The organism is Janthinobacterium sp. GW821-FHT03A03 (genome assembly GCF_059421435.1).
In genome coordinates, this window is record NZ_JBWKUZ010000012.1 from 1 (window position 1) to 56,255 (window position 56,255).

At 64.0% G+C, this 56,255-nt stretch carries 56 protein-coding genes (1 of these 56 running past the window's edge); 35 read left to right on the forward strand and 21 right to left on the reverse strand.

Features of this window, described 5'->3' with window-relative positions:
* Nucleotides 1-88: 88 nt before the first annotated feature.
* The 3 genes from AC07VI_RS19765 to AC07VI_RS19775 all read right to left on the reverse strand — a co-directional run bounded on the left by AC07VI_RS19765 (nt 89) and on the right by AC07VI_RS19775 (nt 2,367).
* Nucleotides 89-880 carry a BPSS1780 family membrane protein gene (locus AC07VI_RS19765; RefSeq protein ID WP_099419642.1) on the reverse strand — a complete coding sequence of 264 codons (792 nt, stop codon included), beginning with the start codon at nt 878-880 and terminating at the stop codon, nt 89-91.
* 2 nt (nt 881-882) lie between these two features.
* Nucleotides 883-1,839, reverse strand: coding sequence for a homoserine kinase (locus tag AC07VI_RS19770; protein WP_086144886.1), 957 nt, complete (start codon nt 1,837-1,839; stop codon nt 883-885).
* Nucleotides 1,840-1,923: 84 nt separating this feature from the next.
* Nucleotides 1,924-2,367 (reverse strand): hypothetical protein, encoded by a 444-nt coding sequence (locus AC07VI_RS19775; protein WP_226936254.1) that lies wholly within the window; start codon nt 2,365-2,367, stop codon nt 1,924-1,926.
* A gap of 256 nt (nt 2,368-2,623) precedes the next feature.
* Here AC07VI_RS19775 and polA point away from each other — a divergent pair, with 256 nt between their 5' ends.
* The 4 genes from polA to AC07VI_RS19795 all read left to right on the forward strand — a co-directional run bounded on the left by polA (nt 2,624) and on the right by AC07VI_RS19795 (nt 9,320).
* Nucleotides 2,624-5,386, forward strand: a complete 2,763-nt coding sequence (polA, locus tag AC07VI_RS19780; protein ID WP_099375334.1) for a DNA polymerase I — start codon at nt 2,624-2,626, stop codon at nt 5,384-5,386.
* A gap of 31 nt (nt 5,387-5,417) precedes the next feature.
* The gene (locus AC07VI_RS19785) at nt 5,418-6,302 is read left to right on the forward strand and encodes a dienelactone hydrolase family protein (protein ID WP_086144884.1); all 885 of its coding nucleotides are present in this window, start codon (nt 5,418-5,420) and stop codon (nt 6,300-6,302) included.
* A 240-nt stretch (nt 6,303-6,542) separates the two neighbouring features.
* Entirely contained in the window at nt 6,543-7,301 is a 759-nt protein-coding gene (locus tag AC07VI_RS19790; protein ID WP_076568336.1) for a ZIP family metal transporter, read from the forward strand.
* A gap of 276 nt (nt 7,302-7,577) precedes the next feature.
* Nucleotides 7,578-9,320, forward strand: a complete 1,743-nt coding sequence (locus AC07VI_RS19795) for an ABC-F family ATP-binding cassette domain-containing protein (RefSeq protein WP_086144883.1) — start codon at nt 7,578-7,580, stop codon at nt 9,318-9,320.
* A gap of 43 nt (nt 9,321-9,363) precedes the next feature.
* Here AC07VI_RS19795 and AC07VI_RS19800 read toward each other — a convergent pair whose 3' ends face one another.
* The 3 genes from AC07VI_RS19800 to AC07VI_RS19810 all read right to left on the reverse strand — a co-directional run bounded on the left by AC07VI_RS19800 (nt 9,364) and on the right by AC07VI_RS19810 (nt 12,436).
* Nucleotides 9,364-10,215, reverse strand: coding sequence for a sulfurtransferase (locus tag AC07VI_RS19800; protein WP_492992499.1), 852 nt, complete (start codon nt 10,213-10,215; stop codon nt 9,364-9,366).
* Nucleotides 10,216-10,228: 13 nt separating this feature from the next.
* Entirely contained in the window at nt 10,229-11,152 is a 924-nt protein-coding gene (locus AC07VI_RS19805; protein WP_086144881.1) for a DMT family transporter, read from the reverse strand.
* A 183-nt stretch (nt 11,153-11,335) separates the two neighbouring features.
* Nucleotides 11,336-12,436, reverse strand: coding sequence for an aromatic ring-hydroxylating oxygenase subunit alpha (locus AC07VI_RS19810; RefSeq protein ID WP_086144880.1), 1,101 nt, complete (start codon nt 12,434-12,436; stop codon nt 11,336-11,338).
* A 406-nt stretch (nt 12,437-12,842) separates the two neighbouring features.
* Between AC07VI_RS19810 and AC07VI_RS19815 the strand changes: the two genes are divergently transcribed.
* From AC07VI_RS19815 to AC07VI_RS19855, 9 genes are all read left to right on the forward strand, one after another.
* Nucleotides 12,843-13,094: an exodeoxyribonuclease VII small subunit gene (locus AC07VI_RS19815; RefSeq protein WP_046683420.1), complete on the forward strand. Its 252-nt coding sequence runs from the start codon at nt 12,843-12,845 to the stop codon at nt 13,092-13,094.
* Nucleotides 13,091-14,002, forward strand: a complete 912-nt coding sequence (locus AC07VI_RS19820; RefSeq protein WP_492992501.1) for a polyprenyl synthetase family protein — start codon at nt 13,091-13,093, stop codon at nt 14,000-14,002. Before AC07VI_RS19815 ends, AC07VI_RS19820 begins: the two co-directional genes overlap by 4 nt.
* On the forward strand, nt 14,003-15,871 hold the full coding sequence (dxs, locus tag AC07VI_RS19825) for a 1-deoxy-D-xylulose-5-phosphate synthase (RefSeq protein WP_099375332.1): 1,869 nt from the start codon (nt 14,003-14,005) through the stop codon (nt 15,869-15,871).
* A 191-nt stretch (nt 15,872-16,062) separates the two neighbouring features.
* Entirely contained in the window at nt 16,063-18,144 is a 2,082-nt protein-coding gene (locus tag AC07VI_RS19830; RefSeq protein WP_099375363.1) for an FUSC family protein, read from the forward strand.
* A 100-nt stretch (nt 18,145-18,244) separates the two neighbouring features.
* Complete coding sequence (locus AC07VI_RS19835) at nt 18,245-19,366, forward strand: cytochrome-c peroxidase (protein ID WP_492992504.1); 1,122 nt, start codon at nt 18,245-18,247, stop codon at nt 19,364-19,366.
* Between the two features lie 266 nt (nt 19,367-19,632).
* On the forward strand, nt 19,633-19,830 hold the full coding sequence (locus tag AC07VI_RS19840; RefSeq protein WP_139842630.1) for a hypothetical protein: 198 nt from the start codon (nt 19,633-19,635) through the stop codon (nt 19,828-19,830).
* A gap of 69 nt (nt 19,831-19,899) precedes the next feature.
* Nucleotides 19,900-20,277 (forward strand): glutaredoxin family protein, encoded by a 378-nt coding sequence (locus tag AC07VI_RS19845; RefSeq protein WP_226936250.1) that lies wholly within the window; start codon nt 19,900-19,902, stop codon nt 20,275-20,277.
* A gap of 30 nt (nt 20,278-20,307) precedes the next feature.
* Nucleotides 20,308-20,499, forward strand: a complete 192-nt coding sequence (locus AC07VI_RS19850) for a hypothetical protein (protein ID WP_086148014.1) — start codon at nt 20,308-20,310, stop codon at nt 20,497-20,499.
* A gap of 371 nt (nt 20,500-20,870) precedes the next feature.
* Nucleotides 20,871-21,059, forward strand: a complete 189-nt coding sequence (locus AC07VI_RS19855) for a hypothetical protein (RefSeq protein WP_086148012.1) — start codon at nt 20,871-20,873, stop codon at nt 21,057-21,059.
* 61 nt (nt 21,060-21,120) lie between these two features.
* Here AC07VI_RS19855 and AC07VI_RS19860 read toward each other — a convergent pair whose 3' ends face one another.
* On the reverse strand, nt 21,121-21,675 hold the full coding sequence (locus tag AC07VI_RS19860) for a cob(I)yrinic acid a,c-diamide adenosyltransferase (RefSeq protein ID WP_086148018.1): 555 nt from the start codon (nt 21,673-21,675) through the stop codon (nt 21,121-21,123).
* Between the two features lie 161 nt (nt 21,676-21,836).
* On the opposite strand from AC07VI_RS19860, the gene AC07VI_RS19865 reads away from it, so the two are divergent.
* From AC07VI_RS19865 to glcF, 3 genes are read left to right on the forward strand one after another with little or no spacing between them, the layout of a single operon-like run.
* On the forward strand, nt 21,837-23,327 hold the full coding sequence (locus AC07VI_RS19865; protein ID WP_099375330.1) for an FAD-linked oxidase C-terminal domain-containing protein: 1,491 nt from the start codon (nt 21,837-21,839) through the stop codon (nt 23,325-23,327).
* A 15-nt stretch (nt 23,328-23,342) separates the two neighbouring features.
* Complete coding sequence (gene glcE / locus AC07VI_RS19870; protein WP_492992508.1) at nt 23,343-24,413, forward strand: glycolate oxidase subunit GlcE; 1,071 nt, start codon at nt 23,343-23,345, stop codon at nt 24,411-24,413.
* A 4-nt stretch (nt 24,414-24,417) separates the two neighbouring features.
* Nucleotides 24,418-25,647: a glycolate oxidase subunit GlcF gene (gene glcF / locus AC07VI_RS19875; protein WP_492992510.1), complete on the forward strand. Its 1,230-nt coding sequence runs from the start codon at nt 24,418-24,420 to the stop codon at nt 25,645-25,647.
* On the opposite strand, the gene AC07VI_RS19880 is transcribed toward glcF, so the two are convergent.
* The 4 genes from AC07VI_RS19880 to AC07VI_RS19895 form a co-directional block, all read right to left on the reverse strand.
* Nucleotides 25,640-27,751: a putative bifunctional diguanylate cyclase/phosphodiesterase gene (locus AC07VI_RS19880; protein WP_492992512.1), complete on the reverse strand. Its 2,112-nt coding sequence runs from the start codon at nt 27,749-27,751 to the stop codon at nt 25,640-25,642. The genes glcF and AC07VI_RS19880 overlap by 8 nt on opposite strands.
* A 185-nt stretch (nt 27,752-27,936) precedes the next feature.
* Complete coding sequence (locus AC07VI_RS19885) at nt 27,937-28,422, reverse strand: glutathione peroxidase (RefSeq protein ID WP_086148007.1); 486 nt, start codon at nt 28,420-28,422, stop codon at nt 27,937-27,939.
* 1 nt (nt 28,423) lies between these two features.
* Nucleotides 28,424-29,563, reverse strand: coding sequence for a PilT/PilU family type 4a pilus ATPase (locus AC07VI_RS19890; protein ID WP_492992515.1), 1,140 nt, complete (start codon nt 29,561-29,563; stop codon nt 28,424-28,426).
* Nucleotides 29,564-29,566: 3 nt separating this feature from the next.
* A complete protein-coding gene (locus tag AC07VI_RS19895) occupies nt 29,567-30,610 on the reverse strand; it encodes a type IV pilus twitching motility protein PilT (RefSeq protein ID WP_099375328.1) in 1,044 nt (347 codons plus the stop codon).
* 70 nt (nt 30,611-30,680) lie between these two features.
* Between AC07VI_RS19895 and AC07VI_RS19900 the strand changes: the two genes are divergently transcribed.
* Nucleotides 30,681-31,382, forward strand: a complete 702-nt coding sequence (locus tag AC07VI_RS19900; protein ID WP_086148016.1) for a YggS family pyridoxal phosphate-dependent enzyme — start codon at nt 30,681-30,683, stop codon at nt 31,380-31,382.
* A 16-nt stretch (nt 31,383-31,398) separates the two neighbouring features.
* A complete protein-coding gene (proC, locus tag AC07VI_RS19905) occupies nt 31,399-32,229 on the forward strand; it encodes a pyrroline-5-carboxylate reductase (protein ID WP_086148005.1) in 831 nt (276 codons plus the stop codon).
* A 62-nt stretch (nt 32,230-32,291) separates the two neighbouring features.
* Here the strand turns inward: proC and AC07VI_RS19910 are convergent, their stop codons facing one another.
* The 6 genes from AC07VI_RS19910 to AC07VI_RS19935 all read right to left on the reverse strand — a co-directional run bounded on the left by AC07VI_RS19910 (nt 32,292) and on the right by AC07VI_RS19935 (nt 36,067).
* Nucleotides 32,292-32,849: a DUF3455 domain-containing protein gene (locus tag AC07VI_RS19910; protein ID WP_099375327.1), complete on the reverse strand. Its 558-nt coding sequence runs from the start codon at nt 32,847-32,849 to the stop codon at nt 32,292-32,294.
* A 90-nt stretch (nt 32,850-32,939) separates the two neighbouring features.
* Nucleotides 32,940-33,287: a hypothetical protein gene (locus AC07VI_RS19915; protein WP_099375326.1), complete on the reverse strand. Its 348-nt coding sequence runs from the start codon at nt 33,285-33,287 to the stop codon at nt 32,940-32,942.
* Entirely contained in the window at nt 33,284-33,670 is a 387-nt protein-coding gene (locus AC07VI_RS19920; RefSeq protein ID WP_086148002.1) for a phage holin family protein, read from the reverse strand. Before AC07VI_RS19920 ends, AC07VI_RS19915 begins: the two co-directional genes overlap by 4 nt.
* Before the next feature lie 84 nt (nt 33,671-33,754).
* A complete protein-coding gene (locus AC07VI_RS19925; protein WP_086148001.1) occupies nt 33,755-34,108 on the reverse strand; it encodes an ElaB/YgaM/YqjD family protein in 354 nt (117 codons plus the stop codon).
* Between the two features lie 107 nt (nt 34,109-34,215).
* A complete protein-coding gene (gene ubiA / locus AC07VI_RS19930; protein ID WP_086148000.1) occupies nt 34,216-35,070 on the reverse strand; it encodes a 4-hydroxybenzoate octaprenyltransferase in 855 nt (284 codons plus the stop codon).
* Between the two features lie 58 nt (nt 35,071-35,128).
* A complete protein-coding gene (locus AC07VI_RS19935) occupies nt 35,129-36,067 on the reverse strand; it encodes a hydrogen peroxide-inducible genes activator (RefSeq protein ID WP_086147999.1) in 939 nt (312 codons plus the stop codon).
* A 134-nt stretch (nt 36,068-36,201) separates the two neighbouring features.
* Here AC07VI_RS19935 and AC07VI_RS19940 point away from each other — a divergent pair, with 134 nt between their 5' ends.
* From AC07VI_RS19940 to AC07VI_RS19975, 8 genes are all read left to right on the forward strand, one after another.
* Nucleotides 36,202-36,441: a DUF3717 domain-containing protein gene (locus tag AC07VI_RS19940; protein ID WP_086147998.1), complete on the forward strand. Its 240-nt coding sequence runs from the start codon at nt 36,202-36,204 to the stop codon at nt 36,439-36,441.
* Between the two features lie 33 nt (nt 36,442-36,474).
* Nucleotides 36,475-36,957, forward strand: a complete 483-nt coding sequence (gene rfaE2, locus AC07VI_RS19945) for a D-glycero-beta-D-manno-heptose 1-phosphate adenylyltransferase (RefSeq protein ID WP_086147997.1) — start codon at nt 36,475-36,477, stop codon at nt 36,955-36,957.
* A 251-nt stretch (nt 36,958-37,208) separates the two neighbouring features.
* Nucleotides 37,209-38,666 carry a hypothetical protein gene (locus AC07VI_RS19950; protein ID WP_492992520.1) on the forward strand — a complete coding sequence of 486 codons (1,458 nt, stop codon included), beginning with the start codon at nt 37,209-37,211 and terminating at the stop codon, nt 38,664-38,666.
* Entirely contained in the window at nt 38,663-40,132 is a 1,470-nt protein-coding gene (locus AC07VI_RS19955) for a hypothetical protein (RefSeq protein WP_492992522.1), read from the forward strand. Before AC07VI_RS19950 ends, AC07VI_RS19955 begins: the two co-directional genes overlap by 4 nt.
* A gap of 44 nt (nt 40,133-40,176) precedes the next feature.
* Complete coding sequence (locus tag AC07VI_RS19960; RefSeq protein WP_086147994.1) at nt 40,177-40,611, forward strand: hypothetical protein; 435 nt, start codon at nt 40,177-40,179, stop codon at nt 40,609-40,611.
* Nucleotides 40,612-40,641: 30 nt separating this feature from the next.
* Entirely contained in the window at nt 40,642-44,358 is a 3,717-nt protein-coding gene (locus AC07VI_RS19965) for a tubulin-like doman-containing protein (protein WP_494808816.1), read from the forward strand.
* Nucleotides 44,359-44,391: 33 nt separating this feature from the next.
* Nucleotides 44,392-45,597, forward strand: coding sequence for a hypothetical protein (locus AC07VI_RS19970; RefSeq protein ID WP_226936248.1), 1,206 nt, complete (start codon nt 44,392-44,394; stop codon nt 45,595-45,597).
* A 12-nt stretch (nt 45,598-45,609) separates the two neighbouring features.
* Nucleotides 45,610-46,353, forward strand: a complete 744-nt coding sequence (locus AC07VI_RS19975; protein ID WP_492992525.1) for a hypothetical protein — start codon at nt 45,610-45,612, stop codon at nt 46,351-46,353.
* Here AC07VI_RS19975 and AC07VI_RS19980 read toward each other — a convergent pair.
* Nucleotides 46,350-47,267, reverse strand: coding sequence for a LysR substrate-binding domain-containing protein (locus AC07VI_RS19980; protein ID WP_086145265.1), 918 nt, complete (start codon nt 47,265-47,267; stop codon nt 46,350-46,352). The two genes, AC07VI_RS19975 and AC07VI_RS19980, sit on opposite strands and share 4 nt — an antisense overlap.
* A 105-nt stretch (nt 47,268-47,372) precedes the next feature.
* On the opposite strand from AC07VI_RS19980, the gene AC07VI_RS19985 reads away from it, so the two are divergent.
* Complete coding sequence (locus AC07VI_RS19985) at nt 47,373-48,170, forward strand: aminotransferase class IV family protein (protein ID WP_086145266.1); 798 nt, start codon at nt 47,373-47,375, stop codon at nt 48,168-48,170.
* 1 nt (nt 48,171) lies between these two features.
* Here AC07VI_RS19985 and trmL read toward each other — a convergent pair whose 3' ends face one another.
* Nucleotides 48,172-48,642, reverse strand: a complete 471-nt coding sequence (trmL, locus tag AC07VI_RS19990; protein ID WP_086145267.1) for a tRNA (uridine(34)/cytosine(34)/5-carboxymethylaminomethyluridine(34)-2'-O)-methyltransferase TrmL — start codon at nt 48,640-48,642, stop codon at nt 48,172-48,174.
* A gap of 42 nt (nt 48,643-48,684) precedes the next feature.
* A complete protein-coding gene (locus AC07VI_RS19995; RefSeq protein WP_086145268.1) occupies nt 48,685-49,440 on the reverse strand; it encodes a ComFC family protein in 756 nt (251 codons plus the stop codon).
* Between the two features lie 57 nt (nt 49,441-49,497).
* On the opposite strand from AC07VI_RS19995, the gene AC07VI_RS20000 reads away from it, so the two are divergent.
* From AC07VI_RS20000 to AC07VI_RS20030, 7 genes are all read left to right on the forward strand, one after another.
* Nucleotides 49,498-50,421: a methyltransferase domain-containing protein gene (locus tag AC07VI_RS20000; protein WP_494808817.1), complete on the forward strand. Its 924-nt coding sequence runs from the start codon at nt 49,498-49,500 to the stop codon at nt 50,419-50,421.
* 464 nt (nt 50,422-50,885) lie between these two features.
* A complete protein-coding gene (gene coxB / locus AC07VI_RS20005; protein ID WP_086145270.1) occupies nt 50,886-52,094 on the forward strand; it encodes a cytochrome c oxidase subunit II in 1,209 nt (402 codons plus the stop codon).
* A gap of 13 nt (nt 52,095-52,107) precedes the next feature.
* Complete coding sequence (ctaD, locus tag AC07VI_RS20010; RefSeq protein ID WP_086145271.1) at nt 52,108-53,706, forward strand: cytochrome c oxidase subunit I; 1,599 nt, start codon at nt 52,108-52,110, stop codon at nt 53,704-53,706.
* 55 nt (nt 53,707-53,761) lie between these two features.
* The gene (locus AC07VI_RS20015) at nt 53,762-53,881 is read left to right on the forward strand and encodes a cytochrome oxidase small assembly protein (RefSeq protein WP_216356331.1); all 120 of its coding nucleotides are present in this window, start codon (nt 53,762-53,764) and stop codon (nt 53,879-53,881) included.
* Between the two features lie 8 nt (nt 53,882-53,889).
* Nucleotides 53,890-54,450, forward strand: coding sequence for a cytochrome c oxidase assembly protein (locus AC07VI_RS20020; RefSeq protein WP_301178804.1), 561 nt, complete (start codon nt 53,890-53,892; stop codon nt 54,448-54,450).
* Nucleotides 54,451-54,459: 9 nt separating this feature from the next.
* Nucleotides 54,460-54,672, forward strand: coding sequence for a DUF2970 domain-containing protein (locus AC07VI_RS20025; RefSeq protein WP_492992529.1), 213 nt, complete (start codon nt 54,460-54,462; stop codon nt 54,670-54,672).
* A gap of 64 nt (nt 54,673-54,736) precedes the next feature.
* On the forward strand, nt 54,737-55,597 hold the full coding sequence (locus tag AC07VI_RS20030) for a cytochrome c oxidase subunit 3 (protein WP_086145349.1): 861 nt from the start codon (nt 54,737-54,739) through the stop codon (nt 55,595-55,597).
* Nucleotides 55,598-55,717: 120 nt separating this feature from the next.
* On the opposite strand, the gene AC07VI_RS20035 is transcribed toward AC07VI_RS20030, so the two are convergent.
* A complete protein-coding gene (locus tag AC07VI_RS20035) occupies nt 55,718-55,918 on the reverse strand; it encodes a twin transmembrane helix small protein (RefSeq protein ID WP_046683386.1) in 201 nt (66 codons plus the stop codon).
* 36 nt (nt 55,919-55,954) lie between these two features.
* Between AC07VI_RS20035 and AC07VI_RS20040 the strand changes: the two genes are divergently transcribed.
* A protein-coding gene (locus AC07VI_RS20040) for an SURF1 family protein (protein WP_086145274.1) crosses the window boundary here: on the forward strand, nt 55,955-56,255 show its 5' portion. The gene runs 443 nt beyond the window's last position; only the first 301 of its 744 coding nucleotides appear in the window; its start codon is at nt 55,955-55,957; the stop codon falls past the right edge of the window.

Consider the following 56,255-nt stretch of genomic DNA (forward strand, 5'->3'; position numbering starts at 1 on the left):
AAGTACAAAACGCCCGATGCGGTGCATCGGGCGTTTGTGCAGCAATAAATACTGTCAACCTATTTTAGGACTGGACACGGAGTCGAAATCAGTCGTTCGGCTTGTCCAGCGACACCGTCTTGCCCTCATCGACGGGCAAGCCGAAGATCTGGCGGTAGGCGGCATAGAACGAGCAATGCATGATGATGGTCAATATCATCGACAGCGGCATCATCATCTGCATCATCAGCGGGGTGCGGCCGAAGAGCATGGCCAGCAGCTGGCTGGTGACGATGCTGATGGCAAACCATGTGCTGGCGAAGACGATGAAGGCCGACAGCGAGCGCCAGACGGCGAAAAAGCTGAAGAACAGCGCCTTGCCCAGGCTGACTTGTTTCCAGTAGATCAGCGGTGCGGCAAAGCAGAAGGCCATGGCGGCCGGCACGTAGATCGCGATGGCCAGCAAGATGCCCAGGCCCAGGCGCGATTCGGGGATGACGGCGCGCGCCGCTTCTTCCGACAGCTGGCCCGTGACCAGTTGCCACAGCAAGCCGTCGTCGACGAGGGACGAGGCGCCGATGGCCACGATGGCCATCAGGATGTACAGCACGCCCAGGCCCAGCAGGACGGGGAGGGCCGGCTTGCGGAAGCCCGAGAGCAGCAGGCTGGGCAGGACGCGCTTGCCCTGGTCGATGTACAGGCAGCCTTGCACGAAAGCGACGGAAAACACGGGAACGAGGATGACGGGCAGCAACTGGCCGAGCAGGGGGACGATGCTGATGGCCAGCATGCAGAACATATAGCCGAGAAACAGCATCGACAGGCCGCCGGGTTGCTTGCGAAACAGGGCGAAACCCTGTTTCACCCATTGCCAGCCCGTACTTGCAGGTAATTTTTCCATGTTTAAAACAGTTCCGGGGCAGGTGTGGCGATGCGTTCGCGCAGAATGCGTTCGAAATGCGTGGGGTCGTGCGGGGTCAGCATTTCCGCCTCGCGCGGCTGGTAATAGTCATACAGGCGCGACAGCCAGAAACGCAGGGCGGCGGCGCGCAGCATCGGCTGCCATGCCGTCTGTTCTTCGCGCGTGAACGGACGCACGGCCCGGTAGGCGTCGAGCAGGGCGCGCACTCTTGCCGTGTCGAGCACGCCCGTGTCCAGGTCCACGCACCAGTCGTTGACGGTGACGGCCACGTCGTACAGCCAGGTGTCGCAGCCGGCAAAGTAAAAGTCGAAAAAGCCCGTCAGTTGTTCGCCGTCAAACATGACATTGTTGCGAAACAAGTCGGCATGCACGGGACCGCGCGGGATGGCCTTATACGTATCGCAGGCAGCAAAGGCGTCCTGGAAGTGGATTTCCGCGCGCAGCAAGTGGGCTTTGGCGTCATCGAGGTGGTGCAGCACCAGCGGCGTGGTGGCGTTCCACCACTCCAGGCCCCGCAAATTCGGCTGCTGCAGGGGGAAATCCCGGGCCGCCAGGTGCATTTTCGCCAGCATGGCGCCCACGGCGGCGCAATGCACGGCTTGCGGCGCCATCTGCGAGGTGCCGTCGAGCTTGCTGACGATGGCGGCCGGCTTGCCTTGCAGGGCCGTCACCAGTTCGCCATCTGCATTGGCGATCGGCGCGGGCACCAGCACGCCCCGGTCCGCCAGGTGGCGCATCAGCTGCAGATAGAACGGCAATTGCTCGAAGCTGAGGTTTTCAAAGATCGTCAGCACATACTCGCCGCGCTCCGTGCTCAGGAAAAAATTGCTGTTTTCGATGCCGGAAGCGATGCCTTTGAGGGCCAAAGGCTTGCCAAGTGGAAATTGCGTGATCCACTGGCCGATATCGTCCAGGTGTAGCGCGGTAAAAACTGCCATGGGAAAGAGGGGGATGGTCTAAAGGGTCAAAAAAAGCCGGCTGCCCCCGCGCATGGCCGGGGCAGGGCGTCAGATCGTGGCTGCTTACTTCGCGGGGGCGGGCGGCGTCGGCGCGTCCGCGGCCTCTTCATCGCGCTGCTTCTGTTTCTTCTTGCCCAGGTCAAATTCCAGCACTTTCCACTGCGGGCCGCGCAGGGCGTTGCCGTTGGCCTGGTCGGCGCCGGCGGCCGGCTTCATGTAATACGTGCTGCCGCCGCTGGTGACTTTCACTTCGGACGTCACGCCCGCTTCGCGTTTTTCCGTAATCTGTTGTTTTGGCGCTGCTGGCGCGACGGTGATGGGCGCTTCGCCCATTTCCTCGATACGTTCCAGTTGTGGCGGCGCATCGCCCGGTTTGGCCGGCGTCTGGGCGCTGGCGATGGCCGAGCATGCCAGCAGGGGCAGGGCGAGGAATGTCCAGAGTGTCGATGTACGCATCATGATGGGGTTCGCTTCCATGTGGTGGACTGCAGAAAATGCAGTGGTCATGCCGTCAATTTATCTATAAGGCATTGTAACAAACTGCTAGGCAATGCTGCTTGATACGGTCGATTAATTGCGCCGCAACGGGCTCAGGCGCCAGCCCGCACGCCCGCACGGGGCTGCCAGGGTGGCAAAAATGCCAGCAACGGCACGCGTGGCGGCCGGTGGCGCGGCCCTAAACTCTGCGATAATTGGGCGAACTTTCACCCGCCCGCCGCTTTTTCTTCCAGGCCGGCGCGGCTCACCTTATTTTATTGGCATTATGCAAAACACCCTGCTGTTAGTCGACGGTTCCAGTTACCTTTATCGCGCCTTCCATGCGCTGCCCGACCTGCGCAGCCCGGACGGCTACCCCACGGGCGCCATGCACGGCATGGTCAACATGCTGCGCCGCCTGCGCGCCGACTACCCGGCCGCCTACATCGCCTGCGTCTTCGATGCCAAGGGTAAAACTTTCCGCGATGACATGTATCCCGAGTACAAGGCCACGCGCGCCTCGATGCCGGACGACCTGCGCCTGCAGATCGAACCGATCCACGAAGCCGTGCGCGCCATGGGCTGGCCGATTTTGATGGTCGACGGCGTGGAAGCGGACGACGTGATCGGCACCCTGGCCGTGCAGGCGGCCGCCGCCGGCATGGACGTGGTGGTGTCCACGGGCGACAAGGACCTGGCGCAGCTGGTCAACAGCCAGGTGACCCTGATCAATACCATGAGCAACGAAAAGCTCGACGAGGCGGCCGTGCTGGTCAAGTTCGGCGTGCCGCCGAACCGCATCATCGATTATCTGTCGCTGATCGGCGATACCGTGGACAACGTGCCGGGCGTATCGAAATGCGGCCCGAAGACGGCCGTCAAGTGGCTGACGCAATTCGACAGCCTGGAAGGCATCATGGAAAACGCGGCCAATGTGGGCGGCGCCGTCGGTGAAAACCTGCGCACGGCCCTGCCTTGGCTGCCGCAGGCGCGCGCCTTGATCACTGTCAAGACCGATTGCGATCTGTCCGGCCACATGACGACCATCGCCGACTCGCTGGTGGCGAAGCACGAAGACAAGGAAGCCCTGCTGGCCTTCTTCCAGCGCTACGGCTTCAAGGCCCTGCTGCGCGAACTGGGCGCCACGCCGCCGCCGATGTCGCCTGTCGGCGCGCCTGCAACGGCTGGCGCATCGGTTGCGAACACCACGGGCGACATGTTCGCCGATGCCGCGCCAGCCGTCGAGGCCGAGTATGAAACCGTGCTGACGGACGAACAGCTGGACAAATGGATCGCCCTGATCGACGCGGCGCCTTTGAGCGCCGTCGATACGGAAACCACCTCGCTCGAACCGATGACGGCGCAAATGGTCGGCATTTCCCTGTCCGTGGCGGAGCACGCCGCCTGCTACATCCCGCTGGCCCACGACTACGCGGGCGCGCCCGAGCAATTGACGCGCGAACACGTGCTGGCGAAACTGCGCCCGTGGCTGGAAGATGAAAATAAGCCCAAGCTGGGGCAGAACCTGAAATATGACAGCCATGTCTTCGCCAACCATGGCGTGACCCTGCGCGGCATCGCCCACGACACCTTGCTCGAATCGTATGTGTTCGAGTCGCACAAGAAACACGACATGGACAGCCTGGCCCTGCGCCACCTGAACTACACGACTATCCCGTTCGAGGACGTGTGCGGCAAGGGCGCCAAGCAGATCACCTTCAACCAGGTCGAGGTGGAACAGGCGGCGAAATACGCGGCCGAGGATGCCGACGTGACCTTGCGTTTGCACAATGCCATGTGGGGCAATGTGGCCAATGATGAAAAACTCACCTTCATCTATGAAAAGATCGAGATGCCGACAGCCGTCGTCTTGCAAAAGATCGAGCGCAACGGCGTGCTGATCGACGATGCATTGCTCAACATCCAGTCGGCCGAGCTGGCCGTGAAGATCCTGGAACTGGAAAAGAAGGCGTATGAACTGGCCGAGCAGCCGTTCAACCTGGGTTCGCCCAAGCAGATCGGCGAAATCTTCTTTGAAAAGTTGAAGTTGCCGGTGGTCAAGAAAACCCCGACGGGCGCGCCGTCGACGGATGAAGAAGTGCTGCAAAAGCTGGCCGAGGATTATCCGCTGCCCAAAGTGCTGCTCGAATACCGCGGCATGGCCAAGCTGAAGTCGACCTACACGGACAAGTTGCCGAAGATGATCAACGTCACCACGGGCCGCGTGCATACGAACTATGCGCAAGCCGTGGCCGTGACGGGACGTCTGGCGTCGAACGACCCGAACTTGCAGAATATTCCTATCCGCAGCGCGGAAGGCCGCCGCATCCGCGAAGCATTCATCGCGCCGCCGGGCAGCCACATCGTCTCGGCCGACTATTCGCAGATCGAATTGCGCATCATGGCGCATATTTCGGGCGACGAAGCCATGCTGCGCGCGTTTGCCGACGGCATCGACATCCACCGCGCCACGGCCGCCGAAATCTTCGGCGTGCCGGCCGCGGAAGTGCAGAGCGAGCAGCGCCGCTACGCCAAGGTCATCAACTTCGGTTTGATCTACGGCATGAGCGCCTTCGGCCTGGCCGGTAACCTGGGGGTGGACCGCGCGGCCGCGCAAAGCTATATCGACCGCTATTTCGCCCGTTTCTCGGGCGTAAAACAGTACATGGAAGACACGCGCCAGCAAGCGAAGGCGCGCGGCTATGTGGAAACCGTGTTCGGCCGCCGTTTGTGGTTGCCGGAAATTAATTCGCCGAACGGCCCGCGCCGCCAGGGCGCGGAACGGGCGGCCATCAACGCGCCGATGCAGGGCACGGCCGCTGACCTCATCAAGTTGGCCATGATCGCCGTGCAAGGCTGGCTGGAAACGGACGGCCTGCAAACGAAGATGATCATGCAGGTGCACGATGAACTGGTGCTGGAAGTGCCGGAGGCCGAGCTGGAACTGGTCAAGCGCAAGCTGCCGGAACTGATGGCGGGCGTGGCCGCGCTGAAAGTGCCGCTGACGGCCGAGGTCGGCGTCGGCAAGAACTGGGACGAAGCGCACTAATTTATAAACGCAACATTTTCAGGAGAAGCGCATGAGCGACATGATCACCGATTGTGAAAGTTTGCTGGGCCAGAGCAGCGTGACCGGGCCGGACGGCCGGCGCGGTTTCCTGAAGGTGGCGCTGGGAGCGGGCTTTGCCGTGGCCGTGCTGCCCGTGGCGGCGCAAGACGTCATCAAGACGGATTCCGCCGGCCTCGTCACGGCTACCGTGTCCGTCATGGTCGATGGCCAGGCTGTGCCCGTGTACGCGGCCCAGCCGGAAGGCAAGACAGGTTTGCCCGTGGTATTGGTTATTTCGGAAATCTTTGGCGTGCATGAACATATCGCCGACATGGCGCGCCGCTTCGCCAAGCAGGGCTACCTGGCGCTGGCGCCCGATCTGTTCGTGCGCCAGGGCGACCCGACCAAGGTGGCCAGTATCCCGGAACTGATGAAAGGTATCATCGCCAAGACGCCGGACGCGCAGGTGATGGCGGACCTCGACGCGGTTGTTGCGTGGGCGAAACAGAACGGTGGCGACACTAGCCGCCTGGGCATCACGGGTTTTTGCTGGGGCGGGCGCATCACCTGGCTGTACGCGGCGCACAATCCGGCCGTCAAGGCGGGCGTGGCCTGGTATGGCCGCCTCGTGGGCGAAGCGACTGCCTTGCAGCCGAGCAACCCTATCGACATCGCCGCCACCTTGAAAGTACCCGTGCTGGGCTTGTACGGCGGCAAGGATACGGGCATCACGCAGGAATCGATCGCGAAAATGAAGGACGCGTTGGCCAAGGGCGGCAACAAGTCGGAATTCGTCGTCTATCCCGATGCGGGTCACGCCTTCAACGCCGATTACCGCCCCAGCTATGTGGCGGCCGATGCGAAAGACGGCTATGCGCGTTGTTTAGCCTGGTTCAAGAGCCACGGCGTGGCGTGAGCCGCAACAGAAAATAGCTGCATTTTCCAGAAGTTGCCGCGAGAAGCGCACCGGGCTGTAAAATGCCCGCTTCGTGTAAATGCAGTACAATTGCATCTTCGCAGCGCTACGCCGCCGCCATGCGCGCAAAAAATTAAATAATAAGCAATAGTCATCAGGCCAGACGCCAGCACAGCGGGCGCCCGTGACCCGGCGCCATTTTGAGGTAAGAAAATCATCGATCCCGTCCTTTTATCCATTTTGCTCGCGACCACGATCGCGGGCGTGTTGAGCATTACCGCGGCGGCGATCTTTTCGTTTGCATTCCTGTCCAAGGTGGTCGAACGCATGGTCAGCTTGTCCGTCGGCATCATGCTGTCGACGTCCTTGCTGCACGCCTTGCCGGAAGCGTTCGAGTCCCAGGCGGACCCGCGCAGCCTGTTCGCCACCCTGCTGGCGGGCTTGCTGGCCTTTTTCATGCTGGAAAAATTCGCCATCCTGCGCCATTCGCACCACCATGAAGGCGACGGCCACCACCACGCGCACGGCCACGACAAGCACGAAGCGGGCAAGGCCGGCTGGATGATTTTAGTGGGCGACGGCATGCACAACTTTACGGACGGCATTTTGATCGCGGCCGCCTTCCTGGCCGACCCGAAGCTGGGCCTGGTCACGGGCCTGGCCATCATCGCGCATGAAATCCCGCAGGAAATCGGCGACTTCATCGTGCTGCTCAACGCCGGTTTCTCGCGCCTGCGCGCCTATGTGTTCAACTTGTTGTGCAGCATGATGGCAGTGGCGGGCGGCTTGCTCGGCTATTTCACCCTGGACCGCGCCAGCAATCTGATCCCTTACGTGCTCGTGTTCGCCTCGTCCGGCTTCATCTACATCGCCTTGTCCGACCTGATGCCGCAGATGCAGCGCCGCGCCACCCTGCGCGAAACCATCCCGCAAGTGCTCTTGATCGCGCTGGGCGTGTGCATCGTGCTGTTTTTGACGCACAAGCGCCACGGCGGTTGATACGCCGTTCTGCCGGCGCAATACCATCTATGCTATATTGCCTTTCTGACTAACTTGCACAGAAAGGAGGAAAATATAATGGAAGAAAACTTGTTGCTCGCCTTGTGGCGCGCACGCTCTTTAAGCGCATTTGCCAGCTCTTGCCCACGTTCTATCGCGCTGCGATAACCTGGCCAGAGCAAAGTTACCCTCCCTTACGAGTCCTTTCCTGGTACTCCGTTGTCGTTAGCGCTCCTGTTAACGCGGATGCTTGCATCCCGAACAAAGACAAGAGCCATGACTACCCTTATCTCGACACAAGCTTTACAGCTGGATACCCACGACGGTTTCCTCTTCAATGAACTCGCCTTTACCTTGCGCCAGGGCGACCGCATCGGCCTGATCGGCCACAATGGCTGCGGCAAATCCACCTTGCTGGGATTGCTCAGCGGCACGCGGGCAGCGACGGCCGGCACCATTCAGGTCGCCCGTGCCTGCCGCCTGCAGCACGTGGAACAGCATTTGCCGGCCGAACTAGCCAGCCTGAGCCTGTACGACGCCTTGCTGGCGCCCGTGCTGGACCAGCCCGAGCTGCATTGGCGGGTCGACAGCCTGCTGGCCGAGCTGGGCTTCGAGCACGACACGGCGCAAGTGCCCGTGCATTCCTTGTCCGGCGGCCAGCACACGCGCTTGCTGCTGGGGCGCGCCCTGCTGCAGGAGCCGAACGTGCTGCTGCTCGATGAACCGAGCAATCACCTGGACTTGCCATCCTTGCTATGGCTGGAGCAATTCCTGCTGCGCTGGCGCGGCGCCTTCATCCTCGTCTCGCACGACCAGCGCCTGCTCGACAACGTGGCCACGCGCAGCTGGATCTTGCGCGATAGCCGCCTCTACGATTTCGACTTGCCCTGCGGCCCCGCGCTGGCGGCGCTGGCCGAGATGGACGTGGCCGCTGCCGCCCGCCACGCGGCCGAACAGAAGGAAATCGACCGCCTGTCGGCCAGCAGCGCCCGCCTGGCCCTGTGGGGCCGCACCTATGACAATGAAGACCTGGCGCGCAAGGCCAAGACCATGCAGCGGCGCATCGACAAGTTGAAGGATGCGCAAGCGTTCGTCAGCGACGGCGCGCCCTGGCGTTTGACCCTGCGCGGCAAGGCGCTGGCGGCCGACCAGCTGCTGGCGCTCGATGGACTCGACGTGCGCGCCGTGCCGGCTTCTCCCGTGCTGTTCCAGGCCGGCCAGCTGTGGCTGAAGCCGGGCGACCGGGTCGCCTTGCTGGGCGCCAACGGCAGCGGCAAGTCGTCCTTGCTGCGCCTGTGCTGGCAAGCGATCCTGGCGCAGGACGAGCGGCCCGACTTGCGCTACCACAAGGCGGCCAACATCGGCTATTACGACCAGTCGCTCCAGCAGCTGGCCGATACGGCCGACCTGTCCGACGCGCTGTACCCGTTTGCCGTGCAGAACGAAGCGGCGCGCAGCCAGGTGGCGCGCAGGCAAGCATTGATCTCGGCCGGTTTTCCGTATGCGCGCCATGGCCAGACGGTGGCCACCCTGAGCGGCGGCGAGCGGGCGCGGCTGCTGTTCCTGGGGCTGTCCTTGGCCAGCTATCATTTATTGTTGCTCGATGAACCCAGCAACCACCTGGACATGCAGGGCAAGGCGGAACTGGGGCAAGCCTTGCGCGGCTTTGCAGGGGGCTGTCTGCTGGTGTCGCACGACCGCGACCTGATCGAAACGGCGTGCAACCGTTTTTGGGTAGTGGCCGACGGCCAGCTGGAAGAGTGGCCGGACGCGGCCAGCGCGTATGCACGCTTGAGCGTGGAAGATGGGCAGGCGCCGTTGCCGCTGGCGCGCGTGGAAAGCGCGCCGCTTGCGCCAGCGCAAACTGATGTAGATCAACAGCTCGAACGCTTGTGCGAACTGGAGCAATTGCTGGCCGAGGATCTGGCTCGCAAGCCGCGGCACCAGAAGCCGGCCAGCCAGCAGGCGTGGCGGGCGGAACTGGCGCAGTTGAATCAATCGCTGGGGATAAGCTCGTAGTTATCCACCGGACATGAAAAAGCGGACCGAGGTCCGCTTTTTTTTAGTTACCCGTCGCCACGGGCCGCGCCGGGTCCGCGCACCATTCGCTCCACGAGCCCGGATACAGGGCTGCGCCGGGCAAGCCCGCCACTTCCAGGGCCAGCAGGTTGTGGCACGCCGTCACGCCGGAGCCGCATTGCATGATGGCCGCTTGTGGTGCGTCAAACAGGGCGCTGAAATCGCGCCGCAGTTCGTCGGCACTCTTGAAACGGCCATCGGCCTGCAGGTTATCCTTGAAGAAACGGTTCTTCGCGCCGGGGATATGGCCGCCCACGGGGTCGATGGTTTCGTTTTCGCCGCGATAGCGGTCGGGCGCGCGCGCGTCGATCACGGTCAAGGCTTGCGCTTCCAGGTTGGCGATGATGTCCTGCACGCTGGCCGTGCGCACCAGGCTGGCTTTTTCCGTCAGCTTGCCGACAGGGCGCGGCGCTACCGGCGTGACCAGCGGCAAACCTTGCGCCTGCCAGGCGGCCAGGCCGCCGTCGAGCACGGCCACGTTCGGATGGCCGAGCCAGCGCAGCAGCCACCACAAACGGGCGGCGAACATGCCGCCCTGGCCATCGTAGGCCACCACTTGCGTGTCGTCATCGATGCCCCAGCCGCGCAGGGCGGCCAGCAGGGCGTTGCGGTCGGGCAATGGATGCCGGCCCGTAAATGCCGGGCCGCGCGCCGTCTTGGGGCCGGACAGGGCCGTGTCGATGTCGGCAAACTGGGCGTTCTGGATGTGCCCGGCGGCAAACGCGTCGCTGCCGGCCGTGGGGTTGAGCAAGTCGTGGCGGCAATCGAGGATGACCCAGCCGCTGTCATGCAGGTGGCTGGCCAGTTCGCTGGCCTGTATCAAGGTCGTATACAAGGTAAAGGCTCCTTTACACTTCGCTGGCGATGGGATCCGTGCGCGCGATGGCGGCGCCACGGGCCGTGTTGCGGGTATTGTAATAGGTTGCCGCGATGCCCGAGGCGAGGATGATGGCGATGCCGGTCCAGCCGTGCCAGTCGAACAGGTCGCCAAAGATCACCACGCCCCAGAAGCTGGAAAAGACGATGCCTGTGTATTGTAAATTGGCAACCACGAGGGTCTTGCCCAGGCGGTAGGCGCGCGTCATGGCCATCTGCGCCATGGTGGCGCACAGGCCGACGGCGGCCAGCAAGCCGACGCCATAGGCGCTCGTGTGCGCATGCCAGACGACGGGGCCGCCGCCGGCGCTGGCCACGTGGCCGATCACGCCGGCGAGGAAATTGACGACCGAGAAATAAAACACGACCCGGTATTCGGGTTCGCCCAGCAGGCCCAGCTTGCGCACCTGCAAGTAGGCGAGGGCCGACAGCATGCCGGAAATCAAGGCCGTGATGGCGCCGCCCAGCTGGTCCGTCTCGAATACGGGCTGCAGCAGCAATGTCACGCCGACAAAGCTCATGGCGATGGCCGCCACCAGCGGCCACTCGACCTGTTGCATGCCTTTCCACCAGCCGCCGGCCAGCAGAATCACGGCGATCCAGATGGGCGCCATGTAATTGAGGGTCATGGCCGTGGCCAGCGGCAGGATGGCGATGGCATAAAACCACAGCCACAGGGCGATCACGCCCACCACGCCGCGCCACAGATGCTGGCCCGGCATCGTCGTTTTAAAGCTGCCGCCCTGGTACAGAATCGTGCAGCTCATGACGAGCATGCCGATGATGCCGCGGTACATGACGATTTCCGAGGTCGAATACAGATCCGACGCCAGTTTCACGCACACGCCCATGATGGCAAACATGAAACTGGCGAATAACATCCAAAGTGACTGCATTTTGGCCTTTCACCTGACCAAACCTACTGCGCGTCGCGGGGCGCGGCCTGCGATGCTCGCTGTACTGCAGTACAGCTGCGCTTCTTATCCACGCCGCGCTGCCGCTCGCTACGGTTTTGTCAGGTGTTGTAAGTGTAGAATTAAATGAATGAGGGGCCGCGTTATGCGGCCCCTCTACTAATATTACAGTTCGATATTGCTGCGATACCATTCGTGGAAGTGCTGCATGCCGTCTTCCATGGGCGATTGGTAAGGGCCCACTTCGTTCACGCCGCGCTGCATCAGGACCTTGCGGCCCGCATCCATGCGCTGGGCAATTTCATCGTCCTCGACACAGGTTTCCATGTAGGCAGCCCGTTCCGCTTCAACGAGCTCGCGCTCGAACAGCACGATTTCTTCAGGGTAATAGAACTCTACCACGTTGCGCGTTTTTTGCGGGCCATCGGGCCACAGGGTCGAGACGACCAGCACGTGCGGATACCATTCGACCATGATGTTCGGATACAGGGTCAGCCAGATGGCGCCATACGGCGGCGCTTCGCCGCCGCGAAACTGCAGCACCTGCTCCTGCCACTTCTTGTAGACGGGCGAGCCGGCCTGCTGCAGGCCGCGGTGCACGCCCACCGTCTGCACGCTGTAATCCTTGCCGAATTCCCAGCGCAGGTCGTCGCAGCTGACGAAGCTGCCCAGGCCCGGGTGGAACGGTTCCACGTGATAATCCTCGAGGTAGACTTCGATGAAGGTCTTCCAGTTGTAGTCGCACTCGTGGATTTCCACGTGGTCGAACATATAGCCGGAGAAGTCGAGGTCTTTCGAGACGGACAAATCTTTCAATTTTTCCATCACGTTGTAGCCATTTTGCTCGAACAGCAAGCCATTCCAGCTTTGCAGCGGCGTTTTCGACAGGTTCAGGCACGGCGTCTCGGGGAAATGCGGCGCGCCGATCAGTTCGCCCTTGAGGTCGTAGGTCCAGCGGTGCAGCGGGCAGACGATATTGTTCGCGTTGCCGCGGCCGTTGAACATCAGCGCCTGCCGGTGGCGGCACACGTTGGACAGCACTTCGATGCCGTTGGCGTTGCGCACGAGCATGCGCCCTTCGTTCTCAGACGCCAGGGTCGCAAAATCGCCGGTTTCCGGCACCATCAGCTCATGCCCGATATAGCGCGGGCCGGCCTGGAACAGTTGCTGCATTTCACGCTGCAGTAGCGTTTCGTCAAAATAGACGTGGACCGGAAGTTGCGCGTTTGAGCGCGCCAGCTTGGCGTGAGTAGCCAGATCGGACATCCCAACCCCCCATAAATGTACAACGGTCAGCAGTGCCCCAGGCCATTCCCTGGGCAACCGCTACAGAGAGAAAGAATCCGCAAAGACCTGAATTCAAAATTGTTGAAACGGTATTTCGGACAGAACCGGCGATTATAGCGCGGATCGGCCTCGGCATTGCCATCACCGCCGCTAATTCGCCCACTTTAATGAGAAAGATTGTCATTTGCCGTCGAATTTCCGGTGGGCGGGGGCGATTGGGCTAAAATCCATGGAGCAACTGGCAACATCCCCTCCTTTGAGCGCGCCGATTGCGCTTTAGTTTTCACTTAATAGTGTGGTTTGTTCTAAAATAACGCTTCTATGCTGGCCGGGAGTCCCCGGCGTCTCCCTACAAGCCCCTCGTGCCACGAAGAGATCTGAGTCTATGTCGAAGAAATTAACTGCCGCTGCCGCAGCGCCGGCCTCGTTTGAAGAGGCGATGGCGGAACTGGCGCAGCTGGTAACGCAAATGGAAGCGGGCCAGTTGCCGCTGGAAGCATCGGTCGCGGCCTACCAGCGCGGCTCGGAACTGGTCAAGTATTGCGCTACCCAGCTCGACAGTGTCGAAGCGCAGGTGAAAGTACTGGAAGGCGACATGCTCAAACCGTTCGTCGATGCCGGCGAGGCCGCGCAATGATGGCCAGCATTCAACAAGATGGCGTCACTTTCGGCGACTGGATGCAGGCGACCCAGTCCGGCGTGGAAGGCCGGCTCGACCACTTCCTGCCAGCGGCAGATGTCGTGCCGCACAAGCTGCACGCGGCCATGCGCTATGCGCTCTTGGGCGGCGGCAAGCGCGTGCGCCCGCTGCTGGTGATGGCGGCCGGTGAGCTGTTTGATGCGGATCAAGACACGCTCGCGCGCGCCGCTTGCGCGCTGGAAATGATTCACGTGTATTCGCTCGTGCATGACGACATGCCGTGCATGGATGACGATGCCTTGCGCCGTGGCAAGCCCACCGTGCACATCGCCTACGATGAAGCGACGGCCCTGCTGGTGGGCGACGCGCTGCAATCGCAGGCCTTCATGCTGCTGGCCGACGGCGCGGCGATTCCTCCCGCGCGGCAAATGGCCATGATCCGGCTGCTGGCGCACGCGTCGGGCTCTGCAGGCATGTGCGGCGGCCAGGCGATCGACCTCGACAGCGTCGGCCTGGCCTTGACCCTGCCGCAGCTGGAACAGATGCATCAACTCAAGACGGGCGCCTTGCTGCGCGCGGCCGTGATCCTCGGCGCGCTGGCCGGCAAGGACTTGACGGCGGACGAGATGACGGCGCTGAACGCCTATGCGCGCGCCGTCGGCCTGGCCTTCCAGGTGGTTGACGACGTGCTCGACGTGACGGCCGATTCGGCCACCCTGGGCAAGACGGCGGGCAAGGATGCGGCCGCCAACAAGCCCACTTACGTATCGATACTGGGGCTGGAACCATCGCGGGCCCTGGCAGAACAATTGCGGTGCGACGCCCATGCGGCGCTGGCGCCATTCGGGGACAAGGCACGCCGCCTGCGCGAGCTGGCGGACCTGGTCGTGCAGCGGAAGGCATAAATGAAACTGTTAGAAACCATCAATGAACCGGCGCAAGTGCGCAAGCTGGCCCGCTCGCAACTGGTGCCGCTGGCGCAGGAATTGCGCAGCTTCCTGCTCGATTCCGTCTCCAAGACGGGCGGCCATTTGTCGTCCAACCTGGGCACGGTCGAGCTGACCGTCGCGCTGCACTACGTGTTCAACACGCCGCACGACCGCATCGTCTGGGACGTGGGCCACCAGACCTATTCGCACAAGATTCTGACGGGCCGGCGCGAGCGCATGCATACCTTGCGCCAGAAGGACGGCATTTCCGGCTTCCCGAAACGCGACGAGAGCGAATACGACACGTTTGGCACGGCGCACTCGTCGACGTCCATTTCCGCTGCGCTGGGCATGGCGCAGGCCGCCAAGATCAAGGGCGACCCGCTGCACGCGATCGCCGTGATCGGCGACGGCTCGATGACGGCCGGCATGGCTTTCGAGGCGATGAACAATGCGGGCGTGCAGGAAGACGTCAACCTGCTGGTGATCCTGAACGACAACGACATGTCGATTTCGCCGCCCGTGGGCGCGCTGAACCGCCACCTGGCGCGGCTGATGTCGGGCCAGTTCTATGCGGCAGCCAAGAATGTTGGCAAATCCGTCTTGCCCGGCCCCGTGCTGGAGCTGGCGAAGCGCTTTGAAGAGCATGCCAAGGGCATGGTCGTGCCCGCCACCATGTTCGAGGAATTCGGTTTTAACTATATCGGCCCCATCGACGGCCACGACCTCGATTCGCTGATCCCGACCTTGCAAAATATCAAGCAATTGAAGGGTCCGCAATTCCTGCACGTCGTCACCAAGAAGGGCCAGGGCTACAAGCTGGCCGAGGCGGAACCTATCCTGTACCACGGCACGGGCAAGTTCAATCCGGCCGAGGGCATCAAGCCGGCCACGGCGCCGGCCAAGATGACGTACACGGAAGTGTTCGGCAACTGGCTGTGCGACATGGCCGCCCACGACAAGCGCCTGGTGGGCATCACGCCGGCCATGCGCGAAGGCTCGGGCATGGTCAAGTTCGAACAGCAATTCCCGACCCGCTACTTTGACGTCGGTATTGCCGAGCAGCATTCCGTGACGTTTGGCGCGGGCCTGGCCTGCGAAGGCCTGAAACCCGTCGTGGCCATCTATTCCACCTTCCTGCAGCGCGCCTATGACCAGCTGATCCACGACGTGGCCCTGCAAAACCTGGACGTGACGTTCGCGCTGGACCGCGCCGGCCTGGTGGGCGCCGACGGCGCCACGCACGCGGGCAACTACGACATGGCGTTTTTGCGCTGCATCCCGAACATGGTCGTCATGGCCGCGTCGGACGAAAACGAATGCCGTCAAATGCTGACGACGGGTTACCACTACCCGGGCCCGGCCGCCATCCGCTATCCGCGCGGCGCCGGCACGGGGGCGGCCATCGTGCCGGAACTGACCAGCATCGAGATCGGCAAGGGCGAACTCAAGCGCCAGGGCAAGCGCATCGCCATCCTGGCCTTCGGTTCCATGGTGGCACCTAGCGTGGCGGCGGGCGACAAGCTCGACGCGACGGTGGCCAACATGCGCTTCATCAAGCCGCTCGACGTGGCGCTGGTGAAGCAGCTTGCTGCCGAGCATGATTATCTGGTGACGGTGGAAGAGGGCTGCATCATGGGCGGCGCCGGTTCGGCCGTGGCCGAAGCGCTGGCGGCCGAGGGTATCGTCAAGCCGATTTTGATGCTGGGCTTGCCCGACACCTTCATCGACCATGGCGACCCCGTGCAATTGCTGAAAAGCGTGGGCCTGGACGCCGCCGGCATCGCCGCCTCGATCGAGCAGCGCTTTGGCGGTTCCCAGCCGCGCCTGGCTGCCGTCAGCTAAGTTTGCCTGTAGACAGAAAAGCGACACAGCGGTGTCGCTTTTTTTTCGTCCATGGCCGATTTACATTGCACTGCAACATTTTTCGCCGGGGAATGCTACGATGACGCTTTGATACCTCTTCAAAGTTCATCTTGCATTTCAGGAAACTCCATCGCCGCGCGCGCGGCTTGGCCGGCCGCTGGCTGACGGGCATGCACGCCTACACCGACACCCTGGCGCAGCGCCGCCCCCTGTGGATGGTCACCCTGGCCATCGATGAAACGAACCTGTCCGAAGGCCTGCGGGCCGCCTGCGCCTCAAGCGCCATGCTGCTGCTGGGTTTGCTGTTCGACCACCCTGATTTTTCCTGGGCCGCCATCGGCGCCTTCTGGACCTGTCTGGCCGACGCGGCCGGCACGCGGCGCATGCGTTTCGTCTCGATGCTGGGTTTCGGCCTGCTGTCGACCGTGGTGGGCGGGCTGGCCGCGCTGGCGGCCGGCCATGGCCTGGCGACGGCGGCCATCGCCGTGCTGCTGTTTTCCTGGGCCGGCGCGCTGGCGCGCATCTGGGGCGCGGCCACGGCGCAGGTGGCCATCCTGGCGGCCACGGCCTGCGTGGTGATGGTCACGCATCCATTGGAATCGATGACGCAGAGCGCGCCCTTCCTGGGCCTGTACATGTTCGGCTGCCTGTTCGCCACCGTGCTCAGCTTTACTGTGTGGCGCATCCACCCTTTCAGCCCGGCCCGGCGCGCGCTGCGCGCCGCGTATTCGCGCCTGGCCGGCATCGCGCGCGACAATGCACGCTTTCTCGAACATGATCCGGCGCAAGGCGGCTTTGCCGCGCATGGCGCCAGCTACCGCTCGCAGGCGCGCGCCGCGCTGGAAGCGGCGCGCGTGGCGCTGGCCGCCGTGCCGCCGTCGCGCGCGGGCCGCAGCGCCCTGTACGACAACCTGCTGCTGGCGCTCAGCGACGCCGAGCGCATCTTCGCCTACCTGATCGCCGTCACGCACTCGTGCGAGCGCGAACAGCAGCGGCTGCGCCAGGACCCGCGCGCGCGGCGCAGCCTGGAAGTGATGGGCGTGCTGCTGCGCCGCCTGGGGCAAGCCGTGCAGCGCCGTCCGGAAACGCCGCCGCTGGAGTTGCAGCGCCGCCTGGCCGCCTGCGGACGGCGCCTGGAAGCGGCGCTGGGCGCCTTGCTGCCGCTGCGCCTGAACGTGGAGTTCATGGACCTGGGCATGCCGCGCGCGGCGCAGCTGCCGTGGCGCGACGCGGCCCTGCTGGCGCTGGGACAGGCGTGGCAAACCCTGAAGGTCAACGCCACGCCGCAGTCGCTGAGCTGGCGCCATGCGGCGCGCGTGTCGCTGGCGACGACGGCCGGCTTTTTGCTGGTCGAGGCGCTGCACATCCCGTTCGGCTACTGGGCCACCATGGCCACCCTGCTGATACTGCAGCCGTCCGTGGCGAGCACCTGGCCGCGCGGCATCGAGCGCGTGGCCGGCAGCGTGCTGGGGGCCGTGCTGGCCGTGCTGATCGGCCTCGTCATTTACACGCCGCTGGGCATTTCGCTGGTGGTGTTTCCCCTGATTGTCGCCACCATGGCCTTGCGCAGGGTCAGCTACAGCCTGCACGTGCTGTTCATGACGCCGGCCTTCGTGCTGGTGGCCGACTATGCGGCCCCGGCCAGCGAGATGGTGTATGCGGCCAGCCGCCTGGGCAACAATGTGCTCGGCTGCGTGCTGGCCCTGCTGGCCACGTTCTTCCTGTGGCCGGACCGCGAGGCGGACGACCTGGACCAGCGCCTGGCGCAGGCCGTTTCCGCCAATCTGAAATACCTGCTGGCCGTGCTGGCGGCGGGAGGGAAATGGGATAGCGCGATTGCGCGCCTGCGCCGCGAGGCGGGGCTGGCCAGCAATAACGCGGAACAGGTGCTGCAGCGCCTGCGCATCGAGCGACGCCTGGACCGCAGCAGCGGCGTGGGCCTGGCGGCGCTGCGCACCTTGCCGCTGCTGCGCCGCGTGGCGGGCAGCACGGCGCGCATCAGCCTCAGTCCCCAGGCCGAGCCGGCCACGCCGGAGCTGCAGCAGTGGATCGCCGCCGTCAGCGCGGAGATCGACGCCCTGCTGCGCGGCGCACCGGGCACGCCGTCGCCCGCGCCCTGCGCCAGCGACGGTTTGACGGCCCTGCAAGCCGACGCCGTGGGGCAAGTGCAGCTGCTGCGCGGCTTGTTGCGCGAACATGTGCATGCGCAGGCGGAGGGAAGTCCGGGAAAATTGACGCAGGTCACGCAATAGGGTGTTCCGCGCGCTTGCATGCGATCCCTGACATTGCTCATTGTTATCATTTGCCGATACCAATATTGATGTAGAGCAGGGCAGAGCGATGAACGATAGCATGACGAAAAGAAATTCGGCGCTGGCCGTGCTGGTCACGGCAGCCGGCCTGCTGCTCGGCCAGGGTGCCGCGGCGCGCGAGGCGTCGGCGGCGGAGTGCGCCACGCGCGATGGCTGGGATGCGGCTTGTTTGCGCCAGGTCTATGCCCGGCCCATCGCCGGCTGGCCCCGGCCGCAATTGCCCGCCGGCGTGACCGCGGCGGAAATGTCGCCCGTCTCGGCCATGCCCGTGGTTTCCGTGGCGCCGGCCGTCGCGGCGCTGGGGCAGCGCCTGTTCAACGATCCCCGCTTGTCGCGCTCGAACGCCGTGGCCTGCATCAGCTGCCACAGTCCCGCGCACAGCTTTGCCGACAGCAAGCGTGTTTCCGTGGGGCATGATGGACGGCAGGGACAGCGCAATACGCCGGGCTTGCTGGGCGTGGCACAGATCCAGGCGCTGTTCTGGGACGGCCGCGCCAGCACCCTGGAAGAGCAGGCGCTGGGCCCCTTGCAGCATCCCGATGAAATGGCCACGGATGCAGCGGCGTTGCCGGCCAAGCTGGCCGCGCAGGGCGATTACACGGCGCAGTTCGATGCCGCCTTCGGCAAGGGCGGCGGCGTGACCCTGGCGCGCATCTTGACGGCGCTGGCCGACTACCAGCGCACCCTGTTGCCGCCCGTCACGCGTTTCGACACTTTCCTGGAAGGCCGGCGCGGGGCCCTGAACGACCGCGAGCTGCTGGGCCTGCACCTGTTCCGCACCAAGGCGCGCTGCATGACCTGCCACAGCGGCGCCCTGCTGACGGACCAGCAATTCCACAACCTGGGGTTGAGCAATTACGGCAGCCGCAAGTACGAAGACCTGGGGCGCTATCTGGTGACGGGCAGGAACGGGGACGTGGGCAAATTCCGCACGCCGGGCCTGCGCGGCGTGGCCGCGTCGGGTCCGTGGATGCACAATGGCGCGTTCGCGCAGATGGTGGGCATGCTGAACATGTACAACGCGGGCATGTCGCGTCCCGCGCCGCACAACGCGCAGCAGGCGGCCGATCCGAAGTTTCCCGTCACGTCGGCGCTGCTGCAGCCATTGCAGCTGACGTCCGACGAAATCATCGCGCTGAAGACTTTTCTGGAAGTCCTGTAGCCGCCCGGCCGGCTGCGCCCGCAGCCGGCCTTTTCCTGCTTGCGGCGCCGATATTGTATAGACGTTTAACGCGCTGCAATCTCTCCAAAATCCACATGGCATGGGCTTTGCCGGTATATTTTCCAAAATGGAAATTTATCGAAAGGAAACGTTGACTCTAAAATAAGTGCGGTCTATATTCGATTTCGCAGGATGCATATTCTATAAAATAATAAGCATCGCACTGCGGCGGGCATTCCTTTTCCACGTCAATCGAGAGGTAGAAAATGTTTAAAAAGATCGCTGTTTTCCTGTTCGCCGTCGGCGTCAGTGCATCGTATTCGGTGGGGGCTGCCGGTAGCGGATTGAGCAGTTGCCAGCGCGAGTGCTATGGCGCCCATACCGATTGCCTCGATGCCGGCCATTCCAGGGAGACGTGCAATGCCCTGCTGAAAGGATGCAAGGATGAATGTGCGTTGAATTAAGCGCAAACCGGGTTTGCCGGAGGCAATATTGCCCCGGCATGCGTGTCATGAAGCCAACGTCACTGCACAATGAAAAAGCAATTAAAAACTATCGCCATGTATGGCTTGATCCTGGCCGCCGGCCTGGGCAGCGGTTACGGCCTGTCTTTGCTGCCGGGCTTGCTCAAGGCGGATTATACGGAAGGCAATTACGCCGCGTATTTCCCGAATGCCCAGGCCAAGGTGGTGCTGTACGGCACGGACTGGTGCAGCTATTGCGCCAAGACGCGCGCGTACTTCAAAGAGAACAAGATCGACTTCGTCGATCTCGATATTGAAAAATCACCGGAAGCGAAACAGGCCCATGAAGCACTCGGCGGCGGCGGCGTGCCCGTGGTCTTGATCGGCAACCGCAAGATCCAGGGTTTCAACGCGGGCGCGCTGGCAGCGGCGCTGAAGAAAATCTGACGTTCCGCTTCTTCACTTGAAAGGTTGACCATGTTTAAAAAGATTGCCATTTTCCTGTTTGCCGCCGGCGCCGCGCTGTCCTTCAGTGCCCAGGCATTTGGCCCTGACTGCACCTTTGTCTGCGAACGCAACCTGCTCGATTGCGTGGAATTCGGCCAGCCGGCCTGCATGGAAAATTATCAGGCTTGCCAGAAGGAATGCCTGCGTCCGCCGCGTAATTGACGCGCCGCCGCACTAGCAGCGTATGGATGGCGCGTAAGAGACGGCGCGCCATGGATGTTGCTCATCGTCTGTCAAGTCAACAGGAGTGCTTATGTTTAAAAAGCTGGGTTTCTTTTTGTTTGCCATGGGCGTCAGCGCCTCGTATGCGATGGCCGGCAGCGGCGAGCCGGAATGCTACTCGCAATGTAACGCCGATCTGGAACAGTGCATGCGGGACCACCCTGGCGCGCCAGGCGCTTGCTCGAAGATTCATCGGATTTGCTACGCCAGCTGCGCATCAGATTAAATGAAATTGGCCGGCTGGCCAGTGCGCTGGCCATGCCGCTTGAATCACTTCATCCGTCCCGCAGCCCTTCCGCAAAGGAGTACTTATGTTGAAAAAGCTGGGTTTCTTTTTGTTTGCCATGGGCGCCAGCGCATCGTATGCCCTGGCCAGCAGTACCGCCGACATCTCGGAATGCCAGGCCGAGTGCTATATGGCGCTCGACGCCTGCGTCATGGAGTTCAAGGTCCCTGAATGCGTGCGTGTCAATAAGGCGTGTCTGCAGGCCTGCGGCTAGCAAGCGCCTGTCAGCTTGATGCAAGGCGGCGATGCCGGTCAAACCGCATCGCCGTTTTTACTTACCCCCGCGTGCGGTCATGCCGCCACAGCACGTCGCTGCCGCCGGCAAAGCGGTTGAGCACGCGCGACAGCACGAACAGCAGGTCCGACAGGCGGTTGACGTACTGGCGCGGATGTTCGTGCAGGGCTTCCGCATTGGCCAACGCGACGATGCTGCGCTCGGCGCGGCGGCACACGGTGCGGCACACATGCGCCAGCGAGGCGGCGCGCGAACCGGCCGGCAGGATGAATTCAGAGAGGGCCGGCAAGTCGGCATTGTATTTCGCCAATAGCGCGTCGAGGCGCAGCACGTGCTCTTCCTTGATCAGCTGGTAGCCGGGGATGCAGATTTCCCCGCCCAGGTCGAACAGGTCGTGCTGGATGGCCACCAGCTCGTCGCGCAAGGCGTCGGGCATGGCTTCGCACAGCAGCAAGCCGATGTTGGAATTGAGTTCGTCCACGTCGCCCATGGCGTGGATGCGGGCGCTGTCTTTGCTGGTGCGGCTGCCGTCGCCCAGGCCGGTGCTGCCATTGTCGCCCGTGCGCGTGGCGATTTTCGAGAGTCGGTTGCCCATGATGCTGATCCTGTCAAAGAAGAATGGGGGCAGCATACGACACTGCGCGCCGCCTGGCCGGGGATTTGCCTGAAAATCGGACAAAAAATGCGCCGCGCGCCGCTTTTGTGCTTACAATCGTTGCACGCCCATGCACTTTTGCTACCTTAAGCTGCCTCCTTATGCTCAATGCCGCTCCCGAATCCGGATTGACCGCCGCGCGCCAGCAAGCCGTCGTCGCGGCCCTGCTGGCCGTGCTGCCGGCGCGCTGCGTGCTGTCCGACGCCGAAGATACGCGCCCGTATGAATGCGACGGCCTGGCCGCCTACCGCCAACTGCCGATGGTGGTGACCTTGCCGGACACGGAGGAACAGGTCATCGCCATCCTCGGCGTCTGCCGCGCGTTGAAGGTGCCGATCGTGCCGCGCGGCGCGGGCACGGGCCTGTCGGGCGGCGCCCTGCCCATCGCCGACGGCGTGGTGCTGTCGACGGCGCGCCTGAACCGCATCGTGCGCCTGGACGCCTACGCGCGCACGGCCGTGGTGCAGCCGGGCGTGCGCAACCTGGCCATTTCCGAAGCGGCCGCGCAATATTCGCTGTATTACGCGCCCGATCCCTCGTCGCAGATCGCCTGCAGCATCGGCGGCAACGTGGCGGAAAACTCGGGCGGCGTGCATTGCCTGAAATACGGCTTGACCGTGCACAATGTGCTGCGCGCGCGCGTTGTTACCATAGACGGCGAGGTGCTGGAACTGGGCGGCGAATGCCTCGATTCGCCCGGCCTCGACCTGCTGGCCGTCTTCATCGGCTCCGAAGGCATGCTGGGCATCGTCACGGAAGTGACGGTCAAACTGATACCGAAACCGGCCACGGCGCGGGTCATCATGGCCTCGTTCGGCGACGTCGTCACGGGCGGCAATGCCGTGGCCAATGTGATTGCCGCCGGCATCATCCCGGCCGGCCTGGAAATGATGGACCAGACCTCCTCGCGCATGGTCGAACCGTTCGTCAAGGCCGGCTACGACACCGACGCGGCAGCCATCTTGCTGTGCGAGGCGGACGGCACGCACGAAGAGGTGGAAGAAGAAATCGCCCGCATGACGGCCGTGCTGGAAGGGGCGGGCGCCAGCGCCATCGCCGTGTCGCAGTCGGAAGCGGAGCGCATGAAATTCTGGTCCGGCCGCAAGAACGCCTTTCCCGCGGCGGGACGCATCTCGCCCGATTACTACTGCATGGACGGCACCATTCCCCGCAAGCGCTTGGCGGAAGTGTTGACGGGCATCGCCGCCATGGAAACGACGCATGGCCTGCGCTGCGCCAACGTCTTCCATGCGGGCGACGGCAATCTGCATCCGCTGATCCTGTTCGACGCCAACATGCCCGGCGAATTCGAGCGCGCCGAGGCGTTCGGCGCCGACATCCTCGCCCTGTGCGTGGCCGTCGGCGGCACCATCACGGGCGAGCATGGCGTGGGCATGGAAAAGATCAATTCCATGTGCGTGCAGTTTACGCGCGCCGAACTCGATGCCTTCTTTGCCGTCAAGCGCGCCTTCGACCCCCACGCCCTGCTCAACCCGGACAAGGCGATCCCCACCTTGAACCGCTGCGCCGAATTCGGCAAGATGCATGTGACGGCGGGGCGGCTGCCGTTCGCCAACCTGCCCCGTTTTTAACCGCCGGAGACTCCTTTGCAAGCGATAGTGGAACAATTCAGGCAGCAGATCCTCGCAGCCGGCGCGGTGGGCAAGCCCTTGCGCCTGCGCGGCGGCGGCACGAAAGACTGGTATGGCCAGCGGCTTGACGGCGAGGTGCTCGACACGCGCGCGTATGCGGGCATCATCGACTATGAACCGACGGAGCTGGTAATCACGGCCCGCTGCGGCACGCCGCTCGCCGAGATCGAGGCGGCGCTGGCCGCTCGCCAGCAGATGCTGGCCTTCGAGCCGCCCCATTTCGGCCCCGGCGCCACTATCGGCGGCGTCGTCGCCAGTGCCTTGTCCGGCCCGCGCCGGGCCAGCGCGGGCGCGCTGCGTGATTTCGTGCTGGGCGCCGTGCTGCTGGACGGCCGCGGCGAACGCCTGGCCTTTGGCGGGCAGGTCATGAAAAACGTGGCCGGCTACGATGTCTCGCGCCTGCTGGCCGGGTCCATGGGCACGCTGGGCCTGATCCTGGAAGTGTCGCTCAAGGTGCTGCCGCTGCCGCTGCGCGAAGCGACCTTGCGCGTGGCGTGCGCGGAAATCGCCGCCTTGCGCCTGCTCAATGAATGGGCGGGAAAACCGCTGCCCATTTCCGCCAGCTGCTGGCATGACGGCGTCCTGAGCGTGCGCCTGTCGGGCGCCGAGGCGGCCGTCTCGGCGGCCCTGCAGTCGCTGGGCGGCGAGCTGCTGGCGCCCGATGACGCGGCCGCCTTCTGGCTGTCCCTGCGCGAGCAGACGCACGCCTTTTTTGCGGGCGCGGGCAGCCTGTGGCGCCTGTCGCTGCCGCCGCACGCCAGCGCCATCATCCTGCAAGGGCGCCAGCTGATCGAGTGGGGCGGGGCGCAGCGCTGGCTCAAGCTCGACGGCGACGCCGATGCGGCAGGCGGCCAGCGCATCCGCCAGGCGGTGGCGGCCGCTGGCGGTCACGCCACCCTGTTCCGCGGCGGCGACAGGGCGGTCGGCGTGTTCCACCCGCTGGCGCCGGCCGTCGCCGCCATCCACCAGCGCCTGCGGCAGGCTTTCGACCCGGCCGGCATCTTCAACCCGCACAGAATGACTTGAGCGCATGCAAACCAATCTCGCCGATTTCATCAAGAATACGCCGGCAGGCGACGAAGCCGGGGCCATCCTGCGCGCCTGCGTGCACTGCGGCTTTTGCACGGCCACCTGTCCCACCTACCAGCTGCTGGGCGATGAACTCGACGGGCCGCGCGGACGCATCTACCTGATCAAGCAGGTACTGGAGGGCGCGCCCGTCACAGCCAGGACGCAGACGCACCTGGACCGCTGCCTGACCTGCCGCAACTGCGAGTCGACCTGTCCGTCCGGGGTGCAGTACGGGCGCCTGGTCGACATCGGCCGCCACGTCGTCGAGCAGCGCGTGCAGCGCCCCTTGCGCGAACGGGCCCTGCGCTTCGCCCTGAAGGAAGCCTTGCCGCGCCGCTGGCTGTTTACGCCCGTGTACAAGGCGGGGCAGGCGCTGCGGCCCTTGCTGTCAAAAAGCTTGCAGGATAAATTGCGCCCCGGCGCGAATGCGGGGGCATGGCCGGCGCGCCGGCACGCGCGCACCATGCTGCTGCTCGACGGCTGCGTGCAGCCGGCCATGTCGCCCAACATCAACGCGGCCACGGCGCGCGTGCTCGACGCGCTGGGCGTGCAATTGATCGTCGCGCCCAAGGCGGGCTGCTGCGGCGCGCTGCGCCATCACCTGAATGACCAGGAAGCGGCGCTGGACGACATGCGCCGCAATATCGACGCCTGGTGGCCGTATGTCGACAGCGCCGAAGCCATCGTCATGACGGCGTCGGGCTGCGGCGCCACGGTCAAGGAATACGGCCACCTGCTGGCGCACGATGCGCAGTATGCGGACAAGGCGCGGCGCATCGCGGCGTTGACGCGCGATTTGTCCGAGATCATGCCCGCGTTTGAGGCGCAGCTGGTGGCGCTGCTGCAGGGGCGCATCGCCAAGAGGGTGGCGTATCACCCGCCGTGCACCCTGCAGCACGGCCAGCAGGTGCGCGGCAAGGTGGAGCAGGTGCTGCGCGCCGTCGGCGTCGACGTGCGCCTGTGCGCGGACAGCCATTTGTGCTGCGGTTCGGCCGGCACGTATTCGATCCTGCAGCCGGCCCTGTCGCAGCAGCTGCGCGACAACAAGGTGGCGAACCTGGAAGCGTGCGAGCCGGAGATGATCGTGTCGGCCAATATCGGTTGCCTGAGCCATTTGCAGTCGGGCACGCAGACGCCCGTGCGGCACTGGATCGAGCTGATTGATTCGGCCTTGACGCCCGTCAAATAGGTACTTCGCTGTATTGCGCGATACGCCATTGCGGCGCGGGGATGAATTTATCCGCCCACTCCAGCACGGCGTCCGCCTGCATGGGGCGGGCGATGCCGTAGCCTTGCGCCAGGTCACAGCCCAGCTGGATCAGGCGCGCGCCGTGTTCGATGCTTTCCACGCCTTCGGCGATCACCGTCAGCGAAAACGAACGGGCCAGGCCGATGACGGCGCGCACCAGGTGCAGGTCGTCGCGGTCGTTGAGCATATTGCGCACGAAGCTCTGGTCGATCTTGACGATGTTGGCCGGCAGGCGTTTTAGATAGGACATCGATGAGTAGCCGGTGCCGAAATCGTCGAGCGCGAAGGTGATGCCCAGCGCCTGGCAGGCGCGGATGATGCGGCGCACGTGCTCGATGTCGTGCAGGGCCGACGATTCGAGGATTTCCAGTTCCAGCATGCTGGCGCGCACGCCGGGAAATTCGCCGAGGATGGTTTTCAGGCGCGAGACGAAATCGGGCTGCTGGAAGTGGCGCGCCGCGATGTTCACGCTGACCACCCAGTGCTGGCCGGCGGCGCTCCAGCGCTGCATCTGCCACAGGGCCTGGCGCAGCACCCATTCGCCGATATCGATGATCAGATCCGTCTGCTCCACCAGGGGCAGGAACTGCGCCGGCGCCAGCACGCCGCGGCGCGGATGCTGCCAGCGCAGCAGCGCTTCCATGCCCACCACCGTGCCGGCGCGCATGTTCACCTTGGGCTGGTAGTACAGCCGCAGTTCGCCGTTGATCAGGGCCTGGCGCACTTCCGTGCGCTGGTTGTGGTGGGTGCGCACTTCCTCGTCGAGATTGGTGTCGAAGAAGTGGTACTGGTTGCGCCCCGTCAATTTGGCCTGGTAGACGGCGTGGTCGGCGTGGCGCAGCAGGCTTTCCGTATTCAGGTCCTTGCCCGCATACACGGCGACGCCGGCGCTGGCCGTCATGTGCAGCGCCTGCTGGTCGCACTGGTAGGGACGGGCCAGCTCGGCCATCAGCTGCGTGACGTTCTGTTCGATGCTGGCGATGCTGGCCTGGCCGCACAGCAGCAGGACGAATTCATCGCCGCCCAGGCGCGCCGCATAGTGGACCTGCCCTGAAAAGCCGTGCAGGCGGCCGGCCACCTGCTTGAGGATGTCATCGCCGGCCTCGGCGCCGTGGCGGTCGTTGATGGCCTGGAAGTGGTCAAGGTCGAACAGGCACACGGCCAGCAGGCGCTGGCGTTCGCGGGCGAGGAACATTTCCTGCTCGAAGCGGGCGGCCAGCGCGGCCCGGTTGGGCAAGCCCGTCAGCACGTCATTGTAGTTTTGCCATGACAGCTTTTGCAGGGCCTGCTGCATGTGCACGGTTTCGTTCAGCTGTTCGCCCAGCTGGCGCTGGCTGGTCTTGAGCGAGCTCAATAGTTCTTCGATATTGCCGGCCATGCTGTTGAATGACTGCGACACGGCTTGCGCCTCTGGCGTGCCGCCGGCCGCCAGGCGCACGGCGAAGTCGCCGCCGCGGAAGCGGTCGCTGGCCTGCACGAGGCGCGCCAGCAGCCTGCGGTGCGAGGCCAGGATCAGCCCCAGCAGCAAAAAAACGAGGACGATATTGATGGCGCTCAGCATGGCCTGGTGGCGTACGCTGTGCCACAGCTGCGTCAGCGGCAGGCTGGGCGTGTAGTGCAGGTCGAGGATGCCGTCGCCACCGCCGGGCAGCGCCACCGTCAGGCGGCTGCTGATGGCCGTGATGCCGGCCAGGCGCGCAAACCATGGCGGCACCTTGGCCGCTAGCTCTTCGGCCAGCTGCCGGTCGGCGCGTATCTCGATGTGTTCGGAACCGCTATCCCAGCGCACGGAGGCGAGGCTGCGGTTCAGCGGCAGGGCGCCGCGCAGCGCCTGCTGCACGTTGTCGCGCAAGCTCTCCATGTTTGCCTGCACGGCCACCGGCAGCACGGTATTGGCCAGGTAGAGATCGAGTTGCCGTGCATCATTCCGGTAGCGTGAATTGGCCAGCGCCGTTTCCGTATCGAGCAGGGCGTGATAACGGACGGCGGAAACGGCAAGTATCAGGAAGAAAATAGGAATGAAAAGGCGGGAATAACAGCCCATCCGCATCCATGAAGATAATATTTTCCCAAAGACTGGCATCGTTTTTTGATCGATATCTGCGAATAATTATGTAAACATTATCACTGAAATTTGCTATTGGAAACACAATATTGATGTCAGGCATGAAATAAATACGGTTTTATTGATTTTGCATGATTGTTGTCTTTAATAAAAACACCGAATCGCTATTCCTGTAGCAATTTCCGTATGTCGGCCACGAGGCTGGCCGGTTTGCTGGCCGTCGCGTAGCGGCGGAACACGCTGCCATCCTTGCGCACCAAAAACTTGGTGAAATTCCATTTGATCGACTGCGTGCCGAGTATGCCGGGCGCCGCCTGCTTCAATTGCGCAAACAGGGGATGCGTATGCGGGCCATTCACGTCGATCTTGGCAAACAGGGGAAAAGTGACGCCGAAGTTCTTTTCGCAAAAAGCGCCGATTTCCGCATTCGAGCCCGGTTCCTGCTGGCGGAATTGATTGCAGGGAAAGCCCAGCACCACCAGGCCCTGGTCGTGGAATTCGCGGTACAGCGCTTCGAGTCCCGCGTATTGGGGCGTGAAGCCGCAGGCGCTGGCCGTGTTGACGATCAGCAATACCTTGCCCTTGTAGCGCGCCAGGTCGACGGGCGCACCGTCCAGCGCTGTGGCCTGGACATCGTGGATGTTGTTCATGTCACAGGAGTCCCAGTCTGGTGGCCGTTGAGGGCGGCGCCGCTGCCGGCGCCGTTGCGCCCTTGAGTTTGATGGTCAGGCGCAGGTCGTTGACGGAGTCCGCATTGCGCAGCGCGTCTTCGTAGCTGATGGCGCCCGCCTCGTGCAGGTCGAACAGGGCCTGGTCGAAGGTCTGCATGCCGAGCTCGCGCGATTTTTTCATCAGTTCCTTGATCTCGTGCACCTGGCCCTTGAAGATCAGCTCGCTCATCAGCGGCGAATTGAGCAGGATTTCCAGCGCCGCCTGGCGGCCGCTGCCGTCCTTGTTGGGGATCAGGCGCTGCGAAATCATGCCCTTCAAATTGAGCGACAGGTCCATCAGCAGCTGCTGGCGCCGCTCTTCGGGGAAGAAATTGATGATGCGGTCCAGCGCCTGGTTGGCGTTGTTCGCGTGCAAGGTCGCCAGGCACAGATGGCCCGTCTCGGCAAACGCGATGGCGTGGTCCATGGTGTCGCGGTCGCGGATTTCGCCGATCTGTATCACGTCGGGCGCCTGGCGCAGGGTGTTTTTCAGGGCCGTGGCCCAGTCGTCCGTGTCGACGCCCACTTCGCGCTGGGTGACGATGCAGTTGCCATGCGGATGGATGAATTCCACGGGATCTTCGATGGTGATGATGTGGCCATGGCTGTGCGCGTTGCGGTGGCCCAGCATGGCCGCCAGGGTGGTCGACTTGCCGCAGCCCGTGGCCCCGACCATGATGACGAGGCCGCGCTTGCTCATCACCACGTCCTGCAGGATGGCGGGCAGGCCCAGGCTATCCAGCGTGGGGATGGCGGTATTGATCAATCGCAAGACCATGCCCGCCTGGCCCATCTGCACGAAGGCGGACACGCGGAAGCGCCCCAGGCCGTCCGGGCTGATGGCGAAATTGGCTTCGCGGCTGGACTCGAACTCGGCCGCCTGGCGCGCGTTCATGACGGCGCGCACGTAGCCGGCCGCCTGCTGCGCTGTCAGCGCGCCGCCCCCCAGCGGCGTCAGCTTGCCGTCGAGCTTGATGGCGGGCGGAAAGCCGGCCGTGATGAACAGGTCGGAGCCGCCCCGTGCGCGCATCTGCGCCAGCAGCGCGTGCATGGCGCCATCGTGTTCGTGGTTGGTCTGCATGGTTTATCCGGGGAAGTTTTCAGGCGACTTGGCGGCCGAGCGGGCCGTCTCCGCCGAAATCGTGCCGCGCCGCACCAGGTCGGACAGGCACTGGTCCAGGGTCTGCATGCCCACGTTGCTGCCCGTCTGGATGGCCGAATACATCTGCGCCACTTTCGCTTCGCGGATCAGGTTGCGCACGGCCGGCGTGGCCAGCATGATTTCATGCGCGGCCACGCGGCCCATGCCATCCTTGGTTTTGAGCAAGTTTTGCGAAATCACGGCCTGCAGCGATTCGGACAGCATGGCGCGCACCATTTCCTTTTCCTCGGCGGGGAAGACGTCGATGATGCGGTCGATGGATTTGGCCGCCGACGAGGTGTGCAGGGTGCCGAACACGAGGTGGCCCGTCTCGGCCGCCGTCAGCGCCAGGCGGATGGTTTCCAGGTCGCGCAATTCGCCCACCAGGATCACGTCCGGGTCTTCGCGCAGGGCCGAGCGCAGCGCATTGCTGAAGGAATGCGTGTGCGAACCCACCTCGCGCTGGTTGATCAGGCATTTCTTCGGCTCATGCACGAATTCGATCGGGTCTTCGATGGTCAATATATGGTGGTTCAGCCGTTCGTTGACGTGGTTCACCATGGCCGCCAGGGTGGTCGACTTGCCCGAACCCGTGGGGCCCGTCACCAGCACGAGGCCCCGCGGGCGCATGGCCAGCTCGCCGAAGATGCGCGGCGCGTTCAGCTCTTCCAGGGTCAGCACCTTCGACGGAATCGTGCGCAGCACGGCCGAGGCGCCGCGTTCCTGGTTGTAGGCGTTGACGCGGAAGCGGGCCAGGCCGGGAATTTCGAACGAGAAATCGCACTCGAGCGCCTCTTCATAGGCCTTGCGCTGGCTGTCGTTCATGATGTCGTAGATCATGCCGTGCACTTCCTTGTGCTCGAGCGGGGCCACGTTGAGGCGGCGCACGTCGCCATGGACCCGTATCATCGGCGGCAGGCCGGAAGACAGGTGCAGGTCGGAAGCCTTGTTGCTGACGGAGAAAGCGAGAAGTTCGGAGATGTCCATTTATAATCCCTGTGCCTGCATTGATGGGCTGGCGCACCGTGCCGCCGCCCCTATACACTAGAAAATGATTATGTCCACAATCGAACAGAACTTGCAAGCCGTGCGCGACAGTATTGCGCAGGCGGCCCTGGAGGCGCAGCGCGCCCCTGCCGACGTGACCCTGCTGGCCGTGTCAAAAACCTTCGGCGCGGACGCCGTGCTGGCGGCCATGCGCGCGGGGCAAATGGCGTTTGGCGAAAATTATCTGCAGGAAGCGCTCGACAAGATCGCTCTTGTGAAGGAAGCCGCACCGCAGCACGTTCCTGCATGGCATTTCATCGGCCCCATCCAGAGCAACAAGACGCGCCCCATCGCCGAACACTTCGACTGGGTGCACACGGTGGAGCGGGAAAAGATCGCCGTGCGCCTGTCCGAGCAGCGCCCGGCCGGCTTGCCGGACCTGAATATCTGTTTGCAAGTCAATATCAGCGGCGAAGCGAGCAAGAGCGGCGTGACGCCGGCTGACTTGCCGGCGCTGGCGCATGCCGTGGCGCAACTGCCGCGCCTGCGCTTGCGCGGCCTGATGGCGATACCCGAGCCGGAAACGGATCTCAGCCGCCAACGCCTTGCGTTTGCGCAATTGCGCGCGCTGTACGAACAACTGCAGGCGGACGGCCTGGCGCTCGATACCCTGTCGATGGGCATGTCGGCCGACTTGCGCGCCGCCGTGCTCGAGGGCGCCACCATCGTGCGCGTGGGCAGCGCCATCTTCGGTTCCCGCAACTATTCCTGATAAAGAGAGAACAAGCATGACGACAGAATTGAATATCGCCTTTGTAGGCGGCGGCAACATGGCCGCGGCCCTGATCGCCGGCCTGGCGGGCAAGCTGACCCTGGGCGGCAACATCCACGTGATCGACCCGCACGCGCCCGCGCTGGAAAAACTGCAGGCGCAGTTCGGCGTCACGACGGCTGCGTCCGCCAGCGACGCGCTGCGCGGCGTGGACGTGATCGTGCTGGCCGTGAAACCGCAAAGCATGCGCGACGTGGCGGCGCAGCTGCTGCCCTTCCTCGACGGCGAACGGGCGCCATTGATCCTGTCGATCGCGGCCGGCATCCGCGCGGCCGATCTGTCGCGCTGGCTTGGCGGTTACTCCGCCATCGTGCGCTGCATGCCGAACACGCCGGCCCTGATCGGCATGGGCATCACGGGCATGGTGGCCAGCGATGGCGTGAGCGAAGAACAGAAAAAGACGGCGGACGCCATCCTGCGCGCCGTCGGCCAGACCGTCTGGCTCGACGACGAGGCGAAGATCGACCCCGTCACGGCCGTCTCCGGCAGCGGCCCCGCCTATGTGTTTTATTTTATCGAAGCGATGCAGCAGGCGGCCGCCGAGCTGGGCTTGACGCCCGAGCAGGGCACGCAGCTGGCCATTGCCACGTTTACGGGCGCGGCGCAGCTGGCGGCGAACTCCAGCGAACCCGTGTCCCTGCTGCGCGAGCGCGTCACCTCGAAGGGCGGCACGACGTATGCGGCGCTCACCAGCATGGAAGAGAGCGGCGTGAAGGCGGCCATCGTCAAGGGCATCAAGGCGGCCGCCCAGCGCGGGCGCGAGATGGGGGACGAGCTGGGCAGGTAAGGCGATATGCCCGCCAGCGCGGCCCGGGCCGTGAAGCGGCTTGGGCCGGACAGGCCGGATGCTTATGCGGCTTTCCAGAAGATGTAGTCGGCCTGGTAGGGCACCCATAGTCTGGCGCCGACGGTGTCCATGCCGCAAGGGCTGCCTGGCGCCACGCCGCCGCGGGTGGCCACGCGCTGGATGTAGCTGACGCCCTGCATGGCGCCGCTGCCCATGGCCGGATTGGCTTTTACCAGTTGATACGGGATATTGCCCGCGCCGGCCGGCGCCACGGCCACTTGCGTGGCCGTCACTGCCGAGCCGTCCAGGCTGCTCCAGGTGGCCGGTGGGCCTGCATAGGTGCCCACCTGCATGCCGTTGCGGTCGTTCAGGGCCGCGTCCGGTCCCACGAAGGCCCATTCATGTCCCGCCATGTCTTTTTTCGCTTTGCATTCGTAGGCGATCTTGCCCACGCCCACCGTTTGCATGGCCACCTGGTGGCCAGCGGGCACTTGCACGGCGTTCGGCAATTGTTCCTGCGAATAGCGCGCGCCCATGGGCGCGCAGGCGGCCACGAGCAGGGCGGCGCACAGGACGGCGAGCGAGGGGGCGGTAGGGCGTGGGGCGATGAAGGCATGCATGGCGAACTCCTGGTCGTTGGCTCAACCGGCTGGTTGATATGCTACATACGCACGGGCCTGTCATTTGGATGCAGCCAGGAGCAAAAATAGTTACGGCGGTGTTTCTTTCTTGCTGAAACGCCGTGCCAGCGCCAGCATGACGGGCAGGGCGGTGCTGGCGTGCCTGAGCAGCGCGCCGCTGGCCCGCAGCAGCGGCAGGAAGCGGCGCGGGCGCACCAGCAGCAGGCCCAGCACGGCGCCGCCCAGCATCAGGGGAATTTTAAAACGCGTGGCCAGCGTGTGGCGCAGGTTGCCGCCCGTCAAAGGTTCCAGCAGCTGGCGCGTCTGCACGCCCAGGGCCAGGCGCTGCAGCGCGCATTCGGCCAGCAGCGCGTCGCGCCGCTGCGCCAGGCTGGCGGCCGTGTGGACATGCGACAGTTTGGTGGGATGCGTGGTCATGGCCGCTCCGATCCCCGGCGGGCCAGCAGTTGCAGCGCGTCCAGGTCCTTGTTCAGTTCGGAAAGTGTGAAGGACAGCAGTTTCGGCTTGCTGCGGAAACTGGCGCGCACGCCCAGCAGGGTGGCGAGGGCGGCAGCGATGAAGACGGCGGCCGTGACGGCGATGGCGGCGATGCGGTGCGTATCCCAGAACAGTACGATGACGAGGAATACGATCAAGACCAGGCCGACGAACAGGCATAGCAGCGCCAGCATGGCCAGCGCCAGATAGGACAGGAAGCGCAGCGACTCTTCTTCCATTTCGACGGCCGCCAGGGCCAGACGGGTCTGGACGATGGCGGCGAGGGTCGCTGCGACCTGGGCGACATGATGAACGATAGCCATTGCTGCCTTTCGTATCAGGGACGGCCGTGCCGTCGATGCTGCCCGGCGCGCCTGCCGCCGGAGGGGGGGGCGTCGCTTTGGCGTCTAGCGGCGCGAGGACAACAGCAGGCCGAACAGCACGCCCACGACGGCGCCCGCGCCCACGGCTTTCCATGGATTGTCCTGCACGTATTCATCGGTGGCCTTGGCCGCCTTCTTGGTACGTTCGAGCAAGTCTTCTTCCAGCTTGATCAAATCCTTCTTGGCCGTTTCCAGGGTGGCGATGAACTTGTCCTTGACGGCTTTGACATTCTCGCCCGTCTGGTCCTTGGCGCCATCGAGCCAGCCTTCCGCTTCATGGATGACGTTTTTCAGGTCGCCAGCCAGTTTTTCACGCGCCTTGTCGGCGTCGGCGAGGACGCTGTCGTTGCTGGATTTTCCGGTATGTATCGAGTTCATGTATTACCTCATGGAAGTGAAACTGCACAGTGAAATACCAGTGTAGACAGCAGCGGCCGGCTTGTCTTGCGCCGCCTCAAAGGCTGCCGCGGCGCAAGGATCATTGATTAACGGAAAGCAAAGTCCAGCACCACCCCCGCAAACACCGCTGCTCCTAGCCAGTTATTATGCCGGAATGCCGCAAAACACGGCATACGCTCGCGTGCGCGGATCAAGGTGTAGTGGTAAACGGCGCAGCCGGCCGCCACCAGCAGCCCCGCCACATACCAGTAGCGCAAGCCCAGGTGCCAGCCGCAGACCAGCCACAGCAGCAAGAAAGCGGCATAGCACAGCATGACGATGGCCACGTCGTAGCGGCCGAAGGTAATGGCCGAGGTCTTGATGCCGATTTTCAGATCGTCGTCGCGGTCGACCATCGCGTATTCCGTATCGTAGGCCACGGCCCAGAAGACATTGCCCAGCAGCAGCAGCCAGGCGACGACGGGCACGCTGCCCGTGATGGCGGCAAAGCCCATGGGGATGCCGAAGCCGAAGGCGATGCCCAGGTACGCTTGCGGAATCGCAAAGAAACGCTTGAAGTACGGGTAGGTGCCGGCGATGATGACGGCCGCCACCGACAATTGCTTGGTCAGCGCATTGAGGGGCAGGATCAGGCAGAAGGCCAGCACGGCGAGCACGCCGGCCACAGCCAGCGCTTCCTTGCCGCTGATGCGCCCGCTGGTGATGGGGCGGTCCATCGTGCGCTTGACGAATTTGTCGATATCCTGGTCGGCGTAGTCATTGATGGCGCAGCCGGCCGAGCGCATCAGGAAAGTGCCAAGCGTAAAGATGAGCAGCAGCCGCCAGTCCGGCACGCCCTGCTGCGCCAGCCACAGCGCGCACAGGGTAGGCCACAGCAGCAATACGGTACCGATAGGCTTGTCCAGCCGTATCAGGCGGAAATACAGCGCCAGCTTGTTCATGGAAGACTCGATCTTGTTGAGGAGAAAGGTCGATTATCGCAAATAGTATGTAAATGTACTATTCGTCGTCTTCGCACAAGGGGGTGATGCCAGGCAAGTTGCAGCTGGCGATGGCCGCGCACAGGGCGTCGATGGCGGCCTTGCGCGTAAAGCTCTTGCGCCACAGCATCACCACCCGGCGCGACGGCACGGGTTCGGCGAAGGGCCGGTATTCGAGCATGCCGTCGGTGGCGTGCATATTGGCGACCGAGGCGCGCGGCAAGACCGTCAGGCCGATGCCGCTGGCCACCATGTGGCGGATAGTTTCCAGCGAGGAACCTTCAAACGTGCGCTGCATGCCGTTGCCGGGCGAGGAAAAGCGCGCCATTTCGGGGCACACTTCCAGCACCTGGTCGCGGAAGCAGTGGCCGTTGCCCAGCAGCAGCATGGTTTCCGACTTCAAGTCCTGCGCGGCGATTCGCGCGCGCGCCGTCCATGGATGCTGGCGCGGCATGGCCACGACGAAAGGCTCGTCATACAGTTCCTGCATGGCCATGCCGTGCTCTGGCAGGGGCAGGGCCATGATGGCCACGTCCAGTTCGCCCTGGCGCAGCAGTTCGAGCAGGCGAACCGTGAAGTTTTCCTGCAAGATCAAGGGCATTTGCGGCACCTGGTCTATCATGGCCTTGACCAAGGGCGGCAGCAGGTAGGGGCCGATCGTATAGATCACGCCCAGGCGCAGGGGGCCGGCCAGCGGGTCCTTGTTCTGCTTGGCGAGTTCCTTGATGGCGGCCGTCTGTTCCAGCACGCGCTCGGCTTGCGCGATGATTTGCGCGCCCAGGGGCGTGACGGAGATTTCCGCGCCGCCCCGTTCGAACAGGACCACGCCCAGTTCGTCTTCGAGTTTCTTGATGGCCACTGACAAGGTGGGTTGGGCAACGAAACAGGCTTCGGCGGCATGGCCGAAGTGCTTCGCTCGCGCGACTGCAACGATATATTTCAGTTCAGTCAGTGTCATAGGTTGATTGAAACACAGGAAGTACTTACTTGCAATGAATGAAAGGTGGCGCGAACGTGAAACTGTGGCGCCGATGGCGTATTGTAGCGGATCGCCCCCTATAATGCGGGAGTGAGCGGTGGAGGGAGAGGGCGATGGATGTGCACATACAGGCGCTGGAAGCGGCGATTAATTACTGGCGTGCGCGGCAGCCGGCGCGCGGCAACGAGTATGCGCTGTCGGCGCCCGTCAGCCGCCTGGCCGGCGTGTATGCGCTGATGATTTATTACCGGCAAGATTCCATCGCCGAAGACAGCCTGGAACCGGCCACCGCTGCCCTCATCGATGCCTGGCGCCAGGACAGCGGCGGCATCCATGGCGATAGCCACCCCTGAGCGAGATCATATTTAACCCAACAAGAGATATCGATGCCTGATTTTGAAAACAAACTGTGCGGCCGTGATGAACTGCGCGCGCGCGCGCAAGCGCTGCCGAAACCGGTGGTGGTGACGAACGGCGTGTTCGACATCCTGCACCGCGGCCACGTGACCTACCTGGCGCAGGCGCGCGCGCTGGGCGCTTCGCTGATCGTTGCCGTGAATACTGATGCTTCGGTGAAACGCCTGGGCAAGGGCGACGACCGTCCCCTGAACAACTGCGAGGACCGCATGGCCGTGCTGGCCGCGCTGGAAGCGGTGAGCCTGGTCGTGCCGTTCTCGGAAGACAGCGCTTTGGCCGTGGTGCAGGAAATCGAACCGGAAATCTATGCCAAGGGCGGCGACTACGACATGACGGCCATTCCGGAAGGACGCGCCGTGCTGGCGTACGGCGGCCAGGCCGTGGCCATCGACTTCGAGCACGACCGTTCGACCACCAAGCTGCTGACGAAAGTGCGGGCCCAGCAAGGATAGGCAATATTGTCATAAGTGTCATTGCGTGTTGCTGGCGTGGCGCCGGCCATCATGGTGAAAACTTATCCAATGTTTCCATGTAGATAAAAAGACGTTACTATGAGAATAGCCCGGGCTGGGATCCTGTTTCCACAGCCCCAGCCCGTCCTAGCGTGTTCGGCGCCATTGCATGGCGCTTGTTGTTAGTCATAGAAAAAATAATGGACCTTAAAACTTCTGGGGATTGGCCACTGCCTTCCGGCGCCTGGTACTTGGATGACGCTGGCGCGTGGAGCATGCAGCGCAGCGCGGACGGGCAGAACGTCTCGCCTTTACTGAGCCAGGCCGATATCGGCAAGCTGATGCACGCCCGGCGCCTGCCTGGCGCCGACGGCGAAGCCGTGCGGCAGTTTCCGCCTGAATTCGCGTTTGACCCCGCCTCCGGCGTCGCCTTGCAAGTGCCGCCCGAGGCGGCCGCCACGCCGTCCGGGGGAGCGCCTTGGGTTCCTCCTTTCGGCGCGCATCCCGTCAGCGACATGCCGCCGGCTGGCGCGGCCGGCTTGCGCCAGGCCAATGTGCCCCTGAAACTGGCCGACCAGCGCGCGCGCGAGGAACATGCACAGGCGGAAGCGTCGCTGCCCATGCCGCCGCCGGGCGAGTATGAATTCTTTTCCGCCCGGTTCGGCACCAGTGCGCCCGCGCTGCTGGCGCTCGACCCGCGCAAGGCCGTGTTGCACGCCTGGCTGCCCGCCTCGAAGCGCTGGCTGGCGCTGGACCCCGACTATGGCAGCCTGCTGGCCGAATCGGACCTGGCCCACGGCGCCTGGCGCGCCGAGCTGGTGCCGGATTTCAACAGTGTGCTGGTCTTGCCGACCAGCCACGGCCTGGCCTGCATCCGTCCCGACGTGCCTTCGCTCACTTACGTGGTCGAGCATGTGGGCGGCGCGCCGTGCGCGGCCGCGCCCGTCTGGTTCCAGAGCCGCCTGTGGGCGCCGCTGCGCGACGACGACGGCCGCATCCGCTTCGTCAACCTTGACGCCGCGCAAAAGCAGGGCAGCGACGTGCTGCTCGACGGCATGATGGATCTGGGCGCCGTCGGCGCGCCCGTGGCCTACAACCGCATGGCCGTGTGGCCCTGTGGCAACGGCCAGCTGCGCTTGCAGCTGCAGCCGGACGGCAACGTGGCCGCTTCGTTTACGCCGTGGCCGGAAGGGCTGGTGCCGCATTTCGAGTTCGGCAGCCCCTATCTGTCGCGCGACGGCGGGCTGTGGCAGCTGTGCTTTGAAAGCCGACGCGGCACGTATGTGTACGTGAAACTGGGCGTCCAGGCCGAGAAGGCCGACGCGCTGGCGCCGCGCCTGTGTTCGGGCAGCTTCAATTACCGCTTCGCCACCAAGCTGAAAACGGCGCCGTGGGAAGAGCCGGAACACGGCGACGACGGCGGCAAGAACCAGGCCGTCATGCCGCTGCTCGAATCCGGTGCCGAGTCCGGTGTAAGCAGCAGCGTGTTTGGCGTGAAGTTCGCCACCAGCGCCGGCCTGTCGAGCGTGCTGCGCTCGAACGAGCGCCTGGCGGCCCAGCTGGTGCAGGACGATGAGTTGCGCGAAACCGTGTTTCACACCTTCGCCGTCAGCGAGCCGTGGCGCGTACGCCTGTTTGTCCACGAAGGCATGCTGTGGGCCTACCACCCGCTGCTGTCGCGTATTGATGGCTGGAAATTGCAGGCATGAAGGCGCGCTTACTGACCGTGGCTTGCGCCGCGTTTTTCAGCGCCGCCGCCGCGCACGCGGCCGGCATCCAGCAGGCGTTTCTGGTGCAAAACTCGGGCTGGATGGAGCCGTTTTATACGGATGAGCATTCGCAGCTCAAAGTCCTCGTGGGTGCCGTGGCGCAGGCCGCCACGGGGCCGTCCGACAAGGTCTACACCCTGGCCTTCAGCCAGAGCAGCGGCAGCAATGTGTCGCCAGCGCTGATCGGGCAGGGGCAGGGCGGCGCCGGCGTGGCCGCCCAGCTGGCCGGTCTCGGCCTGGCGCGCAAGGGCGCCGGCGGCGCGCTGGCCGACACGGACTTCCAGGAAGCCGTCACCAAGACCATCACGGGGCCGTTCCAGTCCGCCTCCGGCATCGTGTGGATCTTTACCAATAACAAGAACAGCCCGAACAACGACAGCCAGACGGCCGAACGCAACCGCGACTTTTACCGCCTGCTGCACCTGGAACCGTCGATCACCAAGACGGTGGTGTTTCCGCTGCGCATGCCCGTGCAGGGCAAGCTGTACAGCGCCAAGGGCTTGATGGTGTATGCGCTCGCATATGGCCAGCCCGCGTCCGAGGCGTTGACCCGCATCCTGGCCGAGGGGCGGCTGTCGCAAGTGCTGACGCGCCCGCCCGCGCGCCTGAAACCGGTGGACCAGGATGCCGTGCGCATCGTGCCCCAGTCCGTCAAGAACAGTCCCAATGTGCACGCCAGCCTGGGCCGCGACGGGCGCACCATCGTGCTCGACGTCGATGCGGCGAAGCTGGTGCCGCAAGTGGTGCTGCAGGCGTCCCTGCAAAACATGTTTTTCCCGTACGTGATCGACAGCGCCAAGGTGCACGCCAGCCTGGCGGGCCGGAACGCGCCGCTGCACGTTGCGCCAGATCAAATCCGCCAGCTGCAGCCGGGCGCCAGCCAGTCCGTGCAGGTACAGTTTGCGCTGCCGATGGCGCAGATCCCGTCGCCGTGGTCGGCGCAGGCGATGGCCGCCATGGGCAAGCAGGTGCTGCTGCCCCTGCAGGCGCAGGTGGGCCTGTCGGAGCAGCGGCTGGCGCTGGCGTCCAGCTTCGGCAAGGATTTGCAGGAACTGTTCCCCGGCGACCCGATCTCTGGCACGTTCACGCCGCCCGACAGCGTGCGCGCGTCGCAGGCAACGATACCGCTGCTGGTGCGCATCCAGTATCCGCTGCTGCCCGTGCTGGTCATCCTCGGCGGCGTGCTGGCGCTGGTGCTGGGCTTGCTGGCGCTGGGCTTGCTTGGCACGCGCGCCACGCGCTACAAGGTGCTGGCCGACGGCGTGCAGCGCCAAGTGTTATTAAAACCGTTCAAAAGCGTGCAGATCCGCGACGATGACGGCCGCGATATTGGCGAACTCAAGCGTGGCCTGGGCAAGCCGGCCGTCGTGCGCGTGGCCGAAGGCCGCAGCCTGAGCCTGGCCTGATAACGATTTCCTTTTAAACTATTCAAACCCATCAGAGGCATACCATGGCGCAAGACACTCCCAAAGACAACGCAGGTTTCACTTTGCCGGCCCCGGCATCCGCGCCGCCGGCCGCCGATGCCGCCGCATCAGCGGCCACCACCGCAACGACCGAAGCCGCGCCCGCGTTTGACGCGGCCGCCACCACCGACACCTCGTCGCGCGACACCCTGATCGGCGGCGTCGTGCTGTTGCTGCTGTTCATCGCCTTTTTCTTTGCCAAGAATGCCTACGCGAACGGCCTCGTGGCCAAGCGCGTGCCGCCGAACAAGGCCAATGCCTCGGGCTGGTGGCTGTTCATCTTCCTGGCCAGCCTGGCGACGGGCGTCGTGCTGGCGGCCGTGAACGCGCATAAATTCCTCGCGCCACTGTTCATGGGACCGCTGGTGCTGGTGGGCCTGGTAGCGTTGCTGTTGACGTTCACCTCCAGCCGCCGCTAAGCGGCAACCCGTTTCATCCAAGGAATCGCCATGGCAGAGAACCTGAACCAAACCATCCCCGGCGGCGCCAGCGAGCGCAAGCAGGACAAGATCATCGAACTGCGCCCGACCCTGTTCATCGGCATCGGCGGCACGGGCATGCAGGTGCTGATGCGCGTGCGCCGGCGCATCCTCAACACCCTGTGGGGCGGCGCGGGCAACCGCACGCGCATCGAGGGGCTGGCCGACTTTCCCATCGCGCAATTCATCCATTTCGACCTCGATAATGGCGCCGTGATCGAAAGCGGCGAGTCGCAGGCGAAGGACTTGCAGTTCGACCAGGTGAAGTTCACGGACGACGACAAGGTGGTCGAATCGTTCGACATGGACAAGTACAGCCGTGATGAAGATTCTCTGGAGAAATATCCGCACATCAAGGAATGGCTGCCGCTGACGCCGCAGCGCATCCGCGAACTGCGTTTCGACATGAGCAGCGGCGCCGGGCAGATCCGCGCCGTCTCGCGCCTGTACTTCTTCGACAAGTACGCGAAGATCCGCGACAAGATCCGCCTGAAGCTGAAAGCGCTGAAGGCGGGCCTGTCGCACGAGCGCCAGCTGGCCGAACTGGGTTTGCGCATGGAAACGAACCGTTTCCGCATCGTCATCGTCGGTTCCGTGGCCGGCGGCACGGGTTCCGGCTCCTTCCTCGACATGGGCTTGCTGGCGCGCTGGCTGGCGCGCAGCGAAGTGGGCGCGGCCGACGTGGAGCTGATGCTGTTCTTGCCGACCGGCTACACCAAGGCCAACAAGGACAGGGTCGAGGCCAACGGCTATGCGGCGCTGATGGAGCTGGAATCGGCCATGATGGGCAACAAGGGCTATGTGGGCCGCTGGGATGCATATGACCGCCCCGAGCTGACGCGCGAGCCGTACAGCGAGGTCTACCTGATCGATTCGGGCAATCTTGCGCAGCAGCACACCAAGGAAGTCAGCGACGTCTACCACATGGTGGCCGATTCGCTGTTCGAGGATTTCGCCTCGGCCGACTTTGCGCGCGCCAAGCGCTCGATCGCCGTCAACCAGGCGCAGCACAAGAATTCGCTGTACAACGCGCCCGTGCCGCAAGACCGCTTCGGCGACATGCGTCTGTATTTCTCGAAGCGCTTTTCCTCGTTCGGCATGGCCGTGCTCGATACGCGCCAGGAAGCGGCGCGCGACGAGCGGGCCCACCGCTGGGCCGGCGCCATGCTGCAGGCGTTCTTCGGCGTGGGCGGCACGGATGCGGGCGCCAACCGCGCCACGGATACGCAGCGTGATAATTTCCTGGCTGCAAATATGTTCCTGAAGGGCACGCCGTTCAGCGATTTCCCCGAATTTTCCGACAAGAGCATCGAACTGAAGCGCTCCAGCGGCGATTTCATCGATTTCCGCGTCGTCGACGAATTGCTGGAAGACCGCCACGGCCACTTGCTGGCCGGCGTGGAAAACCGCGTCAACACGCGCATCAACGATATCCGCACGGGCTTTGACCGCAGCGAATGGCCGGCCCAGGTGCGCGACGCCATGAAGCACCTGGAACGCGACGCCGTGCGCGACCAGGATTCCACGGCCGACACGACGGAAGACCGCATCAGCAAGCGCCGCCGCGAAGTGCTCGACGACGTCAAGAAAGTCGTGCGCGACCAGCTGTATGGCTATCTTGACAACAAGGAATTTGGCGGCCTGGAATACGTGCTGTCGCTGGTGGAACAGATCAAGGACCGCATCGAGGCGCCGGGCAGCGGCTTGACGGCGCAGATCGGCGCGAATGCCGAGCGCTACCGCGAAATCAAGGAAGCCGTGCGTTCGCGCGAATACGAGCGCCTGCTGAACAACCTGGAGCAGACGCGCAGCACCTTCGGCTTCCTCAGCAATGGCGAAAAGCAGGCCGGCGTGGTGATGGATCATCTGCGCACGGAAATGGCGAATGCGCTGAAATTCCATCTGCGCGCCAAGGCGGCGGACGAGTCCGTCATTCTGCTGGGCGAGCTGTCGCGCTGGCTGGGCAACCGGGTCGGCGTCGATGCGCAGGGCCGCGCGCAGTGGAATGGCCTGGTGGGCGAGCTGCAAACGGGCCGCGAAGGCGTGCTGGCCATGCTGGCCGAACTGAAAACGGCCAATTCCATCCTGCAAAAGGACCTGGACAAGGAACACGCGACCCTGATCGTCATTCCCGTCACGGAAAAAGACATTGCGCTGCCGTCGGCGGCCACCTTGCGCCAGTGGGCCGATGAAGCGTTCAAGGACATGGGCGGCTCGAAAGCCCTGTTCCCCATGCTGGGCGAACCGGCGCAGCGGGGCTTGATCCTGGCCAAGGTCACGCGCATGGCCGAGAACATGATCGCCACGGCGGGCCTGGCGGAAGGGGCGACGAGCACGCCCGATCCCCTGTTCGAGGCATTGGAACAGATGGACGTGTCCGAACGCCTGGACCGTTTCCGCAAGCTGCTGGCCTGCTCCATGCCGTGGATCGACGCCAACATGGCGGGCGACTTCACGGTCGTGTCGGACCAGTTCAAGTGCGTGATCGGCGTGGCCAACGCGGCCGGCTTCAAGGCGAAATTCGGCGCTGAGCTTGAATCGTGCGTGCCGACCCAGGTGGGCATCACGGTGAGCCAGCTGGAAATCGTCGAGACGGGCACGCGTGGGCGCGCCGTCTGCTATTGCGAACTGGCCGGCGTGCCGATGACGGTGCTGCGCGGCCTGGAAGGCTGGCGCACCAGCTACCGCAAGGAAGGCGACAACGACAAGGCGCCGACCCACACGCATATTGATCCAACGCAATTTACGCATCCGATCGCGCCGAATACGGACGAGATGAAACGCCTGGCCGAAGACTTCGGCGAATTCCTGCAAGCGATCATGCTGGGCGTGCTGACGCGCCACACGGGCAGAGTCGTGCCGCCGGGCCAGTATCAGTTTGCCGTCGAACCGGGCGATTTGCGCCGCATCGGCAACGAACGGGCCATCCGCCAGAACGGCATGCCCGCCTCGTACGAGAAAAACATCGCCCTGCGCATCGAGGAAAAATTGACGGCGCTTGACGCCGTGCAGACGGCGGCCATGGCGGCGCTGGCAAAATACTATGAACGCACGGTGTATGCGCCCAAGCTGGTGGCGCAGGCCGACGGCTCGCAGCTGCCTTACGTCGGCTTTGGCAGCGCCATTTCCGCCGAAGTGGGCGCGCGCCTGCGCGAGTCGGCGCGCCGCAAGGGCATGGCCAGCGATGAGCTCGACCGCACGGTGCAAGCCCTGCTGGGCCGGCTGAAGGAGTGGGCGAACGTCATCGGCGACTCCGACGGCGACGCCTACGACTGGGAAGTGCGCGAACCGGAAGCGGACGGCCAGCCGCGCCTGAAATATGCGGTCAAGGCGGAAATGCTGGAAGCGGGACGCCTGGAGCAATTGCTGCGCCCGGCCAGCGCGCCGGCCGCCGCCGTGGCGCCGGCCGCCGCCGTGGCGCCGGCCTTTGGCATGGCGCCGCCACCGCTGGGCGGCATGCCGCCGCCGCTGGTGGAGTATCAGTATTTCCTGGGCATAAACGGCCAGCAGCAGGGACCGTTCACGGCCCAGCAGATCGTGCAGTACGTGCAGGCGGGGCAGGTCGTACCTGGCAGCACCAAGGTGTGGCGCGCCGGTTTGCCGGCCTGGGCCGACCTGGCCCAGTTCCCCGAGCTGGCGCCCCTGTTCCTCAGCGCGCCGCCACCGTTGATGCCGCCGCCCTTGTGAACGCTGGAATGACGCTGGAATGAAGGATTAGTTTTGGATATCTGCATCAAATGCAAGACCGGTCTGTGGACCGCCGTCAGCCATTGCCCGTACTGCGGGCAGGCGCAGGCCGGCGCGGCCAAGCCATCCGCGCCCGCGGCGCCGGCCGTGCCGCCGCCGCTGCCTGTGCCAGCGCCTGTGCCCGTAGCGCCGCCGCCGGCGCCCAAGCCGCCGCCCGTGCCGGTGGCGCCGGCGCCCGCGCCGAAACCGCCGCCGAAGCCAGCTCCGGCTCCGGTGCCGCCGCAAGCCGCGCCGAAGCCCGCGCCGGTGCCGCCATCGGCGCCTGCACCGGCAGTCCCGCCGCCGCGCAAGTGGCTGCGCTGGCTGGGCGGCGCAGCCGTGCTGGCGGCCGTCGTCGTCTACATGAACGGCAAGCCGGGCGGAAAAAATGCATCGGCTTGCAATGACGCCATCGACAGCGGCTTGAAACTGGTGGCGAATGGCAGCCTGGACGGCGCCCGCCAGAAGCTGGCGACGGCGCAACTGGCGTGCACGGGCAAGTCCAGCGCCAAGGCGGACGACTTGCAGGCGGCCATCGCCAAGGCCGGGGCCGCCTCCGGCGCTTGCCAGCGCGGCGCGCGCGCCATCGAACGCAATATTGACGGCCATCAATTGCAAAGCGCCGCCAGGAGCATCGCCGCGCTCGACGTCGATTGCGCGGGCGCGGCCAGCGTGGAATCGTTGCGCAAGCAATTGACGCGCCAGCAGGCGGCGGCCGCCTCGGTGCTGGTGGGCGTGCGCCAGGCGCTTGACGGCAAGGATGCGGCGGCGGCGCGCAATGGCATCGCCAGGCTGGAAGCGATCGACCGCGAAGCGGTGGAATTGCCGCAATTGAAGGCCGACGTGCAGGCGCTGTCGGCGGCGCCTGCCCCCGCCCCCGCGCCTGTCTCTGCACCGGCCCCCGCACCGGCAGCACTGGAACCGGCGCCCGCGCGCGCGGTCGAACGTCCTGCCGTGGCCGAACGCCGTCCGCTGGAAACGGCACCCGTCGATAGCGGCGCGGCCATGCGCAACGAGATGGCGCAGTCGTTCCTGCGCGACGCCGAGCGTTCTTTGCTGGAAGGCAAGTTCGACGCGGCCAAGACCTATCTGGAAAGCGCGCGCCGCGTCGATCCTGGCAATGCGCGCATCGACAATCTGTCGCGCCGCATCCGCGAGCGCGAACGGCAGGTGCTGCAGACGGAAACGACGATTAAATAGACCGGAGTGAACATGATGAACCACACCACGCTGCGCGCGGCCGCCGCGCTGACGATCGCGGCCATGCTGGCCGGCTGCGCCACGGCGCCGATGAATCCGGAGGGCGTACGCCAGGACACGACCTACCCGGGGCCCCCAACGGGCGCGACGGATGACGATCCGTGCAGCGTGGGGGCGACGGCGGCGGCCGGCGCGGCCGTGGGCGCCTTGCTGGGTGCCTTGGTCAGCGGCAAGAATGGCGCGCTGAAGGGCGCGGCCATCGGCGGCGGCCTGGCGGCGGCCGGCTGTCTGGCCATCAATGTCAATTCGCGCCAGACCAAGACGGCGGCGCAGGCGGACCGCGACTACATCCGCACGCGCGGCGCCTTGCCGCGCGAGCCGCAAGTGGTGTCCTACACGCCGCAGCTGAGCGCATCGACCGTCAAGCGCGGCCAGCCGTTCAAGGTCAATTCGGTGGTGGAGCTGGTCAACGGCAGCGCGCAAAGCGTCAACGACGTGCGCGAAGAGCTGGTGGTGCTCGACCCGCAGGGCCAGCCATTCAAGTCCGGTTCCAAATCCCTGGCCAGCAACAACAAATCGGGCGGGCGCTTTGAAAACTCGTTCGAGCTGACCTTGCCGGCCGGCGTGTCGCAGGGCGTGTACGGCGTCAAGACGAATCTGTACGTGAACGGCAAGCTGGCCGCCACGCGCGACTTGCGCACGCAGCTGGTGATGCTGGACGACAATAGCGTCGCGGCGCGGCTGGCGCAGCGTTAAGAGCCGACGGCAAGCTGTTCCAGCAGCCACTGCCGGAACACCCGGATGCGGCCGTCTTCTGCGCCCGCGTCCGGCCACACCAGGTGATAGGCATGGCCGGCCGCCACCGGAATGCCGATATCGAACAGGCGCAGCAAGCGGCCCTGTGCCACTTCCTGCTGGATCATGGCCAGCTCCAGCAGGCCGACGGCGCCGCCGTCAAGGACGGCCTGCAGCACGTGGGCAGAATCGCGAAAGCCCACGCAGCGGCTGGCGTCGAAGCCGGCCACGCCGGCCGCCGCCATCCACATGGCCCAGTTCGGCCACACCATATTATCTATCTGGCAATCCACCTGGCATAGCGTCTGGCCCACGAGGTCGCGCGGCTGCCGCAGGCTGGCGCCGCCCGCCAGCAGGGCGGGACTGCAGACGGGCACCACTTGCGTATCGAACAGGCGCACGGCATGTGTGCCCGCATAGGCGCCGGCGCCGAAGCGGATGGCGATATCGACTTCGTCCGTATCGAAATCGCGCACGTCGTCGCTGATATCGAAGGTCAGGGCCACGTCGGGATGGGCGGCGCGCCAGTTCGCCAGCCTGGGCAGCAGCCAGTGGGTGGCAAAGCGGGGTCCAAGCGACAGGCGCAGCGGCGCGCCGCCGCGGTTCAGGCGCTGCGCGCGCGCCACGGCGTGGCGCAGGGTGGCCAGCGCATCGGCGGCCGCGTCGAACAGCAAACGCCCGGCCGGCGTCAGCGCCATGCTGCGGCTATTGCGCGCGAACAGCTGCAATCCCAGCTGCTCTTCCATTTCCTTGACCTGGTAGCTGACGGCGGCCGGCGTCAAGCCCAGCTCCTGCGCCGCGTGCGTGAAATTCAGGTGGCGTGCCGCCGCCTCATAGGTGCGCAGGGCACGGGTGCCGGGGAGCATGCGTTGCATAGATCTTCAAGGAAAATTGAATGGTGAAGTAAAAACTCCTCGTTTTTCAAGGCGCTGGCGATTGCCGATAATGTTTTTCCTTGATGATACACGTGGAGAAAACATATGTCCCTGGCCCAATTGAACGGCCACCGCGCCAGCAGCGCCGAGCTTGCGCCGCTGGCCTTTGCCGGCTACGCCCATTTCACGGCCATGCAGGTGCGCGGCGGCAAGGTACGCGGCCTCGACCTGCACCTGGCGCGCCTGCGCCACGCCTGCTTGGCGCTGTTTGGCCAGGCCATGCCCGACGCGGCACTGCTGGCGCAGCTGCGCACGGCGCTGCAGCACAGTCCGGCAGATTGTTCGCTGACGGCGACCCTGTCCTGTCCCGCGGGCGAATTCGCCGTGGCGGCCGCGCCCGCCATGCCGCAGTTGCTGGTGCGTACAGGCCCGCCGTCGGATGGCCCGCCGGGGCCGCTGCGGCTGCTGGCCGTCGAACATGAACGCATGTTGCCTTCGATTAAACATGTGGGAGAAATCGCCAAGACGTATTACTTGCGCGAGGCGGCCCGGCAAGGGCTGGATGACGCCGTTTTTCTCGATCGTGAAGGCCGGCTCAGCGAAGGGACGATCTGGAACCTGGCGTTCTGGGATGGACAGGCCGTCGTGTGGCCCGTGGCCGCCATGTTGGCGGGCACGACGATGTCCATCGTGCGCCGCCAGCTGGAGCGGTTGGGCCTGCCGCAGCGCGAGCAGGAAATGCGCCTGGCCGACGTGGCTGGCATGGGCGGCGCCGTCGTCATGAATTCCTGGACGCCCGGCGTGCCCGTCACGCGTATCGGCGCCATCGATCTGCCGTCCGCGCCGGCGTTCCTGGCCCTGTTGCGCCGGGCCTACGAGGCGGAAGCCTTGCTGCTGCCGTAGCTTACGCGCCGCCCTGGTACCCATGCTGGCGCCACGCCTCGTAGACAACGACAGCCACCGTATTCGATAAATTCAAGCTGCGGTTGTCCGGGCGCATGGGCAGGCGGATGCGCTGTTCGGCGGGGAAGCCGTCGCGCAGGGCGGGGTCGAGGCCTTTCGTTTCCGAGCCGAACACGAACACGTCGCCCGGCAGGAAGGCCACGTCGCCGAACGGGCGCGAGCCGCGCGTGGTCATGGCGAACATGCGGGCCGGGTCGGGCTGGGTGTCGGCCAGGAACGCCGCCCAGTTCTTGTGCACCTTCATCCTGGCGTAATCGTGGTAATCGAGGCCGGCGCGCTTCATCTTGGCGTCGTCGAGGGGAAAGCCCAGCGGTTCGACCAGGTGCAGCTGCGCGCCCGTGTTGGCGCACAGGCGGATGACGTTGCCCGTATTGGGCGGGATTTCAGGTTCTACCAAAACAACGTGAAACAAAATGCTCTCCTTGGGTCTATCTGTATCTAATATGTCGCTACTCTAATGCGGCGGCGTGCGCGCCGCCACCAATATGCTGACCCTTGCCGCCCCTGCGCCCTTGCAGGCGGCCGCCAGGGCGTTGACGGTGTGGCCGCTGCTCATCACGTCGTCGACGATGCCGACATGGCATCCTTGTAATACATCCGCAGTTTCCGGAGCGATGGCAAACGCGTGCGCCAGGTTGGCTTGCCGCTCGCGCGGCGGCACGCCGCTTTGCGCCCGCGTTTCGCGCACGCGCAGCGCCAGGCGCGGCTGCAAAGGGACGTCCAGCAGGCGCGCCAGCGGCCGGGCGATTTCCAGCGCCTGGTTGTAGCCCCGCTCGGCCAGCCGGGCCGGACCCAGCGGCACGGGACACAGCAGTTGCGGCATTGTCCATGCAGGTTGTTGCTGAATGGCAACATACAGCAGTTGCGCCAGCAGGGGCGCCAGTGCCAGGCGCGCGCCGAATTTCAGCTGCAGCAGCAACTGGTCGACGGGCGCCGCATAGTCGAACGCCGTGACCGTGGCGTCATACGCGGGCCGGTGGCGCAAGCAGCGCCCGCACAGCTGCGCCATCTCGATGTCGGCGAGCGGATTGGCGCACTGGCGGCAGCGGCACCGTGCTTGTCCCAGGTATTGGGCGCGGCAGGGCGCGCACAGCGCTTGCGGGCAGCCGCTGCCGCACAGCGCGCATTGCGCCGGCAGCACCGCGGCGCCCAGCCACAGCTGCAGCGCCTGCCATGCGGCCTCAAGGCGGGGCAGGGCGGCCGTCCGCATCGCGATGGCGTCGTTCCATGTACACTGCCGACATTATCTCACCTCACCCGATTTCACATGCCAGTTCCCACCAGTCCGCCCAAAATGAGTGCGCCCATCGATGCGGTGCAAGTACGCGATTTCTTTTCCCGTCCGGCGCGCATCGCGCCGTCGGATTTCCTGCGCCGCGAAGTGTCGGCACGCATGCACGAGCGCCTGGAACTGGTGAAAATCACGCCCTTGCGCGTGCTCGATGCCGGTTGCGGCCCCGGCGCGGACCTGGCGCAGCTGCACAAGGATTATCCCGCAGCGCAGATCATCGGTCTCGATGCAGCGCAAGCGATGATGCAGGCGGCGCGCGCGCCCGCGTCGAAGCTGGCCGGCCTGAACCAGTTCCTGAGCAAGCTCTTGCCGGCGAAGACGGGCGTGGATTTATTGTGCGGCGACCTGGGCGACCTGCCGCTGGCCGCCAGCAGCGTCGACCTGGTCTGGTCCAACCTGGCGCTGCACTGGCACGCCCAGCCCGACCGCGTGTTTGCGGAATGGCGGCGCGCGCTGCGCCTCGACGGCTTGCTGATGTTTTCCTGCTTCGGCCCCGACACCTTCCGCGAAGTGCGCGACGCGTTTGCCGAGGCGGACCTGTATCCGCACGCCTTCCCCTTCGTCGACATGCACGACTTTGGCGACATGCTGGTCGAGGCGGGCTTTTCCACGCCCGTGCTGGACATGGAAATCATCACCGTCACCTACGACACGGCGGAAAAGCTGCTGGCCGACGTGCGCGCCTTCGGCGGCAACCCGCTGACCACGCGGCGGCGCGGTCTGATGGGCAAGGCGGCCTGGCAGCGCATGCTGGCTGCGCTGGAAAAGATGCGCCGTCCCGACGGCAAGCTGGGCCTGAGTTTCGAGATCATTTATGGCCACGCCTTCCGCCCCGCGCCGCGCGTGACGCGCAATGGCGAGGCCATCATCCGTTTCGATCTGCCGCGCAAGCCGAAATGACAGCATAAAGAAACCGACACTCGGTTGCCATCCGCGCTTTGATGTACAACAAGCGTTGCAAAGCGCGCGGCGGCCGGGAGAAGGGCGCGCACAAAGCCGATTATTGCTTGATGGATTCAAGTTTACTTGATTATAATCGTTGATTGTTTGTCAGCTTGTTAAGTAGAAAAAACAAGGGCTGCATACAAAATAAATAAAACAAAGCGAGACTTATTCGAAGTTACTGCATTAGTATAGTAACCATCTTCCATGCATGGCCATATCAGGGCGTGGAAGAAAAACAGGATTCCAGCATGGTTGTTCGTCTGCGTTTTGCTGTGGACGGCCAGCATGGAATTCGCTGGTGCTTGACGCGCATGGCCGGGATTTGGCCGTGTTGCTTTCATGGAGGAGCGGCAGCGGTCCAGTACGGAGAAATCCGCAGCCGTTTAAAATATCTTTATTTTTGGGTGGTTGGGGAAAACATGACACATGCAAAGCGACTTCAATCGTTGCTGCTCGGGCTGTCTTTGACAGCGTTTGGCATCGGGCGATGGGCCACGGCGGCACCGGCTGCCGGCACCTATCCCGGCACCGGCGGTCCCGTGCCGTTTGAAATGAATCTGCAGCCGCCGGCGACACAGATCGCCCATGAAATCTACGATTTGCACACCTGGATGATGATCATCTGCCTAGTGATCTTCGTGGCCGTGTTCGGCGTCATGTTCTATTCCATCTTCAAGCACCGCAAGTCCCTGGGCCACAAGCCGGCCACCTTCCACGAAAGCACCACCGTCGAGATCGCCTGGACCGTCGTGCCTTTCCTGATCGTCATCGGCATGGCCCTGCCTGCCACGCGCACCGTGGTCGGCATGAAGGACACCTCGAACGCCGACATCACCATCAAGGCCACCGGCATGCAGTGGAAATGGGGCTATGATTACCTGAAAGGCGAGGGCGAAGGCATTTCCTTCCTCTCCAACCTGGCCACGCCGCGCGCGCAAGTGGGGGCGCCGGGCGCGCCGCCGACGGAAAAACGCGGTGAAAACTACCTGATCGAAGTCGACAACGAAGTCGTGGTGCCGGTCAACAAGAAGATCCGCATGGTGCTGACGGCCAACGACGTCATCCACGCCTGGTCCGTGCCCGCCTTCGGCGTGAAGCAGGATGCGATTCCCGGCTTCGTGCGCGACACCTGGTTCAAGTCCGACCACGTCGGCACCTTCCGCGGCAATTGCGCCGAGCTGTGCGGCAAGGAACACGCGTTCATGCCCATCGTCGTCAAAGTGGTGTCGAACGACGATTACAAGGCCTGGGTTGATAAAAAACAAAAGGAAATGGCCGCACTGGCTGATGATCCCAACAAGACCTGGACCATCGACGAGTTGAAGGTCAAGGGCGAGAAAGTGTATGCGGCCAACTGCGTGGTCTGTCACCAGGCGACGGGCAAGGGCGTGCCGGGTGCGTTTGCAGCGCTGGACGGCTCTGCCGTGGTGAACGGTCCGAAGGCGGAACAGATTCATGTCTTGCTGAACGGGCAAAAGAGCGGCAAGTTCCCGGCTGAAATGCCAGCGTGGAAACAGCTGTCCGACACGGAAATCGCCGCAGTGATCACTTACACGCGCAATTCCTGGTCGAACAAGGCCGAAGAGAACATCGTTCAACCAGCCGAAGTCGTGGCTGCACGCAAGTAATTAGGAGCCGCATATGAGTACTAGCACGAGCACCTTGGACCACGCCGGTCACGACCACGACCACGCCCACGACCACCCGACAGGCTGGCGCCGCTGGCTGTTTGCCACCAACCACAAGGATATCGGCACCTTGTACTTGTGGTTCTCGTTCATCATGCTGCTGTCGGGCGGCGTACTGGCCCTGATGATACGCACGGAACTGTTTCATCCCGGCCTGCAATTTTTTCACCCAGAATTTTTCAACCAGCTGACCACCATGCACGGCCTGGTGATGGTCTTCGGCGCCATCATGCCGGCCTTCGTCGGCTACGCCAACTGGATGATCCCGCTGCAGGTGGGCGCGTCGGACATGGCGTTCGCCCGCATGAACAACTTTTCGTTCTGGCTGCTGCCGCCGGCCGCCATCCTGCTGGCCACGTCCTTCCTCGTGCCCGGTGGCGCCACGGCCGCCGGCTGGACCCTGTATGCGCCGCTGTCGACGCAGATGGGCCCCGGCATGGACATGGCCATTTTCGCCATGCACCTGATGGGCGCCTCGTCCATCATGGGCTCGATCAACATCATCGTCACCATCCTCAACATGCGCGCGCCCGGCATGACCCTGATGAAAATGCCGATGTTCTGCTGGACCTGGCTCATTACCGCGTATCTGTTGATCGCCGTCATGCCGGTGCTCGCTGGCGCGATTACCATGACCCTGACGGACCGCCATTTCGGCACGTCCTTCTTTAATGCGGCAGGCGGCGGCGACCCCGTCATGTACCAGCACATCTTCTGGTTCTTCGGCCACCCCGAGGTCTACATCATGATCTTGCCGGCCTTCGGCATCGTCTCGCAGATCCTGCCCGCGTTTGCCCGCAAGCCCCTGTTCGGCTATGCGTCGATGGTCTACGCCACGGCGTCGATCGCGATTCTGTCCTTCATCGTCTGGGCGCACCACATGTTTACTACCGGCATGCCGGTGACGAGCCAGCTGTTCTTCATGTACGCGACCATGCTGATCGCCGTGCCCACGGGCGTGAAAGTGTTCAACTGGATCGCCACCATGTGGAAGGGTTCGATGACGTTCGAGACGCCGATGCTGTTCTCGGTAGGCTTCATCTTCGTCTTCACCATGGGCGGTTTTACCGGCCTGATCCTGGCCGTCACGCCGATCGACATCCAGCTGCAGGACACGTATTACGTGGTGGCGCATTTCCACTACGTGCTGGTGGCCGGTTCGCTGTTCGCCCTGTTCGCCGGCTTCTACTACTGGTCGCCGAAATGGACGGGCCATATGTACAACGAGACGCGCGGCAAAATCCACTTCTGGCTGTCGCTGATCACGTTCAACGTGACCTTCTTCCCCATGCACTTCCTGGGCCTGGCCGGCATGCCGCGCCGCTACGCCGATTATCCGGCGCAGTTCACGGACTTCAATATGGTCGCCTCGATCGGCGCCTTCGGTTTCGGCCTGATGCAGGTGTACTTCCTGTTCTTCGTGGTCTTGCCGACCATCCGCGGCGGCAAGGCTGCCCCGGCAAAACCATGGGAAGGCGCGGAAGGCCTGGAATGGACCGTGCCGAGCCCGGCGCCGTTCCACACGTTTGAAACGCCGCCCACCGTCAAATAATGTCAGTGTCACGGGCCGGCGTGTTGCGCGGCCCGCCTTGAATAAAGTAGCTGCCATGACCGAAGTGAAAACTGAGCGTAAAAAACCGAACAACCTGCGTACCGGACTGATATTGGCGGCCCTGGCGGCCTTCTTCTTCCTGTCCGTGTTCGCCAAGCGGTTGTGGCTGTCGTGACGACGCCCGTGCAACAGGAAACGCGCGGCCTGAACCGCAAGATGCTGGGCAAGCTGATCGTCATTGCCGTGCTGATGTTCGGCTTTGGCTATGCCCTGATTCCCGTCTACAAGCAGATCTGCGAAGTGATGGGCATCAACGTGCTGACGCAGAAGGATGGCACGGTCGCCTACGACAACAATACGCAGGTCGACACGACGCGCAGCATCACCGTCGAATTCGACGGCAATGCCCAGGGGCCGTGGCGCTTCCGCCCCACCGTGTCGAGCATGCAAGTTCATCCGGGCGAACTGGTGACCGTCATGTACGAAGTGGTCAATACGCAAAACCGCGTCGTCAATGCGCAAGCCATCCCCAGCTACGCGCCGCAGAGCGCCACGCCGCACTTCAAGAAAGTCGAGTGTTTCTGCTTCAAGCAGCAGACCCTGAAGGCGCATGAGGCGCGGCAGATGCCGGTGGTGTTCTTCCTCGATCCGGCCCTGCCGAAAGAGGTGAAAACCATTACCCTGTCGTACACGTTTTTCGAGATTGCCGGTCTGAGCCAGGCTCAGGCGCCGGCCGTCCAATAGGAGAGTGCCATGAGCGAGCCGCAAGCATCCAAAGCGCAGAAAGCGTCGTTCCTGTATTCGCTGCGGGCCGTCGTGTGGTCGTTTACGGGCTTGCGCCGCAAGAGCGATTTCGATACGGATTCGGCCAGGCTCAATCCCGTGCACATCGTCATCGCGGGATTGCTGGTGGTGGCTTGCCTGATCGGCGTGCTCCTGGCCGTCGTTAAATTCGCTGTCTCATGATTTTTTGCTGCATCTATATCTATAACGTATAAAAACCACCCTACAAGTTTTTGAGGAGATGATGATGAGTTCCAACCACGCCGCCGCACCTTATTATTTCGTGCCCGGGCCCTCGCGCTGGCCCCTGCTGGGCGGCGCCAGCCTGCTGCTGACCATGATAGGCGCCTCGGCCTGGGTCAACGACGTGTCGTGGGGACCGTATCTGAACTTCATCGGCATCGCCGGCATCCTGCTGGTGCTGTATTTCTGGTTCGGCGACGCCATCGGCGAATCGGAAAAAGGCTTGTACAGCGAGCGCATCGATCATTCCTTCCGCTGGAGCATGAGCTGGTTCATCTTTTCGGAAGTCATGTTCTTCGCCGCCTTCTTCGGTGCCCTGTTCTATGCGCGCAGCATCTCGATGCCGTGGCTGGCCGACCTCGACCACAAGTTCATCTGGCCCGACTTCGCCGCCCACTGGGGTAATACGGGCCCGGCCGGCACGGTGCAGGAATTCACCACCATGACGCCGTTCTGGATTCCGACCATCAATACGGCCCTGCTGCTGATGTCGGGCGTCACCCTGACGATCTCGCACCACGCGCTGCGCGCCGGCCACCGCGCCATGACGGCCCTGTTCCTGTTTGCCACCATCGTGCTGGGCGCCATCTTCATGGGCTTCCAGGTCTACGAATACATCCACGCCTACAGCGAACTGAACTTGAAATTGACGTCCGGCATCTACGGCGCCACCTTCTTCATGCTGACGGGCTTCCACGGCTTCCACGTGACCCTGGGCGCCATCATGCTGTCCGTCATCCTGTACCGCGTGCTGAAAGGCCACTTCACGCCCGAGCACCACTTCGGCTTCGAAGGCGCCGCCTGGTACTGGCACTTTGTCGACGTCGTCTGGCTGGGCCTGTACGTGGTCGTGTATTGGTTATAATGGCGGGGCAGGGCGCGCGCTTGACGCGTGCGCCTGCACCATAAAAAAAGCCGTACCGGGACATCCTGGGTACGGCTTTTTTCTTAGCGTAAAGAATTTGCCAATCAGACAAGAAGAGGCTTAATGTATGCCCGTGGGCTGGATATAGCCCAGATGATGCGCCAGCAGGATCAGCAAAAACAGGGTGATGGACAGCCCCACGCGCAGGGCCAGCGCCTGCACGGTGCGGTTGCTCTTGCCCTTGTCGCGCATGAGGAAGAACAGGGCCGAGCCCAGGCTGCCCAGGATCAGGATGAAGGCGATGGCAACGAGGATTTTCATGGATGGTAGCGCCAGGCTTGAGGAGGTTTCATTGTAATGCGTATCCGCTTCCATTTTAGATGGATTCCATTTGTTGTAATGTTGCTACTCGTTGCCCTCGGCGTCTCTCTGGCGCAATGGCAGCAGCGCCGTGCCGATGAAAAAATCGCCCGCGCCGCCCGGCTGGAAGCGGGCAACCAGGCCGCGCCCCTGGCCCTGGGCGCCGCGCCCTTGTCGGCCGCCGAGGCGCAAGCGATCGAATACCGCCGCGTTACCGTCACGGGCCGCTTCGTGCCCGCCTGGACCGTGTACCTGGACAATCGCCCCTACCAGGGCCAGGCCGGTTTCCACGTGCTCA

Bases quoted from the DNA above. Each gene is read 5' to 3' on its own strand.
- AC07VI_RS19765 (WP_099419642.1), bottom strand. From the start codon at position 880: ATGGAAAAATTACCTGCAAGTACGGGCTGGCAATGGGTGAAACAGGGT.
- AC07VI_RS19770 (WP_086144886.1), bottom strand. From the start codon at position 1,839: ATGGCAGTTTTTACCGCGCTACACCTGGACGATATCGGCCAGTGGATC.
- AC07VI_RS19775 (WP_226936254.1), bottom strand. From the start codon at position 2,367: ATGACCACTGCATTTTCTGCAGTCCACCACATGGAAGCGAACCCCATC.
- polA (WP_099375334.1), top strand. From the start codon at position 2,624: ATGCAAAACACCCTGCTGTTAGTCGACGGTTCCAGTTACCTTTATCGC.
- AC07VI_RS19785 (WP_086144884.1), top strand. From the start codon at position 5,418: ATGAGCGACATGATCACCGATTGTGAAAGTTTGCTGGGCCAGAGCAGC.
- AC07VI_RS19795 (WP_086144883.1), top strand. From the start codon at position 7,578: ATGACTACCCTTATCTCGACACAAGCTTTACAGCTGGATACCCACGAC.
- AC07VI_RS19805 (WP_086144881.1), bottom strand. From the start codon at position 11,152: ATGCAGTCACTTTGGATGTTATTCGCCAGTTTCATGTTTGCCATCATG.
- AC07VI_RS19810 (WP_086144880.1), bottom strand. From the start codon at position 12,436: ATGTCCGATCTGGCTACTCACGCCAAGCTGGCGCGCTCAAACGCGCAA.
- AC07VI_RS19815 (WP_046683420.1), top strand. From the start codon at position 12,843: ATGTCGAAGAAATTAACTGCCGCTGCCGCAGCGCCGGCCTCGTTTGAA.
- AC07VI_RS19820 (WP_492992501.1), top strand. From the start codon at position 13,091: ATGATGGCCAGCATTCAACAAGATGGCGTCACTTTCGGCGACTGGATG.
- dxs (WP_099375332.1), top strand. From the start codon at position 14,003: ATGAAACTGTTAGAAACCATCAATGAACCGGCGCAAGTGCGCAAGCTG.
- AC07VI_RS19830 (WP_099375363.1), top strand. From the start codon at position 16,063: ATGCACGCCTACACCGACACCCTGGCGCAGCGCCGCCCCCTGTGGATG.
- AC07VI_RS19835 (WP_492992504.1), top strand. From the start codon at position 18,245: ATGACGAAAAGAAATTCGGCGCTGGCCGTGCTGGTCACGGCAGCCGGC.
- AC07VI_RS19840 (WP_139842630.1), top strand. From the start codon at position 19,633: ATGTTTAAAAAGATCGCTGTTTTCCTGTTCGCCGTCGGCGTCAGTGCA.
- AC07VI_RS19845 (WP_226936250.1), top strand. From the start codon at position 19,900: ATGAAAAAGCAATTAAAAACTATCGCCATGTATGGCTTGATCCTGGCC.
- AC07VI_RS19850 (WP_086148014.1), top strand. From the start codon at position 20,308: ATGTTTAAAAAGATTGCCATTTTCCTGTTTGCCGCCGGCGCCGCGCTG.
- AC07VI_RS19855 (WP_086148012.1), top strand. From the start codon at position 20,871: ATGTTGAAAAAGCTGGGTTTCTTTTTGTTTGCCATGGGCGCCAGCGCA.
- AC07VI_RS19860 (WP_086148018.1), bottom strand. From the start codon at position 21,675: ATGGGCAACCGACTCTCGAAAATCGCCACGCGCACGGGCGACAATGGC.
- AC07VI_RS19865 (WP_099375330.1), top strand. From the start codon at position 21,837: ATGCTCAATGCCGCTCCCGAATCCGGATTGACCGCCGCGCGCCAGCAA.
- glcF (WP_492992510.1), top strand. From the start codon at position 24,418: ATGCAAACCAATCTCGCCGATTTCATCAAGAATACGCCGGCAGGCGAC.
- AC07VI_RS19880 (WP_492992512.1), bottom strand. From the start codon at position 27,751: ATGGGCTGTTATTCCCGCCTTTTCATTCCTATTTTCTTCCTGATACTT.
- AC07VI_RS19885 (WP_086148007.1), bottom strand. From the start codon at position 28,422: ATGAACAACATCCACGATGTCCAGGCCACAGCGCTGGACGGTGCGCCC.
- AC07VI_RS19890 (WP_492992515.1), bottom strand. From the start codon at position 29,563: ATGCAGACCAACCACGAACACGATGGCGCCATGCACGCGCTGCTGGCG.
- AC07VI_RS19895 (WP_099375328.1), bottom strand. From the start codon at position 30,610: ATGGACATCTCCGAACTTCTCGCTTTCTCCGTCAGCAACAAGGCTTCC.
- AC07VI_RS19900 (WP_086148016.1), top strand. From the start codon at position 30,681: ATGTCCACAATCGAACAGAACTTGCAAGCCGTGCGCGACAGTATTGCG.
- proC (WP_086148005.1), top strand. From the start codon at position 31,399: ATGACGACAGAATTGAATATCGCCTTTGTAGGCGGCGGCAACATGGCC.
- AC07VI_RS19910 (WP_099375327.1), bottom strand. From the start codon at position 32,849: ATGCATGCCTTCATCGCCCCACGCCCTACCGCCCCCTCGCTCGCCGTC.
- AC07VI_RS19915 (WP_099375326.1), bottom strand. From the start codon at position 33,287: ATGACCACGCATCCCACCAAACTGTCGCATGTCCACACGGCCGCCAGC.
- AC07VI_RS19920 (WP_086148002.1), bottom strand. From the start codon at position 33,670: ATGGCTATCGTTCATCATGTCGCCCAGGTCGCAGCGACCCTCGCCGCC.
- AC07VI_RS19925 (WP_086148001.1), bottom strand. From the start codon at position 34,108: ATGAACTCGATACATACCGGAAAATCCAGCAACGACAGCGTCCTCGCC.
- ubiA (WP_086148000.1), bottom strand. From the start codon at position 35,070: ATGAACAAGCTGGCGCTGTATTTCCGCCTGATACGGCTGGACAAGCCT.
- AC07VI_RS19935 (WP_086147999.1), bottom strand. From the start codon at position 36,067: ATGACACTGACTGAACTGAAATATATCGTTGCAGTCGCGCGAGCGAAG.
- AC07VI_RS19940 (WP_086147998.1), top strand. From the start codon at position 36,202: ATGGATGTGCACATACAGGCGCTGGAAGCGGCGATTAATTACTGGCGT.
- rfaE2 (WP_086147997.1), top strand. From the start codon at position 36,475: ATGCCTGATTTTGAAAACAAACTGTGCGGCCGTGATGAACTGCGCGCG.
- AC07VI_RS19955 (WP_492992522.1), top strand. From the start codon at position 38,663: ATGAAGGCGCGCTTACTGACCGTGGCTTGCGCCGCGTTTTTCAGCGCC.
- AC07VI_RS19960 (WP_086147994.1), top strand. From the start codon at position 40,177: ATGGCGCAAGACACTCCCAAAGACAACGCAGGTTTCACTTTGCCGGCC.
- AC07VI_RS19965 (WP_494808816.1), top strand. From the start codon at position 40,642: ATGGCAGAGAACCTGAACCAAACCATCCCCGGCGGCGCCAGCGAGCGC.
- AC07VI_RS19975 (WP_492992525.1), top strand. From the start codon at position 45,610: ATGATGAACCACACCACGCTGCGCGCGGCCGCCGCGCTGACGATCGCG.
- AC07VI_RS19980 (WP_086145265.1), bottom strand. From the start codon at position 47,267: ATGCAACGCATGCTCCCCGGCACCCGTGCCCTGCGCACCTATGAGGCG.
- AC07VI_RS19985 (WP_086145266.1), top strand. From the start codon at position 47,373: ATGTCCCTGGCCCAATTGAACGGCCACCGCGCCAGCAGCGCCGAGCTT.
- AC07VI_RS19995 (WP_086145268.1), bottom strand. From the start codon at position 49,440: ATGCGGACGGCCGCCCTGCCCCGCCTTGAGGCCGCATGGCAGGCGCTG.
- AC07VI_RS20000 (WP_494808817.1), top strand. From the start codon at position 49,498: ATGCCAGTTCCCACCAGTCCGCCCAAAATGAGTGCGCCCATCGATGCG.
- coxB (WP_086145270.1), top strand. From the start codon at position 50,886: ATGACACATGCAAAGCGACTTCAATCGTTGCTGCTCGGGCTGTCTTTG.
- ctaD (WP_086145271.1), top strand. From the start codon at position 52,108: ATGAGTACTAGCACGAGCACCTTGGACCACGCCGGTCACGACCACGAC.
- AC07VI_RS20015 (WP_216356331.1), top strand. From the start codon at position 53,762: ATGACCGAAGTGAAAACTGAGCGTAAAAAACCGAACAACCTGCGTACC.
- AC07VI_RS20025 (WP_492992529.1), top strand. From the start codon at position 54,460: ATGAGCGAGCCGCAAGCATCCAAAGCGCAGAAAGCGTCGTTCCTGTAT.
- AC07VI_RS20030 (WP_086145349.1), top strand. From the start codon at position 54,737: ATGAGTTCCAACCACGCCGCCGCACCTTATTATTTCGTGCCCGGGCCC.
- AC07VI_RS20035 (WP_046683386.1), bottom strand. From the start codon at position 55,918: ATGAAAATCCTCGTTGCCATCGCCTTCATCCTGATCCTGGGCAGCCTG.